Consider the following 57,671-nt stretch of genomic DNA (forward strand, 5'->3'; position numbering starts at 1 on the left):
GTCAGGGTTCATGCCCAGGCACATCGAGCAGCCCGCGTGCCGCCATTCGGCGCCCGCGTCGGTGAAGACGGTGTTCAGACCCTCCTCGACGGCCTGCAGCGCGACCCGTACGGAGCCGGGGACCACCAGCATCCGTACGCCGTCGGCGACTTTGCGGCCTTCAAGAACGGCCGCGGCAGAGCGCAGGTCTTCGATACGGCCGTTGGTGCAGGAGCCTACGAAGACGGTGTCCACCTTGATGTCCCGCAGCCGCTGCCCGGCACTCAACCCCATGTATTCCAGGGCCCTTTCGGCGGCGTGGCGCTCCGAAGCGTCCTCGTACGAAGCCGGGTCGGGGACATCGGCGGACAGGGGCGCGCCCTGGCCGGGGTTGGTGCCCCAGGTGACGAACGGCGCCAGTTCGGTGGCGTCGATGAGCACCTCGGCGTCGAAGACCGCGTCGTCGTCGGTGCGCAGCGTCTTCCAGTACTCGACGGCGGCGTCCCAGTCCTCGCCCGCGGGGGCGTGGTCGCGGCCCCGCAGATACTCGAAGGTGGTCTCGTCCGGGGCGATCATGCCCGCGCGGGCACCGGCCTCGATCGACATGTTGCAGATGGTCATCCGGGCCTCCATCGAGAGCTTCTCGATGGCGGGGCCGCGGTACTCCAGGATGTATCCCTGGCCGCCGCCGGTGCCGATCCGGGCGATGATGGCCAGGATGAGGTCCTTGGCGGTGACGCCGTCGGGCAGTTCGCCCTCGACCGTGATGGCCATGGTCCTGGGGCGGGCCAGTGGCAGTGTCTGCGTGGCCAGGACATGCTCCACCTGGGAGGTGCCGATGCCGAACGCGAGCGCGCCGAAGGCGCCGTGGGTGGAGGTGTGCGAGTCACCGCAGACCACGGTGGTGCCGGGCTGGGTCAGGCCCAGCTGCGGGCCCACGACGTGGACGACACCCTGCTCGACATCGCCCAGCGGGTGCAGCCGTACGCCGAACTCCGCGCAGTTCTTGCGCAGCGTTTCCAACTGCGCGCGGGAGACCGGGTCCGCGATGGGCTTGTCGATGTCGAGGGTCGGGGTGTTGTGGTCCTCGGTCGCGATGGTGAGGTCGAGGCGCCGCACGGGCCGGGCGTTCTGACGGAGACCGTCGAAGGCCTGGGGGCTGGTGACCTCGTGCAGCAGATGCAGATCGATGAAGAGGAGGTCGGGCTCGCCCTCGGCGCGCCGGACGACATGGTCGTCCCAGACCTTCTCCGCGAGTGTCCTACCCATCGCTTTCCCTCCGGCCGGCTGGTGCGCCGGCACTCCTAGAGATCGTGTGCGAAACCCGTTGGTCCGCGGGCCGCACCTACAGCCTCGCAAGTTCCCGGGAAATTTGAACTTGCGTTTCACAGTGTGAGACGTGAGTATCGTTGCATGGACAACTCTAGCGGCGTCGGCGTTCTCGACAAGGCAGCTCTGGTACTGAGCGCTCTGGAGTCCGGTCCGGCCACCCTCGCCGGGCTGGTCGCGGCGACAGGGCTCGCACGACCCACGGCACATCGCCTTGCCGTGGCACTGGAACACCACCGGATGGTGGCGAGGGACATGCAGGGCCGGTTCATCCTCGGTCCGCGGCTGGCGGAGCTCGCCGCCGCGGCGGGCGAGGACCGGCTGCTGGCCACGGCCGGGCCCGTGCTCACGCATCTGCGCGATGTCACCGGCGAGAGCGCGCAGCTCTACCGGCGGCAGGGAGACATGCGCATCTGCGTGGCCGCGGCGGAACGGCTGTCCGGACTTAGGGACACCGTGCCGGTCGGCTCCACGCTCACCATGAAGGCCGGCTCGTCGGCCCAGATCCTCATGGCCTGGGAGGAGCCGGAGCGTCTGCACCGGGGCCTCCAGGGCGCCCGCTTCACGGCCACGGCCCTCTCCGGAGTACGGCGCCGGGGCTGGGCCCAGTCGATCGGCGAGCGCGAGCCGGGCGTGGCCTCGGTCTCCGCACCGGTGCGGGGGCCCTCGAACCGCGTGGTCGCGGCCGTCTCGGTCTCCGGACCGATCGAGCGCCTGACCCGCCACCCGGGCCGGATGCACGCCCAGGCGGTCATCGACGCGGCCGGCCGACTGAGCGAGGCGCTCCGCCGCACCGGCTGAAGTGCCTGATGGCGCGTCCTCAGGCACTTCAGCCGGAGGACGCGCCCTCGGTCGGCGGGCGAGCCGGGATCCGCCGGCCCGCCCGGCGGCCCGGACACCCCCGACCGGGGGCCGGCCCGATCCGGGCCCCCGGATCCCGGCCTCACAGCTCGCGGGCCGGGCCCGATCCGTTCCCCGGATCCCCGCCTCAGATCGAGCGCGGCCCCGCGCAGACCGCCCGCAGCCGCAGACCGCTGCCCGGCTCCGCCCGGACGTCCAGGAACTCAGAGAGCGTCCGTACCAGCCACAGCGCGTCCGCCCGCGACGGCTCCGGCCCCGGCGGGACGAACCCCTCGAAGCGTCCGGGGCGGGCGCTACGCCCCCGGGCCAGCAGGTCCCACACCACCGCGCCCGGCTCCTCCCATGCCCGTATCTCCGCACCGGCCGCACCCCGCGCCAGCAACCAGGTCAGCGCCTCGTAGACCAGAATCTCGGCCTGGGCGACGCGCTCCCCCTCAAGGCCCGCAGCCGCTGCCCGCAGCCTCGCGAAGCGCCGTACGGCCCCCATCGGGGCCGACGGCTCCAGGAGCGCCGCGTTCGCGGGCGGCGGCGCCAGCGGCCGTTCCCCGGCCGCCGCAAAGACCTCCGGGTCCGTGTACGTCCCGCAGGGCAGCACCAGATCCCCCGCCATATGGCGCGGATGGGTCGCCCATGCCGCCTCGACGACATGATCCGGCACGGTCCGGGTGTCGTACGGGCAGATCATCCGGGCCCCGGTGTGGGCGAGGAGCACATTGAGGCCCGACTCCATCCGCTTCCAGTCGGCGATCTGCCGTTCGCACTTCCCGGCCCAGACCGGCTCGGCGATCATCCGCACCGGGCGCCCCGGCGTCCGGAAGCGGTCCACGTACCGCAGGAAGGCGGCGACCCGCTCCACCGGGCGGCGGCCGAAGTGCGCGGTCTCGGCGGTGTCGAGTCCGTACGCTCGCTCCCCGAGCGCGTCCCTCAGGAGCCGGATGTTCGCGGGGGTGGTGGCGGCGAGCACCGGCTCCCCCGCGTCCAGCCCCTCACAGGCGAACGGCACCGCCGTCGACAGGAACCCTTCCGCGTCTTCGTAGAGGCAGGCGTAGTGCTCGAATCCGCCGCGGACCGGGTCAGTTGACACGCCGGTCCCCCAGCCGCAGGCCGGGGGTGTCGTCCCAGCCGACGAGTGAGATCACCTTGCGCAGATGCGGGGCGAGGCCGGTCAACTCCACGTGGTGGCCTGGGTTTCGCGTCCGGGCGAAGCCGATCAGCATACGCAGTCCGCCGAGGTCGAGGAACTCCAGCCCGGAGAGATCGAGTTGGAGATCACCGTCGACGGGCGCGATCACATCGAGCGCACCGCGCAGATGCCGGTGCGTGCGGACGTCGACGACGCCCTCGATCCGCAGGCCGGGAGGCCGGCGGATGCGCGCGATGCGTAACTCCGCGGTGCGTACGAGGGATTCCGCGCCGACAGCGTCCATGCGCGGAGTATCCGCCCGGGGCGGGCACCGGAGGAAGGCTCGAGAACCAGCCGCCGCATGGAGCCGTACACACAAAGAGACCCTCCGCGGTATGCGGAGAGCCTCCTCGATCTGTACCCCCGACCGGATTCGAACCGGCGCTACCGCCTTGAGAGGGCGGCGTGCTAGGCCGCTACACAACGGGGGCCTTGCGGATGAGCTCCGCGAGCTGGGCTACCAGGACTCGAACCTAGAATGACGGTACCAGAAACCGTAGTGTTGCCAATTACACCATAGCCCATTGGCCTAGACCAGTACCCCCGACCGGATTCGAACCGGCGCTACCGCCTTGAGAGGGCGGCGTGCTAGGCCGCTACACAACGGGGGCCCTAGCGATCCCACCCGGCCTGAGCCGGGTGATGTCACTGCGCGTTCATCGGGTGCGACCCTGATGATCAGCAGGATGGATCTGTACCCCCGACCGGATTCGAACCGGCGCTACTGCCTTGAGAGGGCAGCGTGCTAGGCCGCTACACAACGGGGGCTTTGCAGATGAGCTCTGCGAGCTGGCCTACCAGGACTCGAACCTAGACTAACTGAACCAGAATCAGTCGTGCTGCCAATTACACCATAGGCCATCAAAACTCAACCCCTCGCGAGGGGTCTTGTTTGGATTGCGCTTCCGGATCCGGGTCTTGGTCCCGCTCCCCTCGGCGCAGGAAGAACATTACCTGAAGGTGTCCGGCGCTCCAAAACGGGTATCGCGCCGCAACAGGCCGGGGAGCTGGTCGAGACCGGTGATGCGGATGAGCTCGGGACGGCCACCGAGACCGGCGCGGTCCAGCCAGATGCCGGTGAGCCCCGCGGCCACCGCCCCCTGCGCGTCGATGTCGGGCTGGTCCCCCACGTACGCGACCTCCTCCGGCGACAGCGCGAGGGCGTCGCACGCGGCGTGGAACGCCTCGGCCGCCGGCTTGGAGACACCCAGCTCGGCGGCGCAAAGGACGGACTCGAACCGGTCGCGCACCCCAAGGACCCGCAGCTTCCGATCCTGGTTGTGGAGGGAGGAGTTGGACAGTACGGCGTGGCGGTAGCCGTCGGCCAGCAGATCCAGCGCGGGGACGGCGTCGGGAAAGAGCGACCAGGCGGCCTCGAAGTGGACGATGTAGCGGTCGAACCAGGCGTCGGCTTGGTCATCGTCGAGCGGCCTGCCGGTGAAGGACCTCACACGGTCGCGGCGCTGGCCCTGCCAGTCCGTCTCGCCGGCGGAGAAGCGCGCCCAGTGCTCGGCGGTGATCTCCCGCCAACGGCCGAGGGCCTGGTCGACGGTGACGTACCCGTCGGCCAGGCCCTCGGCCCGAAGGTGTCGATGCATACCGGTCCGGTCGGCGTGGGCGTAGTCGAAGATCGTGTCGTCGATGTCCCACAGAACCGCGCGGATCGCCATGATCCGAGCTTAGGGCGCGCGCCTCGGCGGTGCCTCGCCCTTGCCCGAACCGCCCGGACCTCGCCCGGTGTGCCCTTACGCCGTCAGCTTCGCCAGCGCGGCGTCGATGCGGGCGAGGGTCTTGTCCTTGCCCAGGATCTCCAGCGACTCGAAGAGCGGCAGGCCCACCGTGCGTCCGGTGACCGCGACGCGGACCGGGGCCTGGGCCTTGCCGAGCTTCAGGCCGTGCTCCTCGCCCGCCGCCAGGACCGCGCTCTTCAGGGACTCGGCACTGGACCAGTCGGCCCCGTCCAGCTTCTCGCGGGCCGTGCGCAGCAGGGCGTCGGAGCCCTCCTTCATCGCCTTGGCCCAGGACGCCTCGTCCTCGACCGGGCTGTCCAGGAAGAGGAAGTCGACATTGGCCGTGATGTCCGAGAGAACGGTCAGCCGGGTCTGGGCGTAGGGGGCGATCGCCTCCCAGGCCGCCTGGTCGAACTGCTCGGGTGACCAGTTGGCGTGCGGGGCGCGCAGCCAGGGGGCGCACGCCTCGGTGAACGCCTTCACATCGAGCAGGCGGATGTGGTCGGCGTTGATCGCCTCGGCCTTCTTGAGGTCGAAGCGGGCCGGGTTGGCGTTGACATCGGCGATGTCGAACTTCGCCACCATCTGATCGATCGAGAAGACGTCCTGGTCGGCCGAGAAGGACCAGCCGAGGAGGGAGAGGTAGTTGAGCAGGCCCTCGGGGAGGAAGCCGCGCTCCCGGTAGATGTTCAGGGACGCCTGCGGGTCGCGCTTGGAGAGCTTCTTGTTTCCCTCGCCCATCACGTACGGGAGGTGGCCGAAGGCCGGGATCTCCTTGGCGATGCCCAGCTCGATCAGCGCCTTGTAGAGCGCGATCTGGCGCGGGGTCGAGGAGAGCAGGTCCTCGCCGCGCAGCACGTGCGTGATCTCCATCAGCGCGTCGTCGACCGGGTTGACCAGCGTGTAGAGCGGGGCGCCGTTGGCGCGGACGATGCCGTAGTCCGGGACGTTGTCCGGGGTGAAGGTGAGCTCGCCGCGGACCAGGTCCGTGAAGGTGATCGGCCCGTCGGGCATCTTGAAGCGGACGATGGCGGTGCGGCCCTCGGCCTCGTACGCCGCCTTCTGCTCGGAGCTCAGCGTCCGGCACTGGCCGTCGTAGCCGGAGGGCTTGCCGGCCGCGCGGGCGGCGTCGCGGCGGGCGTCCAGTTCCTCGGTGGTGCAGTAGCAGTGGTACGCGTACCCGCCGGCCAGCAGCTTCTCGGCGACGTCCTGGTAGAGGTCCATCCGCTGCGACTGACGGTAGGGCGGGTGAGGGCCGCCGGTCTCGGGGCCCTCGTCCCAGTCCAGACCCAGCCAGCGCATCGAGTCGAGCAGCTGGTTGTACGACTCCTCGGAGTCGCGCGCCGCGTCGGTGTCCTCGATACGGAAGACCATGGTGCCGCCGTTGTGCCGGGCGTAGGCCCAGTTGAACAGGGCGGTGCGGACCAGGCCCACGTGGGGGTTGCCGGTCGGGGAGGGACAGAAACGTACGCGGACGGGTCCGTTAGCCACGCTTGATCACCTTGTTGGTGAGAGTGCCGATGCCTTGAATGGTGACGGCGACCTCGTCGCCGACGTTGAGAGGGCCGACCCCGGCCGGGGTGCCGGTGAGGATGACGTCGCCCGGAAGCAGCGTCATCGCCTCGGAGATGTTGACGATCAACTCCTCGATGGAGTGGATCATCTGGCTCGTCCTGCCGAGCTGGCGCTGTTCGCCGTTGACCGTGCACTGGATCGCCAGGTCACCGGGGTCGAGGTCGGTCTCCACCCAGGGTCCGAGCGGGCAGGAGCTGTCGAAGCCCTTGGCCCTGGCCCACTGCTTCTCGCGCTTCTGGACGTCGCGCGCGGTGACGTCATTGGCGCAGGTGTAGCCCAGGATGACGTCCTTGACGCGCTCGCGCGGAACCTCGCGGCACATGCGCCCGATCACCACGGCCAGTTCCGCCTCGTGGTGGAGCTCCTGCGAGAACGAGGGGTACGCGATGGGGTCGCCGGGGCCGACCACCGAGGTGGAGGGCTTGAAGAAGGCGAACGGCGCGTCCGGGACCTCGTTGCCGAGCTCCGCCGCGTGTTCCGCGTAGTTGCGGCCGAAGGCCACGACCTTGTTGGGAAGCACGGGCGGCAGCAGCCGGACCTTGCTCAGCGGGACCTTCGTGCCGGAGAGCTCGAAGTCCGCGAACGGGATGCCCTTGATGATGTCGAGGACGAGACCGGGGGAATCGACGGTGTCGTCGCCCTCGACCGCGCCGAAGGCGACATTGCCGTCGATGGAGAACCTGGCGATGCGCACGGGATGCGGATGCCCCTCTGCTACTGATCGGGCTGGCTGGAGTCTGACGCTCCAGGCTAACGCGGCAGGGGCCGCCGCCTCGCGCACTACTACGCGGGGGCGTCCATGAGGACCGTGCGGCGGGGGTTGGCGGTCTGCGTGGGAAGATCCATCGTGTGCTCCGGCTGCTCCGGCATCTGCAGCTCCACGTCATCCTGGAGGTGGGCGAGGGTGGTGCGCCGGGGGTTGGCTATGTTGCGGAACATCATCGTCGTCTTCATCGGTTGTTTCAGACCTTGTCGGGGTACGGGCGCATGGTGAACGCCGGTTGACGGATTTCCCATCCCTGTAAAGCGTCAGGCTAAACATCCAATTCCCCGGGAAAGGCCAGAAGAGTCGGCGATCTACGTGTGAGTTTCCTCACCACTTGCGCCCCAATTCGCCCATTCCGGACAGTGGATCACCGACACGGAAACAGACATTGCGCCACTGAAGCAGTCATTCCGCTCCTGATCATGGCCACTGAGGCACCCCCGGCACGTAAGGAACTCGTAAGGAAAAGTCCGTTTCGCCCGAGAACGGTTTCTACCGCTTGTGACACGGCGCTTACACCGTGTCATCCAGGTCACAGGCCGGTACGTGGCTCTTGTTGGAGATCCTGCACTGTGCTGGAATTCCACGCACCGCCGCGGTTTCAGACCGGCGCGCAAGGGCGCAACGCAGCGCCGATATGCGGCGGGAAAGGGGGGAAGCGCCGGTCGCTCAACGACCACCATGGGACGCGTTCTGCGTCCCACGACGCCGACACCGTCCCGCCGTGCAAGCGGAGGGACGCCTGGTCCAGAGGTTGCGACGCTAGTGCAGGGACGTTTCAAGAGGGATGGCAGCGCTGCGGCGGAACAGGAGCCGCGCGGCGGGACCGACCGCGGCTCCTCGCCCCAGCACACCCAAAACCAGGGACCGGCGGCGCCCGGCGACAGCGGTGCACGTACCGCTCGCCCCGGCGCGGTGGCACCCCGGGGCGACGGGCCCAAGGCCCCACCGAAGTCGAAGGGACCGACGGACACAGGGTCGCGAATAGCCCTGCGCAACTGGCGAATCAGCACGCGACTCGTTTCGCTGCTGACTCTCCCGGTCGTCGCCGCGACCACGCTGGGCGGACTCCGTATCAACGAGTCCATGGGCGACATGCGGCAGCTGGAGCACATGCAGCTGCTCACCAAGATGACCAAGCAGGCCACCGACCTGGCGCAGGCGCTCCAGTCGGAGCGCGACCTGTCGGCCGGTCCGCTGTCCAACAAGCCCAACGACTTCTCCGACTTCAAGGTCGCGGGCCCCCGGTCCGCCACCGACCGCGCCCGCAAGTCGTTCCTCGAAGCGACCCGTGACATCCCCAACACGGACTCCGACGAGGCGCTGGAGAGCATCCGCGCCAACGCGAACCAGATCGCCGTCCAGGTCAACGGGCTCAACGACATCCGTCAGGGGGCGTACGCCCCCGGCATCGCGCACTCGCTGACGGTCGACAAGTACAGCCGGCTGATCAGCTCCCTGCTGAGCCTCTCCCAGGACATGGCCCAGGCGACCAGCAACCCGGACATGATCAAGCGGACCCGCGCTCTGGCGGCCTTCTCCGCCGCCAAGGAGTACGCCTCCGTCCAGCGCGCGATCATCGCCGCCGCCCTCCCCGGCGGTGCCGACGACAAGGACGGTCCCGGCCTCACCGAGAACGACCGGCTCTACGGCCAGGCCGCCCGTGAGAACGGCGAGTCCGAGCTGAAGGCCTTCCGGGCGATCTACTCGTCGGCGGGCGACAACGCCGAGGAGCTGACCGACCCGCTGGATAACGGCAACCCGACCATCGAGGCGTCGGAGCAGTACGCCAAGCGCGTTCTCGACAACAAGAACGGCATGGCCAGCCAGGAAAAGCGTTCGCACCTGGACTGGACCGACGACTACTCCGTCCGTATCCAGGCCATGAAGACCATCGAGGCCACACTGCTCGGCCAGATGGAGAGCAAGGCCCGTGAGCTGCGCGATCAGTCGCAGCGCGACGCGATCATCAACGGTGCCCTGATCCTTGTCGTCCTCGGCGTCTCGCTCGTCGGCGCCTTCGTCGTGGCCCGCTCCATGATCCGCTCGCTGCGCCGCCTCCAGGACACGGCGACCAAGGTCGCCCAGGACCGGCTGCCCGAGCTCGTCAAGCAGCTGTCCGAGTCCGACCCGCAGGACGTCGACACCTCCGTCGAATCGGTCGGTGTGCACTCCCGGGACGAGATCGGCCAGGTGGCCGCGGCCTTCGACGACGTGCACCGCGAGGCAGTCCGCCTCGCCGCCGAGCAGGCCCTTCTGCGGGGCAACGTCAACGCGATGTTCACCAACCTCTCGCGGCGCAGCCAGGGTCTTATCCAGCGTCAGCTCTCGCTCATCTCCGAGCTGGAGTCCCGCGAGGCCGACCCGGACCAGCTGTCCTCGCTGTTCAAGCTGGACCACCTCGCGACCCGTATGCGCCGGAACGGCGAAAACCTCCTCGTCCTCGCGGGCGAGGAGCCGGGCCGCCGGTGGACCCGGCCGGTCCCGCTGGTCGACGTGCTCCGCGCCGCCGCCTCCGAGGTGGAGCAGTACGAGCGCATCGAGCTCGCCTCGGTCCCCACGACCGAGGTCGCGGGCCGGGTCGTCAACGACCTCGTGCACCTCCTCGCCGAGCTGCTCGAGAACGCGACCTCCTTCTCCTCCCCGCAGACCAAGGTCCGTGTCACCGGTCACGCGCTGCCCGACGGCCGCGTTCTGGTCGAGATCCACGACACCGGCATCGGCCTCTCCCCCGAGGACCTGGCCGCGATCAACGAGCGGCTGGCATCACCGCCCACCGTGGATGTCTCGGTCTCGCGCCGCATGGGTCTGTTCGTGGTCGGCCGCCTGTCCCTGCGGCACGGCATCCGTATCCAGCTGCGTCCCTCCGACTCCGGCGGCACGACCGCGCTGGTCATGCTGCCCGTCGATGTCGCCCACGGCGGCACGAAGCCCTCGACCGGTATGCCCGGTGGAGGCGGCCAGGGCGCGGTTCCCCCCGCGCAGGGCGGTCCCGCAGGACTCGGCGGCCGTCCCGGCAACGGCGGTCCCGGTGGAGCCGGCGGCGGCAACCGCCCCGGCCTCGGCGGCGGATCCGGCGCAGGTCTCGGCGGCGCGCCCGCCGGCGGGCGGCTCGGCGCCGGTGCCGGTGCGCCGCGCGGCCAGGTCGGCTCGGGTGCGCGTGCCGCGCTGCCCGGCCGTGAGGGTGTTCCGCGCCAGTCCGGCCAGGGCGGCGGTCTCAGCGGTGCCTTCGGCTCGAATGCCGGCCGCGGCGGACAGGGTGGCCCCGGCCGCAACGAGAGCCGCCAGAACGGCTTCCCGCAGAGTGCTCCGGGCTCGGGCGACCGCGGCCGGCAGCTGCCGCCGTCGGGCGGTCCGCGCGCTGAGCTGCCCGGTGGCGGCCCCCGCCGCGACGAGCCGCAGCGCCCTCAGCGTGCCCAGAGCACCAGTTGGGGCAACGAGCAGCCTGCCGTACCGCAGCGCCCCGCGGACGCACCGCGCGGACACGAGGACAGCGACATCACGCGCGGTCCCGGTGCGACGGCCGAGTTCGCCCGGCCCGACTACGACGCTCCCGCGCCGCGAGGCGGCGACCGGGGCAAGGGTGGCGGCTCCACGGGCCCGTTCGTACGGCCCGATGTGTTCGGCAACCCGGATTCCTCGTCCACGGGCCAGTTCGCCCGTCCGGACCTGAACGGCTCCGCGGACCCGGCGTCCACCGCGCAGTTCGCGCGTCCGGACTTCCAGGCTCCGCAACCGCCCTCCCCGCAGCAGGCCCTGCGCCCGCGCGGTGGTCAGGACAACGCCGGCTTCCGCTCCCCGCGCCCCGCGAACGCGCTGCCCCCGCAGCCGCAGCCCGAGGCGCTCCCGCCGGCCGGTCCCGGCGACGGCCGTACCCCGCTGTACGACACGCTTGAGACGAACTGGTTCCGTGGGCAGAACGGTCAGCCTGCGCAGGAGCCGGAGCAGTCCCAGCAGTCCCCGGTACCGCAGCAGCCGACGGAGCGTCCCGCTCCGCCGATGCCGCAGCGCCCCCCCGCGCAGACCCCGGCGAACCCGGGCAACGCGTCCCACACGAGTGGCGCCAACTGGCGCACCTCGCCCAATGACGAGTTGGTGCGTCAGGCCGAGCGGGTCAGAAAGCCCGCGGCCGGCGGCGTCACCACCTCCGGTCTGCCCCGCCGGGTCCCGCGAGCCAACCTCGTGCCGGGTACCGCACAGGAGCAGAACCACCAGGCTGGACCCCAGGTTTCGCGTGCGCCCGATGACGTACGCGGCCGACTGACCAATCTCCGTCGTGGTATTCAGCAGGGCCGTCAGCAGAACAGCTCGACGACCGGCAGCTTCAACGTCGGCCCCACTCACCAGCAGGAGCGTTAGTTGAGCCCGATGAGCCAGGCGGCGCAGAACTTGAACTGGTTGATCACCAACTTTGTGGACAACACCCCTGGGGTGTCCCACACGGTCGTGGTCTCCGCCGACGGTCTTCTGCTGGCAATGTCCGAAGGATTCCCCCGCGACCGCGCCGACCAACTGGCGGCGGTGGCGTCCGGGCTGACCTCGCTGACCGCGGGCGCCTCCCGGATCTTCGAAGGCGGTCCGGTCAGCCAGACCGTCGTCGAGATGGAGCGCGGTTTCCTCTTCCTCATGTCCGTATCCGACGGGTCCTCGCTGGCCGTGCTCGCACACCCCGAGTGCGATATCGGCCTCGTCGGCTACGAGATGGCTCTCCTGGTGGACCGTGCGGGCAGTGTCCTCACTCCGGACCTGCGCGCGGAACTCCAGGGAAGCCTGCTGCATTGAATCACCCACCCCACGTGGGTGATTCGGTCCCACGCCACCGCACCGAGACCGTCAGGCCGCCCACAGGCCCCCCACCGGCTCCAATCAGACGGCACGCAGACCACTTGCTGTCACGCCCGGAGGATTCATGACCCCGCCACCCGCCTCTCACGATCCGTACGGCGCCTCAGTCGACGCGTCGTACGGAGAGGGCGACCAGCCGCTGGTCCGTCCGTACGCCATGACCGGTGGACGGACCCGGCCGCGCTACCAGCTAGCGATAGAGGCGCTGGTCAGCACCACGGCCGACCCGGCGCTGCTTGCCGGGCTGCTCCCCGAGCATCAGCGGATCTGCCACCTGTGCCGTGAGGTCAAGTCGGTGGCCGAGGTGTCCGCGCTGCTGTCGATGCCACTCGGGGTTGCCCGGATCCTCGTGGCCGACCTGGCGGAGGCGGGCATGGTGGCGATCCATCAGCCGGGCAACGGAGAGGCCGGCGGCACGCCGGATGTGACACTGCTCGAAAGGGTGCTCAGTGGACTTCGCAAGCTCTAGCGGCGGTGCAGCCCGCTCAACCACCAGCGCGAAGATCGTGGTGGCGGGCGGCTTCGGCGTGGGCAAGACCACGTTCGTCGGCGCCGTCTCGGAGATCAACCCGCTGCGTACCGAAGCCGTGATGACCAGCGCGTCCGCGGGCATCGACGACCTGACCCACACCGGGGACAAGACCACCACCACGGTGGCCATGGACTTCGGCCGTATCACCCTGGACCAGGACCTGATCCTGTACCTCTTCGGTACACCGGGCCAGGACCGCTTCTGGTTCATGTGGGACGACCTCGTCCGCGGCGCCATCGGCGCCGTCGTCCTGGTCGACACACGCCGCCTCGCGGACTGCTTCCCCGCGGTCGACTACTTCGAGAACAGCGGTCTGCCGTTCGTCATCGCCCTCAACGGCTTCGACGGACACCAGCCGTACAACCCCGAAGAGGTACGGGAAGCGCTGCAGATCGGCCCGGACGCTCCGATCATCACGACCGACGCCCGCCACCGCGCGGACGCGAAGAGCGCGCTGATCACACTGGTCGAGCACGCCCTTATGGCACGGCTGAAGTAGATAGATCAAGTAGACGCCGACATACGGCAGTTGTCGTAGTTATGCGTGGGCGGACTGTGTCCTTTGACACGGTCCGCCCCCGTGTTCATAACGTTTCGACAGAGAATTAGTGTGCCTCGGACACCCGGTGCATCCGCGCAGTACCACTGCGCTGACATTAGCCCCGCCATTTGACGGGGCTCGTTCTTTATGCCCGTTTTATCTGAGGCCTGCACCACTCGGAATGGCTGATTCCAACTGTTTGGAAGGGGGCCGCTCGACATGCTGGAATTCGACGAACTCCCGAGTAGTAGAGCTCTGAACGAATCACGGCACAGCGTAGGTGCCGACGCCGAGAGGTTGTTGGTCGAGTGAGGCGAAGCATGACGAGCTCCGCAGAGCAGCAGGCCCGGGGCAACTTCACCCCGCCGCCGCGCACAGCGGCGTCGCCTGCGAATGCGCCCGGTCCGTCCCCGGCCACCGGAAGCACCAGCCGGATGTCCCCGCGCAACTGGCGGGTGCCCACCCGTCTGAACGCGATCCTGCTCATACCCGTGCTCGTCGGTCTGGTCATGGGCGGCTTCCAGGTGAAGTCCTCCATCGACACCTGGAACGAGGCGCAGGACGCAGAGAAGACGGCACTGATCGTCCGCGCCGCCTCGGAGTACGGCCAGGCACTGCTCAACGAGCGCGACCTCACCGCGGCGACGCTGCTCGCCGCCACGACCGAGGCGGACCGTGAGAGCCCGGTCGTCACGAAGGCCTACGCCACCACGGACGACGCGAAGAAGAAGTTCGATCTGGCCGTCCAGGACCTGCCCCGGAAGCAGGGTCTGGAGCGCCGTCTGAGCCTCTTCCGCTCCGAGGAGCCCACCCTCACCCAGCTCCGCAAGATCGCCTACACCAAGGCCGTCGAATCCCAGGACAACGGCGCGGTCGGCACCGAAGAGGGCTACGTCAAGGTCCAGCACTCGCTGATGGAGTTCTCCAACGAGCTCGGCCTCGGCACCGGCAACATCACCAGCTACGGCCGTACCGTCTACGCGATCCAGCTGGCCAAGGCCGCTTCCTCGCTCCAGCGCTCGATCGGCATTCACCTGCTGGTCCGCCCGAGCGAGAACCCGGCGATCCTCGCCAAGCAGACGGTCGCGTTCAACTCGTACAACTACCTCGAGCAGATCGCGATCGGCGAATACGTCTCCGGCGGCACGCAGGCCGACACGGAGAAACTCAAGCAGATCATGGCGGCCAAGGCGGCCGAGGGCGAGAAGCGGCTGAAGGCCGCGAACCTCAATCCGCCGCGGAGCAAGGACGGCTCGGTCCTCACGGGAATGGCCGGCAAGATCGGCCAGGGTCTGCCCCCCAAGGAGCTCAAGAAGATCGACGTCACGCCCCAGACCTGGATGGGCGCGGCCACCGCCAAGTTCGACGGCTACACCGAGATCGAGAACGACCTCGTCGACAAGGCCGTGACCGAGGCCGTCCAGATCTCCGACGACGCCAAGGCCGACGCCATCACCAACGGCGCCATCGTCGTCATCGCCCTGCTCACCGCCTACATCCTGGCCAGCCTCATGGCCCGACAGATGAGCCGTTCGATGCGCCAGCTGCGCACCGCCGCCTTCGGTATCGCCGAGCAGCGGCTGCCGATGCTGGTCGACCAGCTCTCGCGCACCGAGCCGGGCCGCGTCGACACCCGGGTCCAGCCGATCCCGATCGACAGCCGGGACGAGATCGGTGAAGTCGCCCGGGCCTTCGACCAGGTCCACCGCGAGGCCGTCCGGCTCGCCGCCGAACAGGCCATGCTCCGTGGCAACGTCAACGCGATCTTCACCAACCTGTCGCGCCGCAACCAGTCGCTGATCGAGGGCCAGCTGACCCTGATCACCGATCTGGAGAACAACGAGGCCGACCCGGACCAGCTGGAGAACCTCTTCAAGCTGGACCACCTGGCGACCCGTATGCGCCGCAACGGCGAGAACCTCCTGGTCCTCGCCGGCGAGGAGCCGGGCCGCCGCTGGAACCAGCCGGTGCCCCTGGTCGACGTACTGCGCGCCGCCTCCTCCGAGGTGGAGTCGTACGAGCGCATCGAGCTGACGGGCGTCCCGGAGACGGACATCCACGGCCAGGCCGTGACCGACCTCGTCCATCTGCTGGCCGAGCTCCTGGAGAACGCCACCACGTTCTCCTCGCCGCAGACGAAGGTCCGGGTGACGGCCACCCGTCTCCCCGACGGCCGGGTCATGATCGAGATCCACGACAAGGGCATCGGCCTGACGGCCGAGGACTTCGCCGACATCAACCACAAGCTGGCCAACCCGCCGACGGTGGACGCCGCCGTCTCGCAGCGCATGGGCCTGTTCGTGGTCGGCCGCCTCGCCGACCGGCACGGGGTCCGGGTCCAGCTGCGCCCCTCGGGCGAGCAGGCCGGCACCACCTCGCTGGTCATGCTGCCCGACGCGATCACGCACGGCGGTGGCGGCGAGGTGCTCCCCCAGGACGACTTCACGGTCTCGCAGATCATTCCCGAGCAGGAGGAGCAGGGGTACGAGCCCCCGCAGCTGCAGAGCCCTGCGATGCGTACGGCCGCGGAGCTCGGCTTCGACGACTCGCGCTACGAGGAGAGCGACGGGTCCACGGAGCTCGACCCCGTGGGCCGCTCGCTGATACGCGACGAGCGCCGTGCGGCGCTGGAGGCGCAGACTCAGGACGGAGAGCGTCCGCTCTACCGCGACGAGACGGAGTACCAGCAGGAGCAGCAGGAGCAGTACTCCGCCGAGTACGGCCAGGAGTACCAGGAGCAGGCGTACGCCCAGGACCAGCAGGCGTACGACGGCTTCCAGGGCCCCGACGGCTACCCGGAGCACCAGGAGTACCAGGAGCCCCAGGAAGACCGCTCCAGCGCTTATGCGGAAGCCGCCTACCAAGCTCCGCAGACCGTCGAGCCGCAGTACGACGGACCGTTTGACACCCAGTCCCACCAGGCAGAGTGGCAGGACCAAGGCGCGTACCAGAGTGCGTACGAGCCGGAGTACGGAGCGGAAGCGGAATCCGACCCCGGTGCTCCCACGAACGCCCCCGAGCGCGTAGGCTTCGAGCGTCCGGGACCTTCTCCGAGCAGCAGCCACGCGCTGACCAACGCCGGTCTGCCGCGGCGCGGCAGCAACCAGCAGCCGCAGCAGGAGGCGCAGCAGCAGTGGCAGCAGCCCGCAGAGCAGGCCACCCCGGCCACCCCGCAGGCTCCGCAGAGCAGCCAGCCCGAGGCCGCCGGCAACAGCGGCACCAACGGCAGCAGCAACGGCTCCGGCTCCGAGGACTGGCGCTCGACCAACGACCAGCGCTGGCAGCGGGCCGAGAAGCTCCGTGAGCCGAAGGCGGGCGGAGTCACCTCCTCCGGTCTTCCTCGGCGGGTGCCCAAGGCCAACCTGATCGAGGGCACGGCGGAGCAGACGCCACAGGGCGGCCCCCAGGTCTCCCGCGCCCCTGAGGACGTCCGTGGCAGGTTGAGCAACCTGCGGCGCGGTGTCCAGCAGGGACGCAACGCGGGAACGGACACGAACGGACTGGGCTTCGGCCCGGGCAGTACCTACAACCAGGAGCGTTAGTGTGAGCCCGATGAGCCAGGCGGCGCAGAATCTGAACTGGTTGATCACCAACTTCGTGGACAACACCCCTGGGGTGTCCCACACCGTGGTGGTCTCCGCCGACGGACTCCTGCTGGCGATGTCCGAGGGTTTCCCGAGGGACCGAGCCGATCAGCTGGCGGCAGTTGCCTCCGGTCTGACCTCACTGACCGCGGGAGCGTCAAGGATCTTCGAAGGCGGCGCGGTCTACCAGACCGTGGTGGAGATGGAGCGGGGCTTCCTCTTCATCATGTCCGTGTCCGACGGATCCTCGCTGGCCGTACTCGCGCACCCGGAGGCCGACATCGGTCTCGTGGGGTACGAGATGGCCCTGCTGGTGGACCGTGCGGGCAGCGTATTGACTCCGGATCTCCGTGCGGAGCTCCAGGGAAGTCTTCTCAACTGACAGGCAGACAGTGCGTTTCACGCCACTGCACCATAGGGTGCGGTGGCGCGGCTCCACAGGGACATGGACCGGCGACCGGCAGTCGGAGGAGGAAACGTGGCAACACCACCGGGCGGACGCCCGTACGACGGTGCTCACCAATCGCCGGGTGATCGCTCTCAGAACCGTTTCAACTTTCCCTCCTCGCCGAGCAGACACGGCAACCAGCCCAACAAGCCGTACCAGCAGCCGCAGTCGCCGTACGACCCCTCGTACGGACAGCCGCGGCAGCCGCGCATCCAGCCCGTGCAGCCTCGGCGGGCGCCGGAGCCCGCACCTGCGTCGGGCACGCACAACCCGCTGGTGCGTCCGTATGCCATGACCGGCGGCCGTACCCGGCCGCGCTACCAGCTCGCCATCGAGGCACTGGTCAGCACCACGGCCGATCCGTCCAGGCTGCAAGGGCAGTTGCCCGAGCACCAGCGGATCTGCCGGCTGTGCTTCGAGATCAAGTCGGTCGCCGAGATCTCGGCACTACTCACCATCCCCCTCGGCGTTGCCCGGATCCTCGTGGCCGACCTGGCCGAGGCCGGACTTGTCGCCATTCACCAGCCCGGCGGCGACGAGTCCGCCGGCGGCCAGCCAGCCGTGACACTGCTCGAAAGGGTGCTCAGTGGACTTCGCAAGCTCTAGCGGCGGTGCAGCCCGCTCAACCACCAGCGCGAAGATCGTGGTGGCGGGCGGCTTCGGCGTGGGCAAGACCACGTTCGTCGGCGCCGTCTCGGAGATCAACCCGCTGCGTACCGAAGCCGTGATGACCAGCGCGTCCGCGGGCATCGACGACCTGACCCACACCGGGGACAAGACCACCACCACGGTGGCCATGGACTTCGGCCGTATCACCCTGGACCAGGACCTGATCCTGTACCTCTTCGGTACACCGGGCCAGGACCGCTTCTGGTTCATGTGGGACGACCTCGTCCGCGGCGCCATCGGCGCCGTCGTCCTGGTCGACACACGCCGCCTCGCGGACTGCTTCCCCGCGGTCGACTACTTCGAGAACAGCGGTCTGCCATTCGTCATCGCCCTCAACGGCTTCGACGGACACCAGCCGTACAACCCCGAAGAGGTACGGGAAGCGCTGCAGATCGGCCCCGACACCCCGATCATCACGACCGACGCCCGCCACCGCGCGGACGCGAAGAGCGCGCTGATCACACTGGTCGAGCACGCCCTTATGGCGCGCCTGCGGTAGCCGGTACCGCGGGCCGTGTCCCTGGCCCTGTCGCGAGAACGCCCTCGCGCTCCTGTACGGAGCGCGAGGGCGTTCTGCTGTGGTGCCGGGCGTGACGCCTGCACGCCCATACGGGCGGGGGCGGAACCCCGGTCGGTGGGTCGCCCCCACCTCGGTCCCTCGGCCCCTCGGGCCACCGGGCCACCGGGCCACCGGGCCACCGGGCCACCGGGCCACCGGGCCACCGGGCCACCGGGCACAGCGAAGGGCCCCAGCACCCCTCTACGGAGCGCTGGGGCCCTTCGGACCGCTTGGGAGTCAGCCCTGCCAGCTGTGCGACGGCTGGAAGCCACGCTGGCGCTCCAGACGGCGCCAGCCGGCCGTGGTGCGGCCACGGTGGGCAGGTGCCTCGGGCTGAGAGGCCGCGCGGGCGAGCAGAACCGCGGTGATCGCGGCCAGTTCCTCGGGGTCGGCGTGACCCTTCTCGACGCGCAGCAGGGAGGAGGACTCGGAAGGAGTGCTCATGGCTGATCGGGCTCCAGTCTTCGCAGGATTACTGCGGGGGGTTGCCGTGCTTGCGGGAGGGCAGGTCGGCGTGCTTCGTGCGGAGCATGGCGAGGGAGCGGATGAGCACCTCACGCGTCTCGGACGGGTCGATGACGTCGTCGACCAGACCGCGCTCCGCGGCGTAGTACGGGTGCATCAGCTCGGCCTTGTACTCCTTGACCATGCGCACCCGCATCGCCTCGGGGTCCTCGGCCTCCGCGATCTGCCTGCGGAAGATGACATTGGCGGCACCCTCGGCGCCCATCACCGCAATCTCGTTGGTCGGCCACGCGTACGTCAGGTCCGCACCGATGGACTGCGAGTCCATGACGATGTAGGCACCGCCGTACGCCTTGCGCAGGATCAGCGAGATCCTGGGCACGGTCGCGTTGCAGTACGCGTAGAGCAGCTTCGCTCCGTGCCGGATGATTCCACCGTGCTCCTGGTCGACACCCGGCAGGAAACCGGGGACGTCCAAAAGAGTGATGATCGGGATGTTGAAGGCGTCGCACATCTGCACGAAGCGCGCGGCCTTCTCGGAGGCTTCGATGTCCAGGACACCCGCCAGGGACTGCGGCTGGTTGGCGACGATGCCGACCACCTGACCGTCGAGCCGGGCCAGGGCACAGATGATGTTGCGGGCCCACCGCTCGTGGATCTCGAGGTAGTCGCCGTCATCGACGAGCTCCTCGATCACCTTGTGCATGTCGTACGGACGGTTGCCGTCCGCCGGCACCAGATCCAGGAGCACGTCGGAACGGCGGTCCGCCGGGTCCTCGGCCTGGACGGTCGGGGGGTTCTCACGGTTGTTGGACGGCAGCATCGCCAGCAGGTAACGCACCTCGGCGATGCAGGTCTCCTCGTCGTCGTACGCGAAGTGCGCCACACCACTGGTCTCGGCGTGCACATCCGCACCGCCGAGACCGTTCTGCGTGATCTCCTCACCGGTGACCGCCTTCACGACGTCCGGACCGGTGATGAACATCTGCGAGGTCTCACGGACCATGAACACGAAGTCCGTCAGCGCCGGACTGTAGGCCGCACCACCCGCACACGGACCCAGCATCACACTGATCTGCGGAATCACACCCGACGCCCGCGTGTTCCGCTGGAAGATCCCGCCGTACCCCGCAAGGGCCGAGACACCCTCCTGGATCCGCGCACCCGCACCATCGTTCAACGACACCAGCGGCGCACCCGCCGAAATCGCCATGTCCATGATCTTATGGATCTTCGTCGCATGGGCCTCACCCAGCGCACCACCGAAGATCCGGAAATCATGCGCGTACACAAAGACCGTACGGCCCTCCACCGTGCCCCAGCCGGTGATCACACCATCCGTGTACGGCTTCTTCGCCTCCAGACCGAACCCGGAAGCCCGGTGCCGCCGCAACTGCTCGACCTCCCGGAACGAACCCGCATCCAGCAGCAGCCCGATCCGCTCCCGAGCAGTCAGCTTGCCCTTCGCATGCTGCGCCTGCGTCGCCCGCTCACTGGGGCCGCGATGGGCTTCCTCGCGCAGGGCGTGCAGCTCGGCCACGCGTCCGCGTGCGTCACTCGGCTCGCTGGTGGTCTCGTCCAAAACGGTCATGCATCGACCCTACGGATCCGAACAAGAAAACCGTCCCGTCGACTCCGTACAGTCTCCGGCCCTTTCTGCTGTCGTCACTCAACAGAACCATTGCGCACTGCAGCCCAAGTACCAGCCCAGGGCACCTAAGCTTTGTTGAGTTTCAACAAGCCCTTCAGCTGAGAGTCACCTCACAGTGCAGGGTCGCCCCGGCCATGCCGCCGTTGACGCGGAGCCGCAGCGCGTGCCCCGTGGACAGCACCTCGACGGAGGAGTCCTTGCTGTTGACCTTGCACACAGGACGGTGCCAGACGATTTCCACGGGCGACCCCGTGCGTGACGGTTCACTGATCTGGACGGTCGCTGTGCGTCGATTGCTCCGAATGAGGACACTCGCGGGCGCGGACACGGTGAGCGGGCCCACCCTACCGGGCTGCCAGAAGTTCGCCGCCGTGAGTCCCAGCGAGCGGATGGCGACTGCCTGACAGGACGCGGTGTTGGCGATGATCTCCAGCCATTTCCGGTCCCGCGCACGGGCGGCGACCGCGCGGCGGCTCGCACCGGGCATCAGCAGATAGACGTACGAGGCGTCCACGGGATCGATGCCGTGATCGAGCCAGAGCGTCTGGTACCGGCGGGTAGCCCGCTCCGTGGTGCTGGTGGTGTTGATGTCGCCCCACGCCCCGGTCCGGTCCTCGCGCAGGGCGCGCAGCCTCTCCGTGCCGTCGGGGCTCCGGGTGCCGCGGGGAAAGACCCAGCCGCCGTGGCCTTCGAGGTGCGCCCAGCCCTGCCCGGTCGTGAAAGCATTCGTGCCTCCGGCGCCGAGACAGCGGTTGTCGACAACCGTCTCGACGGGCACGCCGTCGGTGCTGGTGATGCCCGCGCCGAGGCAGACCACTGCGTCCGCGACGCAGAACCACGACTTCCGGGCCCGCAGGGTCGAGCCCAGGCCGAGCAGATGCTGGCCGACGGCCGCGAACTCGCCGTCGCTCACTCCGCCGACCCAGGTGGCCGCGGGCTTGGGCGCGCCCCACTCACCGCCTTCCCGGTCGGCAAGTCGTTTGGTCGACACGGTGGTTCCCGGCAGCCGGTAGAAGTCGACGGTGGGCCAGAACCAGTCGGTGTACTGGCCGCCGTTCGAGGGGGTCCACCAGGAGAGCATTCCGGCGCCGGTGTGCCAGCCGCGCGGGTTCTCGCCGTTTCCGCACTCGTAGTACGCGATCCGCTCCGAGGCCATGGCGAGGTTGGCGGCCCAGCCGGGCCGGCGGTGGACGGCCCGGTCCATGGAGGCGAAGAGCCGGTGGCCGATCGGCTCGGGCGCACCCGTCACCGGTCCCGCGGCCACCGCGTGCAGCCGGGCGAGGTCGGCCACCTGGAACTGTCCGCCCGTGAGGATGGGGGTGGTGGTGTCCCGTTCGATCCAGCCCTTGATCCGGGCGTGCCAGCGCTCCCGCTCGGCGTCCGAGGCCCCGTCGGCGAGCAGCGCGATCGCCGCGATCACTGCCTGTCCGTGGTAGTGGTCGCTGCGCATGATCCTGCGCTCGTCGGCCTTGAGGTAACCCCGGCTGATGGCGCGGCCGTTGACGCTGTCCATCATCAGGCCGTCGTAGATCAGGGGCGCGTACGCGTGCTCGACGCTGTCGAGGACGATCTGCCGGTTCGGGTCGGTGACGGCCCAGCTGGAATCCGCGAGCAGGGCGAAGAGGCGGCCGAGGCCGTCGAGCATGACCTGTCCGTACGTCCCGGAGTAGGCGACCCAGGTGTGCTGGACGAACGACCCGTCGGCGTAGAGGCCGTCGCCCTTGGTGACGTACGGGAAGACGGGCGAGAGGGCGTCCCGGGCGAGTGCGATCTTGGCGGGGGCTCCGCCCAGGATGCCGCGCAGGGTGACGGAGCGACAGAGGTCGACGCGGTTGGCACCGGTGGAGGTGCCGCTGTAGTCGCCGAGCAGGGTGTCCGGTACGAAGTGGTCGACGGCGGCGAAGGCCGCGTCCCGTTGTGCCCGGGTGAGCCTGCCGTCCAGGACGGCGACGATGTCCATCAGGAGGCGGGGGCTGCCGATCTGCCACTCCCACCAGTTGCCGTAGCGAGTGGTGGAGGGGTTGTAGACCGTCGCGGCCAGGTGGTCGAGGCCGCGCAGGACATCGGCGAGCAGCGCGGGGTCGCCGGTGACGCCGGTGCCCTGCTGTGCGTACGCCTGGGTCATGGTCCACAGCCGGGCGTAGCTCTGGGTGATGCCCGCGGGCGGGTCGAAGGGGTGGCCGGGCCACAGGCTGGTGGCGGTCGGTGCCATCGAGGCACGGAAGGCGGCGGCGAGCCGTCCGGTCTCGGCGAGACGGGAGGCGTAGGGCTCGACGGCCGGGTCGTAGCCGGTGCCGAGGGTGATCTCCAGCCAGCGCAGTCGCAGGCTCTCGAACTCGTCCTCGGCCGCGCTATCGGCCGATACGGCGGCACGCGCCGGGGAGGCGAGAGGCAGCGCGAGAGCGCTTGCTCCGGCAGTGGCAAGAAACGAACGGCGGGACCAGGCGGACGAGGGTGCCACAGGAGCCTCCGGTACGGAAGGGCGGAAGGGGTGTGGACCGGCTGCCCGTTGGTCTAGCACGTCTCTCTCGGTGCCTTCAATGGGCATGACACAGGGAGAGGAAAGCGCTTGCCCCCCGGTTCCGTCTTCCACACGAGGGGCAAGCGCAGCTCATCGACCGCCGCAGTGGAAGCGGGCACTCCCCCAGTCGGCGTGATCGTTGCCGTTCCCGTCGCCGCCGTCACCGACGACCAGGTCGACGTATGCCGCTCCGGAGACATCGGCCGTCAGCGACCATGCGGCGTCGGTCGCCCTCAGCACCGGGGACGCCGCCTTCTCCCCGCCGTCGGCCAGCACGCTGAACCGCACACTGCCGCGCGAGGTCTGGACATCGTCCACGCCCACCTCGGCCGTGAACGAGGTGCACCTCCCGCCCAGGTGGTAGCGGACCTTGGCGGGCGCGTGGGTGCCGAGACCCTTGGTGTACACCACTCCCCCGATCTTCAGCGGGCTCCCGTCGCCCGAGCCCGTCTCGCCGTTGGAGCCGTCGCGCTCCACCGGCCCCCAGCCGTTCTCGGCCGAGGTCCAGTCGACGTCACTGGCCCAGGTGTCCGCGGTGGGCGGCGGCGGGAGGGTGCGTACGGAGATGGCGGCCGTCAGCGTCCGCGCGGAACCCCCCACGGTGTACGCGGCCGTCGAACTCAGCGTGTACGTCCGGTACGGGGCGTCCGCCGGCGGAGTCACCTGCCAGGTCCCGGTCGCCTTCGCACCGGGTGCTACCGCGTCGAAGGCGACCGGTCCGACGGGCTCGGCGCTCCAGCCCTCGGGCAGACCCAGCCCGAGCGTGACCCCGCGGGCCGCGCTCACCTCGTCATGGGTGAAGGTGACCGTGACCTCGTTCTTCTTGCCGGGCTCCAGGGTCTCGCCCGCCGTGACGCCCAGCGTCCCGCAGGCCGTCTGCTCGGCGGCCGGACCCAGATCCGTGACGGTGAATCCGTCGAGGACGAAGTCCGCGCCGTCCGGGGCGTCGCCCCGCTTGCGCAGCCCGGTCCATGTGTCGCCGCAGCCCGCGGTGACCGCCTGACTGAAGTGGCCCGTGGTGCGCTGCTGTCCGAGGGGCGTGCGGCGGGTCTCCACGGAGCCGCCGACGAACCGGTCGTAGCCGGTCACCCACTCATAGGCGCCCGCGTGGCTGGACTGGTAGTCGTACTCCACCCGGTAGCTGCGGCCGTTCACCATGGGGACGGTCCAGGGAGCCGTCCGGTAGACGAGACCGGTGTTCTCCTCGTGGGACTTGAGGGACTCCCCGCCGCCCAGCACGTCGTCGATCAGCTTCCCGTTCCAGCCGGCCTGGGTGTACGGGGCGTGCCGCCGGCTGATGTGCGTCCGGGGGTCCGTGACACCGCCCGCGTCGCCCTTCAAGAAGGGCCCCCACCCCTGGTCGACGGCTTCGAAGTCGTCATACACGAGCGCACCCGGGCGGGTCGCGGGCGCGTTGGCGACGATGCGTACGTCATCGACGCGCACCCGCGCCGCGCTGCCCCTCGCCGCCTCGATCCTGAGGGTCGTGGGCCCGTACGGGGCGGTGAAGGTGACCTTGGCGCGCTGGAAGAAGGTGCCGTGCCGGTCGGACGCGGCGAGCATGTCCTTGGCCGTGGAGCGTTCGACGGCGACCGACTTCCCGGCGATGGAGAGGGTGGTACGGCGGGTGGCACCGGGCTCGACCTCGATCCAGGCGGACGCGGTGTAGCGGGCACCGGGCCTGAGGCCGACCGGCCGCTGGGAGAGCGACGCGGCGGCCCTTCCGGTGAGCGCGGCGCTGTTGCGGCCGTGGTCGTCGGTGTCCCGGGCGACCGAGCCGCGCGTGGACCAGCCGTCCAGGCCCGTGTCGTTGAAACCGGGGTCGGCGACCGGGCCGCCCTCGCCCCACCGCGGGTCCCTGGGCATGGGGGCGCGGTCCGGGTAGAGGACGTACGGCTGTCCGGCGTCGGCCCTCAGCTCGATCCGTCCGGCGACCGGGCGGACGGTCCCCGTCTTCACCCGCCCGTTGTCGGTGAGCTTGTAGACGGTGTACGAGGACGCCCCGGCTACGGCCCAACTGCTCGTCCCGCCGGTCTTGTTGTAGTGGTACAGCTTCGCGCCGCCGTCCCAGGGGAGCAGATAGCGGTCACCGTCAAGGACCTTGCGGCCGTGCTTGTAGAAGGTGCGGCGGCCCTCCTCGACCGTGCCGCGCACTCCGCCGGTGAACGTCAGGTCGTTGCCCGTCCAGCGGGTGATCTTCTCCTGCTGGAGGTACTTGGCGGGCAGGTCACGCTGCCAGACGTTGGCGTAGAAGGCGTTCCAGTCGCTCTCGCCGGTCCAGCCCTCGAAGTCCTCCAGAGCGGTCTGGCCGAGGACGGGGTGGTTGTTCCAGACGTCCTTCTCGCCGTTGCGGATGAAGCGGATGATCTGGGAGTTGAGGCCCTTGTTGGTGGCCCCGCCGTAATCCAGGTCGTTGGCCCAGTGGGACCAGAGCGAGGCGTGCTCGAACTTGTCCGCCCACTCGGTGCCGACGTTCCAGCCCTGCGCCTGCACGGCCTGCATCGTCCTGTCCGCGATCCAGCCGTGCGTGTAATACACGTCGATGTAGAGGAACGAGAGATTGCGGTCGGTCTCGTTCCTGAGCTGCTGGAATCTGCGGGCCAGATTTCCGCTGTTGATATCGCGCCGCTGGTCGATGTAGTAGCTCTGGTTCAGCCAGTTCCAGCCGGGCCTGGACTTGTCGACGAGCTTCTCGTCGAAGTGGTTCGCCTCGGGGTACGACTCGGTGGCGTTCACATGCACGCCGAAGGTCGCGCCCCACTTCCTGCCGTGCTTCAGCAGGGTGTTGAGGTCTCCCAGGCCACCGGCCCGCTTGTTGTAGTTGCCGCCGTAGTCGGGGTGGGCCGAGTCGTGGCCCTCGGACCCGTACCCCTTGAGCAGCGCCAGCTGGCCGAGCCCGTCCGTGGCGAGCGAGATCCGTTTGACGTCGTCCAGGGTACGCAGGAAGGGGTGGGTGGCCTGGCTGGCGAAGTTGAACGGGATATGGGTGATCACCCGGCCGGGCGTCTGCTCGCTGCCCGGCGCCTTGATACCGATCGAGCGGAAAGCGACCGCGCCGTCCTGCCAGTCGACCTTCTTGTCGCCGTTGGCGTCGGGGGTGACGACGACCTTCGCCCAGGGGAGGTTCCTTCCCCTCTCGGGCCGGGCTGCCCCGTCGCCCCGGTAGGTCCACTGTCCCGACCAGACGCCCACGCGGGTGCTGCCGTCCGCCGCCTTGCGCGCCTGGTGCCAGAAGCGGGCGTCGTCGCCACCGGTCGCGCCGCTCGGCCTGTCGTAGCTGGAGTTGGACTCGACGGCCGCGGCGAGGGCTCCGGTGTTGACCAGGGCGTAGGAGGCGCCGACGGGTGCCTTGTCGGCGGCGGTCCCGTCGGTCACCTTTCCGAAGACGTCGGCCGTCCGCGTCGAGTCGGGGTCGATCCGGGTGAAGGCCGTCTCCGCGCCCGGTTCCGTGCTGCCGACCGAGACGAGGTCATGGCCGGGAATGTCGATCGTGGAGACACGGAAGGTCTCGTTGTCGCGGACCGCGGTGACCTTGAAGAGGGTGGTACGGGCCGAGACGGCGATCGTCGCCTCGATCTCGACTCCGGGCAGTTGGGGGAAGGTCAGGGTGTACGTGGCACTCGACGCGGTGACGACGGGCGCGGCCTTCAACCGCACGGCACGGGGCATGCCGTTGAGGGTGACGCCGGTGACCGGAGCCGTACTGCCGAGCAGCACGCTGCCGCTCGCCCGGTCGGTGTACGAGACCACCCTCGGGAAGTCCTGGGCGACGGCGACGGCGAGCCGGGAGGAGCCGATGACGACGGGGGCCGCGCCGTCGCCGTCATCGGGGACGGTGGATGCGGTGGAGACGCCGGAAGCGGTGGATGCGGTGGAGACGCGGGAGGCGGTGGATGCGGCCGGGGCGGCGGGAACGGCGGACGCGGTGTCCGGCAACACCGCCCCGGTCAGGGCGAACACGGCGGATGAGGTGGCGGCCAGCGCATACGCCGCGCGGATTCTTCGTGGCATGGGGACTGAGTAGTCCCCGCCTTCGTGACCGTCAACGAACTCGGGCGCCGGGGCGAGCAGCAGTCCAACAACCGCCGCGCGTTAGTCCAAGTCGCCTTCTCCGGCACCGGCTTATGAAGTGACAGAGCTTCCGAGAGCACTCTCAGTCACATCCATTTGAGGACCGTGCAGTGCGGTGAGGACGTGCGGCGCGGGGGGACGGCCGTGCGGCTGGAGCAGGAGATGGCGCCCGAGTTCTCAGCGCGTGCGCCAGCGCCGCGGCGCCCTCCGGGTGAACCTCTCGCGAAGATGTTGAACTTTGAACGGAATGCATCTACAGTCAATGTCGTTGAAGCTTAAACAACACGCCACCACGTCCCCCAAGGAGTGCGCCATGGGTCTCTTCAACCGCAAGTCCGACACCACCGCCACCGCCACCGCCACCGCGGTCGCCGAGGTGGACCCGGCGCTGGCCGCCCTGACCGGCGACTACAGCATCGACCCCGCTCACAGCAGCATCGGCTTCACCGTCCGTCACGCCATGGTGACCAATGTCCGCGGCTCGTTCGGCGAGTTCTCGGGAAGCCTGCGCCTCAATGGCACGGACCCCCAGCGCTCCACCGCCGAGATCGACGTCAAGATCGCCAGCATCGACACCGGGATCGCCGACCGCGACGCTCACCTGCGCAGCGGCGACTTCTTCGAGGCCGAGCAGTTCCCGCTGATGACGTTCCGCTCGACGGGTGCCGAGCAGCTCGGCGGCGACGCGTACCGCATCAGCGGCGACCTGACGATCAAGGACGTCACGCGCCCGCTCTCCATCGGCCTGGAGTTCAACGGCTCCGCCACCGACGTCTACGGCAACGAGCGCGTCGGCTTCGAGGGCAGCGCCGAGATCCTGCGCTCCGACTGGGGCCTCACCTGGAACGCCGCGCTGGAGACAGGCGGCGTCATGGTCAGCGACAAGGTCAGGCTGACCTTCGACATCTCCGCGATCAAGGCCGCCGCCTGACAGCGAGCGACCTGCGGGCCCCCCTGAGCGCGCCCGCCCTGCCGTCCCCGCGGCCGGGGCGGGCGCTCGGTCGTGCGTGGGACGGTTCAGAGACCGTCGGAGAAGAGAAGCTTGTTGGGCGAGCCGACGCTGATGTTGGACAGAACGTCCTTGGTGGACTCGCTGTCGATCCAGCCGGCGACCTCTTCCGGAAGTGCCGTCGGATGCGCCGCCTTGTAGAGGGCCGCGACACCGGCGACATGGGGAGAGGCCATGGACGTGCCGTTCAGCGAGACGCTTCCGCCGCCGAGCTTCGCGGAGAGGATGTCGGCGCCCGGGGCGTAGAGCGAGACGCACTCGCCGAAGTTCGAGAAGTCGGTCTCCTCGTCGAAGCGGTTGGACGCGGCGACCGTCACCACGCGGCTCGCCGATGCGGGCGAGACGTTGCAGGCGTCCGAGGACTCATTGCCCGCGGCGACGACCGGCAGGACGCCGCTGTCCGAGAGGGCGGTGGCGGCGTTGTTCAGGGCGTTGGACCTGCCTCCACCCAGGGATGCGTTGAGGACGGCGGGCTGCACGGCGTTCTCGGCCACCCAGTCCAGTCCGGCGATCACACCGGACAGGGTGCCCGAGCCCTGACAGTTGAGCACCCGGACGCTGACCAGGGAGACCTTGCGCGCCACGCCGTAGGTCTTCCCGCCGACCGTGCCCGCGACATGCGTGCCGTGGCCCGCGCAGTCCTTCCCGGCCTGCCCGTCCCCGATGGCGTCGAATCCGAACGTGGCCCGTCCGTCGAACTCGGCGTGGACGTAGTCGATGCCGGTGTCGAGGATGTACGCGGTCGCGCCCTGGCCGCTGCCGGTGGCGGTGAAATTCCCGTCGAGCGGCAGATTGCGCTGATCGATCCGGTCCAGGCCCCAGGAGGCGGCCGGGCCCCTGGGGTCGGCAGCCGGGGATCCCGTCGCCTTGACCGTGGCGTCCTGCTCGACGGCCTCGACGCCGGGGGTCGCCCGGACCGACTTCAGCTGGGCCGGGGTGAGCATGGCGGCGAAGCCGCGCATCGCGGACTTGTAGGTGAAGAGCGGCTTCACCCCCATCTGGCCGGCCAAGTCCGTGTTCATGTTCTTGCTGAGGGTCACGATGTAGCGGCCCGGCACGGCGTTCGACACGCGGTACAGCGGGGCGAGGGACGCACGGCCGCCGTCCGCCGGGCCGGCGGGGGTGGGCTGCGCGGAGGCGGACAACGGCCCGGCCGTCACCAGGGCGACGGTAAGGGCGGCGGCCGCGAAGGCTCTGAGCCTCGTTCTGGTTTGCATGGGCAGGAGCAAACACAGAAAGACGATCATGTGCAATTACCGGGCGTATTGATTCGCTACTTTAGGTCACAAATTCGACCGTGCGCCCGCTGTGGCACCCGTACGCCAGCCCGTAACAGCGTCGCCGAGCGCCTACGGGCGGGACGGACCGACCGGCTAGAGCGGGACGGACCGACCGGCTAGAAGCCGCCGCCTCCGTCAAAACCGCCACCACCGCCGTCGAATCCTCCGCCTCCGCCCCAGTCGCCCCCTCCGTAGTCGGAGGAGTTGAAGTCGGCCCCGGAGTAGTCGCCGCCGCTGAAGTCTCCACCGCCGTAGTCGGCCGCGTACGCGGGGCTGGCGAGCATGCTGCCGAGCACCGTGCCCACGAGCAGGCCGGGCAGCAGGCCGCCGCCGAAGTAGCCGCCCGCCCAGGGGCCGTACGCCGGTCCCGCCTCCCAGTACGGGCGGCGGCCGCTCTCCGTCTCGACCGTGCGGGCCATCGGGTCCTGGCCGGCCTCCAGCCGGACCGCGTCCGCCGCGCAGACGGGGACCTCACGGGCGCTGCCGCCGGCCGGGGACCAGGTCATGTCGGCCGTGGACGGACCGTGGCGCGGGTCGAAGAAGCAGGGAGCCCGGCGCTCGGGGACCGGCTTGCCCGTACGCCGTGCGTCCAGGACCGCCAGTGAGAACCGGCCTTCCTCCAGGGCCTCGGTGACCCCGCGCACGTCGCCGGGACGCTGCGCGGCTCCCATCTCCGACTTGGCCTTGTCGTACGAGTCGAGCGCGCGCTCGTAGTCGGCGCGCATCGCGTCGTCCGCGCCCTTCTCCGAGGGGTGGAAGTCCAGCCGGTCGAGCTCCTCACCGAACGCGGTGATGTCCTCGTCGACGACCACGCCGAGCTTGTCGAGTGCGGCCCGCTCCTCCTCTTCCTTCTTGATGCGCTTGCGGCGGACGAGGGTGTACGCGCCCGCGCCGCCCGCGACCACGACCGCGCCGAGCACGATCAGGGAGCCGGTGTTCACGCCCTCGTCGGAGCCCACGCCCCAGGACGCGGGGGCACTGCCGCGCACCTGGGGCAGGGCCTGGTCGACGAAGTTGTTCAATTCGGTCGCCGCGTCGGCGCCGGGGGGCGTCTTGACCGCCGTGACCAGGTTCTGGACCGCCTGCGGGCTCATGACGCTGCGGTCCGCGCCCGCGTTGAAGCCGTCTGAGAGGCGGATGGCGTACAGACCGGTAATACCGGTCTCGGTACGGAGATTGCGTAGCACCGATTCGGGCGGGAACTCCTTGCCCGCCGGCAGGACGGCCACGAAGACCGGCTTGTCCGCATCCTTGATCTTCTTCGTGAGGGCGTTCGCTTCGGCGGCGGAGAGCTGACCGGAAGCACGCGGGTCCACATAGACCGGGCTCTTCTTGAGGGCCTCGGCCGCGACCTCGGGGCCGGTGGCGGCCTGCGCGCCCGGCGCCGCCACGAGGGCGGTCGCCGAGAACGCGAGCAGCAGACCGGACAGTGCGGTGAACAGCCTGGTCTTCATATCTTCGACGCTACCCGAATACGGGCGAATCCGGACAAGTGTGCGGCGCTGGGTACCAGGTGCCCGGCCCCGCGAACGACTTCGCCGACGCCGCCGTCAGCCCGGCCGCCGGTCTTCTGCTGGACGACGTCCGGGGGTCCCTGGTCCGCGGGACCCCCTACTCGGCCGGTTCGACCCCGGCGCGCAGCAGACCGTAGGTGTACGCGTCCTCCAGCGCCTGCCAGGAGGCTGCGATGACATTCTCGGCAACACCGACCGTGGCCCATTCGCCGCCTCCGTCGCCGGTGGTGATCAGGACGCGAGTGATGGACTCGGTGCCGTGGCGGCCTTCGAGGATGCGGACCTTGTAGTCGATCAGCTCCAGCTTGGCGAGCTGCGGGTAGATCTTCTCCAGGCCGACCCTCATCGCCCGGTCCAGGGCGTTGACCGGGCCGTTTCCTTCGGCGGTGGCGACGATGCGCTCGCCCTTGGCCCAGAGCTTCACGGTGGCCTCGTTGGCGTGGGTACCGTCGGGGCGGTCCTCGACGATGGCGCGCCAGGACTCCGTACGGAAGTAGCGGCGGGCGCGCCCCTCGGCCTCGGCACGCAGCAGCAGCTCGAAGGAGGCGTCGGCGGCCTCGTAGGTGTATCCCTTGAGCTCGCGCTCCTTGACGCGCTCGACGACCCGGCCGACGAGCTCGCGATTGCCGCCGAGGTCGATGCCGAGCTCTCTGCCCTTGAGCTCGATGGAGGCGCGCCCCGCCATGTCGGAGACGAGCATCCGCATGGTGTTGCCGACCTGCTCGGGGTCGATGTGCTGGTAGAGGTCGGGGTCGACCTTGATGGCGGAGGCATGCAGTCCGGCCTTGTGCGCGAAGGCGGATACACCCACATAGGGCTGGTGGGTGGAGGGCGTCAGGTTGACGACCTCGGCGATCGCGTGCGAGATCCGGGTCATCTCCGCCAGTGAGCCCTCGGGCAGCACCCGCTTGCCGTACTTCAGCTCCAGCGCGGCCACGACCGGGAAGAGGTTCGCGTTGCCGACCCGCTCGCCGTAGCCGTTCGCGGTGCACTGCACATGGGTCGCACCGGCGTCCACCGCGGCGAGCGTGTTGGCGACCGCGCAGCCGGTGTCGTCCTGGGCATGGATGCCCAGGCGCGCGCCGGTGTCCGCGAGGACGGTGGATACGACGGCCTGGACCTGGGCCGGGAGCATGCCGCCGTTGGTGTCACAGAGGACGACGACATCGGCGCCCGCGTCGGCCGCGGTGCGTACGACGGACTTGGCGTACTCGGGATTGGCACGGTAGCCGTCGAAGAAGTGCTCACAGTCGACGAAGACTCGCCTGCCCTGTTCGCGCAGGTAGGAGACGGTGTCGCGGACCATCTCCAGGTTCTCTTCGAGGGTCGTCCGCAGGGCCAGCTCGACATGCCGGTCGTGCGCCTTGGCCACCAGTGTGATCACCGGGGCGCCGGACTCGACGAGGGCCCTGACCTGCGCGTCCGCGGCGGCCGTCGCGCCTGCGCGACGGGTGGCGCCGAAGGCGACGAGCTGGGCGTTCTGGAAGGTGATCTCCTGCTGGGCACGCGAGAAGAACTCGGTGTCCCGCGGGTTGGCGCCCGGCCAGCCGCCCTCGATGAAGCCCACGCCGAAGTCGTCCAGGTGCCGGGCGATGGTCAGCTTGTCCGCGACGGTGAGGTTGATGCCCTCGCGCTGCGCGCCGTCGCGCAGCGTGGTGTCGAAGACATGGAAGCTGTCGTCAGTCTCCGTGGTCATGGCTGAATTGACTCCTGTCGGATTCGTGGCTCCGGAAGTTCTGGCTCCACTTGCCCCCATCTTCGCGCGCGGTCCGCCTCGGCCGGGGTGGGGCCGTAAAACGAAAAAACCTCTCGCGGGTGCGAGAGGTCTGCGCGCGGGTCTGGGGCACGGTGCCGCTGCCGCGAGGGGTTGCTGTTCACGGGGTCAGCGGTCACTGCGGACCGGCGCGCTCTTGTCCATAATCATGGCGAACGAAAGCACGGTGGCAGTGTGCCACAGCGGACGCCGTGGGTGGACCGCGGTCTCACGATGCGGTCGCCGGGTAGGCCCGGGGCGCCGCCCCGGGCCCCCGTCCTCAATCGCCGACGGGGCGTACGTCCCGCCGGTCGGCCCGAATCGTCAGGCCTGCCGCCGCACATTCAAGCCCGTCCGGCGATTGAGGACACGCCCGGAGGGCGTGCGGGGGGCCCTCACGGGGTCGGGGCGCAGCCCCGGTTCGGGAAGGCCACGCAGGGTCAGGACATCCGCACCGGCACCGGCGGCTCCGCGCCCCGTTCCACCGCCACCCGGTTCAGATCGATGTCCCGCGTCTCCCGCATCATCAGGTACACCACCAGCGACACGGCCGCGCACCCCGCCACGTACCAGGAGAACCCCGCCTCCACCCCCGCGTCCTTGAACCACAGCGCCACGTACTCCGCCGTCCCCCCGAACAACGCGTTGGCGATGGCGTACGGCAGCGCGACGCCCAGGGCGCGGATGCCCGTCGGGAACAGCTCCGCCTTCACGCACGCGTTGATCGACGTGTAGCCGGTGATCACCACGAGCGCGAGCAGCGACAGGCCGAGCGCCGGCCAGAAGGAGCCCGCGTGCCGGAGCATCGTCATGATCGGCACGGTCAGGAAGGTCGAGCCGACCGCGAAGGTGATCAGGAGCGGACGGCGGCCGATCCGGTCGGAGAGCCGGCCGGCGAGCGGCTGGAGGCAGGCGAAGACGATCAGCGCGCAGAAGGAGACGAGGGTCGCGGTCTGCTTGGGCAGGCCGGCGGAGTTGGAGAGGTACTTGGTGAGGTACGTCGTGTACGTGTAGTACGCGACCGTGCCGCCCATGGTCAGCGCGATGACGAGGAACGCCTCCCGGCGGTGCGCCCACAGCGCCTTGATCGTGCCCTTGTCGCCCGCGGGCGTGTCGTCCGCGGACTCCTCGTACACCTCGGTCTCCAGCATGTTGCGGCGCAGGTAGAAGACGATCGCCGCACCCAGCGCGCCGATCACGAAGGGGATGCGCCAGCCCCAGCTGTGCAGGGCGTCGTCGGACATCGTGTGCTGGAGGACGATCTGCAGGCCGAGTCCGGCGATCTGGCCCGCGGTCATCGACACGTACTGGAAGCTGGAGGCGAAACCGCGGTGCTCGGGCGCGGACGCCTCGGTGAGGTAGGTGGCGCTGGCCGCGTACTCCCCGCCGACCGAGAGCCCCTGGAGGAGGCGCGCGAGCAGCAGGACGACCGCCCCGCCGTACCCGGCGACCCCGTAGGTCGGGGCGACGGCGATGAGGACGGCCGAGGCGGACATCAGGCTGACGGTGAGCGTCAGCGCGGCCTTGCGGCCTCTGCGGTCACCGACGCGGCCGAGCAGCCAGCCGCCGACCGGGCGCATGAAGAAGCCGACCGCGAAGATGCCGGCGGTGTTCATGAGCTTGGCGGTGTCGTTCCCCTCGGGGAAGAACGCCCCCGCGAAGTAGGTGGCGAAGCTCGCGTACACGAACCAGTCGAACCACTCGACCATGTTTCCCGCCGAGCCGACCCAGATCTTCTTCCAGTGCTCTCGTCCCATGATCCGGAACCGTGCCGGAGGGAGCCGGGGCGGACAAGGGTGCAGACAGCAACGATCGGGAGTACTTGTGTGCGTTACGTTCCCGGCAAGAGTGAGTCGTCGAGGAACTCCCGCACATGGGCCAGGACTTGCGGCCGTCCGGTGCCGGGGATGCCGACCGCGACATGGACGCTGAAGCCGTCGAGCAGGGCGCGCAGCCGGGCGGCGTAGCGGTCGGGGTCCACGGCGCGGAAATCCCCGCGGGAGATCCCTTCGGCGAGCAGCGCGACGAGGTCCCGGTGCCACGCCCCCTCGATGGCGGCCTGGCGGGCGCGGGCGTCGTCGTCGGCGCCCTGCGAGTGGTTCCAGACTTCGAGCCAGAGCGTCCAGTGCGGGTCGCGCGGCCCGTCGGGGACGTACAGATCGACGTACGCGTCGAGCCTCTCGCGCGGCGGGTCCAGCCGGGAGAGCAGGGCGCTGCGCTCCGTTCCGAGGCGCCCCTCGCTCCATTCGAGGGTCTGGAGGAGCAGCTCGTCCTTGGTGCGGAAGTAGTAGAGGAGATGTCCGCTGCTCATCCCGACCTCGCGGCCGAGCCCGGCCATGGTCAGCCCGTCGAGCCCCCGCTCGGCGATGGTGGCCATGGCGGCGGCGAGCACGGACTCACGGGGCGGCGCGATGTTGCGGCGGCGCTGGGCGGGCGTCATACGGCGGCCACCGGAGCGGCCGGACCGCGGCCGGCTGCCGCGCAGAGGAACACATTCACCCGTATGTTCTACCCGAATCAGACCTTCGGCTGCTGCTGTGTGACGCAGTGGATTCCTCCGCCGCCCGCGAAGACGGTCCGGACGTCGACCAGGGTCACCGTGCGGCCGGGGTAGAGCCTGCGGAGGATTCCGGCCGCGATCTCGTCGCGCGGGTCGTCGAAGGCGCAGAGCACGACACCGCCGTTGCAGACGTAGTGGTTGATGTAGGAGTAGGCGGCCCAGCCGCCGTCCTCCCCGCGCAGGACCGTCGGCGCCTGGATCTCGACGACCTCGAAGCGACGGCCCTTCGCGTCCGTCTGCAGCCTCAGCATCTCCACGTTCTCCTTGCAGAGCTCGTGGTCGGGGTGGGCCGGGTCGGGCTGGGTGTGGGCGACGATCACCCCCGGGCCGGCGAAGGCGGCGACCATGTCGACATGGCCGAGGGTGCCGAAGCCGTGCGGCGGGTAGTCCGCGCTGAGGCCCCGCTGGAGCCAGATCGCCTTGGTCGTGCCGAGCTTCGAGTGGATCTCGGCCTCGACCTCGTCCCTGGACCAGCCCGGGTTGCGCTCGGGGCCGAGCTGGACCGTCTCGGTGAGCAGGACCGTGCCTTCGCCGTCGACATGGATGCCACCGCCCTCGTTCACCAGGGGGGAGCTGTGGACGGACACGCCGGCGAGGTCCGCGACATGGCGCGCTATCTTCGCGTCGTGGTCCCAGGTGGCCCACTCCTGCGCGCCCCAGCCGTTGAACACCCAGTCCACGGCCGCCAGCCGGGTCCCGTCGGTGACGAAGGTCGGGCCGATGTCGCGCATCCACGCGTCGTCCAGCTCGCGCTCGACGAGGTCGATGTCCGGACCGAGGAGCGCGCGGGCTTCGTCCGTCTGCCCCGGGCCCACGATCATGGTGACGGGCTCGAAGCGGCGTACGGCCTGGGCGACGGAGGCCCATGCCTGCCGGGACTCTGCCAGGTCGTCACCTCTGAAGGTGAGGTTGGGGCCCGGCCAGGCCATCCAGGTGCGCTCGTGCGGGGCCCACTCGGGCGGCATGCGGAAGCTCATGGGTGGACTCCTAGAGGAAGTAGAGGCGGTTGAGGGAGATCGAGTCCGCGGGCTCGGACCGCAGCGGGTCGCCGTCGAGCGTGACCAGGCCGGTGTGCCCGTCGACGCCGACGTCACCGATACGGGAGTTGAGCCGCAGGTCGGCGGGGCCGATGCCGCGGGTGCCGCGTACCGCGACCCGGCGGCGACGCGTCGGCATCAGGTCGGAGCCCTGTTCGGTCGCCGCCTTGGCGACGAAGGCGACCGAGATATCGGCCGGTGTGGCGCCGTACCCGCCGAACTGCGGTCCGAGGACCAGCGGTTCACAGGTGTCCGTCGCGGCGTTCGGGTCGCCCGTCACTCCGTACGCGGGGAAGCCCGACTTCAGGACGAGCTGCGGCTTGGCCCCGAAGTACTGCGGTCGCCACAGCACGATGTCGGCGAGCTTGCCGACCTCGATGGAGCCGATCTCGTGCGCGAGCCCGTGGGCGATCGCGGGGTTGATGGTCAGCTTCGCCAGGTAGCGCAGCACGCGCGCGTTGTCGTCGTGCGTGCCGTCGCCGTCCATGGGGCCCAGTTCGGCCTTCATCTTCCCGGCCATCGCGAAGGTGCGGCGGACGGTCTCGCCCGCGCGCCCCATGCCCTGCGCGTCCGACGAGGTGATGCCGATCACCCCGAGGTCGTGCAGTACGTCCTCCGCGCCCATGGTTCCGGCCCGGATCCGGTCGCGGGCCATCGCCGCGTCGCCGGGCAGGTCGGTCTTGAGGTCGTGGACGGAGACGATCATCCCGTAGTGCTCGGCGACCGCGTCCCGGCCGAAGGGCAGGGTGGGGTTGGTGGAGGAGCCGATGACGTTGGGCACGCCCGCCATCTTGAGGACGTTGGGGACGTGTCCGCCGCCGCAGCCCTCGATGTGGAATGCGTGGACGGTACGGCCGTCCAGGACGCGCAGGGTGTCCTCGACCGAGAGGCACTCGTTCAGGCCGTCGCTGTGCAGGGCGACCTGGACGTCATGCTCCTCGGCGACCCGCAGGGCGGTGTCGAGGGCGCGGGTGTGCGCGCCCATGTCCTCGTGGACCTTGAAACCGGACGCCCCGCCCTCGGCGAGCGCCTCGACGAGCGGGGCGTCGTGAGAGGAGGAACCGCGGGCGAGGAAGCCGATGTTGACGGGCCAGGCGTCGAAGGCGCTGAAGGCATGCCCCAGCGCCCACGGGGAGTTGACGCCCACGCCCCAGACAGGGCCGAACTCCTGGCCGATGACGGTCGTGACGCCGGAGGCGAGCGAGGCCTCCATGATCCGCGGCGAGAGCAGATGGACATGGGTGTCGACGGCTCCAGCGGTGGCGATGAGGCCCTCGCCGGAGACGATCGACGTGCCGGTGCCTACGACGACGTCGACGCCGTCGAGGGTGTCGGGGTTTCCGGCCCGGCCGATCGCGTGGATACGTCCCTCACGGATACCGACGGACACCTTGCGGATGCCCTGGACCGGGTCGATGACCAGCACGTTGCTGATCACGATGTCACAGGTCTCGCGGACGGCGGCGGCCTTGAGGTGCAGTCCGTCGCGGGCGGTCTTGCCGCAGCTGGCGAGGAATTCGTCTCCGGGCTTCTGGGCGTCGGACTCGACGCGCACGACGAGCCCCGAGTCGCCGAGGACGACCCGGTCTCCCGCTCGCGGGCCGTGCACCGACGCGTACTCGTACGGGTCCATCAGGGCGCCTCCGCTCCCAGGTAGCCGCAGGCGGCGGCGCGCCGCAGGGCCTCTTCCTTCGCGCCCGGGGCGTCCAGCGGTCCGTCGACGAGACCGGCGAAGCCGATCGCGATCCTCTCGCCGCCGATGGGCAGCAGGCCGACCTCGGCCTCGCCCCCGGCGTCGAAGCGGACGGACGAGCCGGCGGGGACGCACAGGCGCATGCCGTACGCGACGGCCCGGTCGAAGGCGAGCCGGGGGTTGGCCTCGAAGAAGTGGAAGTGGGAGGTGACGCTCACCGGGACGGTGGCGGTGTTGCGGACGGTGAGCCGCAGGGCGGGCTCGGGTTCGGCGTCGGCGGGTCCCGGCAGGACCGCGCCGGGTGCACCGGCTCCCAGGCTGCCGCCCTCGACACTCCATGGGCCGCGTCTACTGGTACCGCGCCGGCTGGAACGAGCGGGCCACGGTGAGTCGGGCGATCGGCCCGGCGGTGGGTCTGGCCGCGGTCTCGACCTCGCTGTACGAGGGACCGCTGCCGGCGCTGTCCGGCAGCGTGGACTGCAGCTTCGTGCTGTCGGGTCTCGTGGGCGGCGCGAGCTGTCGGGTCTCGTGGGCGGCGCGAGCTGCCTGACGATGCGGCCTGTGCGGGCGCGGGCGGGCGAGCGTGCGGCCGACGCCGAGCCGGAAGCGGCCGTTCCTGATCTTCGCCGCGCGGGCCGGGCCCGCCCCCTGCCGTGCGGAGGGCGGGCCCGTCGGTGTTCGGCCTGCTCAGCCGATTCTGTGGGTCCAGCCGTGGATGTCCTCGGCCTTGCCCGTCTGGATGTCCAGCAGCGCCTTGCGCAGCTTCAGAGTGACCTCGCCCGGCTGACCGCCGGACTGCTTCCACTCGCCGCCCTCGGACTTGACCAGGCCGACCGGGGTGATGACCGCGGCCGTACCGCAGGCGAAGACCTCGGTGAGCGAGCCGTTCTCGGTGTCGGCCTTCCACTGGTCGATGGAGACGCGCGCCTCCTCGGAGGTGTAGCCGAGGTCCTTGGCGAGAGTCAGAAGCGAGTCACGGGTGATGCCGGCGAGCAGCGAGCCGGTCAGCTCCGGCGTGATGATCCGGTCCCCGTACACGAAGTACAGGTTCATGCCGCCCAGTTCCTCGACCCACTTGTGCTCCACGGCGTCGAGGTAGGCGACCTGGTCGCAGCCCTTCGAGGCGGCCTCGGCCTGGGCGAGCAGGGAGGCGGCGTAGTTGCCGCCGGTCTTGGCGTCGCCCATGCCGCCGGGGACGGCGCGCACGCGGTCCTCGGAGAGCCAGATCGAGACCGGCTTGACGCCGCCGGGGAAGTACGCGCCGGCGGGCGAGGCGATGACGATGAACAGATACTCGTTGGCCGGCCGCACACCCAGGCCGACCTCGGTCGCGATCATGAACGGGCGCAGATACAGGGAGTCCTCGCCGCCGTGCGCCGGCACCCACTCCTTGTCCTGCTGGACCAGCGCGTCGCAGGCCGCGATGAAGGTCTCGACCGGCAGCTGCGGCATCGCCAGACGGCGGGCGGAGCGCTGGAAGCGCTCGGCGTTGGCCTCGGGCCGGAAGGTGGCGACCGAACCGTCGGGGCGGCGGTAGGCCTTGAGGCCCTCGAAGATCTCCTGCGCGTAGTGCAGGGTCATGTTGGCCGGGTCGATCGACAGCGGCGCGTACGGGACGAGCTCCGCGTCGTGCCAGCCACGCCCCTCCGTCCACTTGATCGTCACCATGTGATCGGTGAAGTGGCGGCCGAATCCGGGGCTGGCCAGGATCGCCTCGCGCTCCGCGTCGGACAGCGGGTTCGAGGAGGGCTTGAGCTCGATCGTGGGCGTCGTCATGAGTGCAGTGTCCTTCACCGGTTGTTTGTGACGGACCGCGCTCACGCCGCTACTACTGCTAGGACGTCCGAGCTTTCCCGCATGCTGCGGCCCCACGTTCGATTATCGCTCGCGTGACACCGTGCGAGGAACGGGGTGAATGCGGTCCATGATGAATGGTGGCACCCGGAGGCCGCACAGGAAAAGCCGCCGGGTGCGGAAGCGACCCGGCGGCCTGAGGGGAACCGACGGGTCAGCCCGCTACTCGTACCGCGAGCGCGTCGCCGATCTCGTCCGTCGTACGGACCGTGCTGCCGTCGCGCAGCGCCAGATCGGCGGAGACTGCCTCCTCGATGCGCACGGCCTCGGCCTCGAAGCCGAGGTGGCGCAGCAGAAGGGCGACGGACAGGATCGTGGCCGTCGGGTCGGCCTTGCCGGTGCCCGCGATGTCGGGCGCCGAGCCGTGGACGGGCTCGAACATCGACGGGAAGGCCCCCGTCGGGTTGATGTTGCCGGACGCGGCCAGGCCGATGCCGCCGGTCACGGCGGCGGCGAGGTCGGTGAGGATGTCACCGAAGAGGTTGTCGGTGACGATGACGTCGAAGCGCTCCGGCTGGGTGACGAAGAAGATCGTCGCAGCGTCGACGTGCAGATAGTCGGTGGTGACCTCGGGGTACTCCTGGCCGACCTTGTCGAAGATGTTCTTCCACATGTGGCCGGCGTAGACGAGGACGTTGTTCTTGTGGACCAGCGTCAGCTTCTTGCGGGGACGGGCGTTCGCCCGCTCGTAGGCGTCGCGGACGACCCGCTCGACGCCGTACGCGGTGTTCAGGCTGACCTCGGTGGCGACCTCGGCGGGCGTGCCGGTGCGCAGCGAGCCGCCGTTGCCGGTGTACGGGCCTTCGGTGCCCTCGCGGACGACGACGAAGTCGATGTCGGGGCGGCCGGCCAGCGGGGTCGCGGTGTTCGGGAACAGCTTCGACGGACGCAGGTTGACGTAGTGGTCGAAGGCGAAGCGGAGCTTGAGGAGCAGACCGCGCTCCAGCACGCCGGACGGCACGGACGGGTCGCCGATCGCGCCGAGCAGGATGGCGTCGTGGTTCTTCAGCGAGTCGAGCTCCGCGTCGGGAAGGGTCTCTCCGGTGCGGTGCCAGCGCTGGGCGCCGAGGTCGTACTCCTTGGTCTCCAGCTTCACGTCCTGCGGAAGGACAGCCGAGAGGACTTTGAGGCCCTGGGCCACGACCTCCTGGCCGATGCCGTCACCGGGGATCACTGCGAGATTGATGCTGCGAGACATGTCGGGCACCCTACTCCGCGTCCCACCCCATGACACGTACTGTCCACGATCCGGACGTGCGCCCGGAGGACGGATGCGCACGGGTGCGGATGCGCACAGAACGGCGGAAGGCGCGGGTGTCCTGGTGGTGACGGGTCCTGACTAGTGACCGGTGGAGCCGCCGTTGTCCCTGCGGTCGAGAGCTCGCTGCAGGGCGGCGGCGGCGTTCTTGCGGTCGGACTCGCTCGTACGGGACGAGTGGCGGACGCGGCGGGCGGTCTCAGCGGGCATGGTGATCGACTCCTTGAAATCACAGATGATTCGAGGCGCCGGAAGGGGCGGGGAGCCGTGCCGCAGGGGTTGCCTGCGTGGGGGCACTTGCTCTCGACCGCCATTCGCTGGATCGAGCGAGACGTTCGGCTTCTACAAAGCTAGGACAGGCACGCGCTCCTGTCTCTACAACTAGTCGGACTTCCTACTATCTGAGACGGCGATCACCAGGAGAGTGCAGCGGACCGCAGGTGGCCTGCCCAACCTCGTACCGACGGACAGCGTCCTGCCGGGGCCAGGGGGCCGGAGCGGCGAGCGTGAGCGGCGACGTTGCCCGCGCGGGGCGGACCCCGCTCCGGACCGGGGACTTGCGGGGCCGGCGGTGTCAGAGCAGGTCGCCGTCGCGCCAGTCGAAGACCAGTGGCCCGGGCGGCTTCGGGAGCGGACGGGCGGCGGCGGAACGCAGGAAGGTGGAGCCCTCCTCGCCCGGGAGCCTCACCACCGAGTCCGGACCGAGGGCCTCGATACGGCCCGGCCACAGCCGCCAGCCACGGGCCCGGTACAGCGCGGCGCCGTCGTCGGACGCGGAGAGGGCGCCGAACTCGTACGCGCCGTCGATCACCCGCTCCAGCGCGTCCATCACCAGGCCACCGAGGCCGCGCCGCCGCCGGTCGGCGCGGACCGCCACCGCCTCGACGTACCCGATCCGCAGGCTGCGGCGGGCGTGGATCACGCGGCGCTGGACCACACTGCCGTGCGCGACGAGCTCGCCGTCCTCGTACACCAAGGCGTGGACACCGCCCAGGCTGTGGTCCCAGTCCTCGTCGCTGAAGTCGCCGTCGAACGCGTCCGCCAGCAGGGTGCGGATCTCAAGGAGTTCGGCGGGGCTCAGCTCGAAGGTGTGAGCGGTGCGGGACGACTCGGTCATGCTCCGCATCCTCTCCCGGAGCGCGGTCGGCTGCGCGCCTCTCCGGCTTCTTCCCGCACTCGCGCAACCAGCGGGTTGCACGAGCCCCCATGGACGTGCAACCATTGGGTAGCACATCAAGTGAAGGCCCGACCAGGAGGCTGAGATCGATGAGCAAGGACCGGATCGAGCGGGAGATCACCATCAAGGCCCCCATGGAGCGCGTGTGGGCCGTACTCACGGAACCCGAGCACGTCGGCTCGTGGTTCGGCCAGGGCAAGCCGACACCCGTCGACCTGCGCCCCGGCGGAACCATGATCCTCGACCACGGGGAGTACGGACGGTTCCCGACCACGGTCGTGAAGGTGGATCCCCCGCATCACTTCTCGTACCGCTGGGCCAGCGCGCACCCCGGCGAGCAGGCCGTCGAGGGCAACTCCACGCTGGTGGAGTTCACCCTCACCCCGGACGGCGACGGCACCCGCCTGCGCGTGGTCGAGACCGGCTTCGCCAACCTCACCATCCCGGAGGACAGGGTGCGCACCGCCGGATACGAGGGCCACTCGGAAGGCTGGAGCAGCCAGGTCGAGAACATCAGGCAGTACACGGAGCGACTGGACGCATGACAGCGGAATCGGACCAGGAGGCGGTGACGGAGGTCCTGTCCGCACTGGCGGACCCGACCCGCCGGCGGATACTCGACGCCCTCTCCGTACACGGCGAGGCGACCGCCACGGTCCTGGCGACGGAGCTGCCGGTCAGCCGGCAGGCGATCGTCAAACACCTCGCGGTCCTGACCCGGGCCGGCCTGGTGGCCGGTCACCGGGAGGGCCGCGAGGCGCGCTACACCGTCCTGCCCGAGCGGCTGAACGTCACCGCGCGATGGATGGACCGCGTCGCCTCGGAATGGGACACGCGACTGTCGGCCATCAAGCGTCTGGCCGAGGCGGAACCACAGGACTGAGGCGCCCGCCGGGGATGCCGATCCCCCAGAGAGTGACGCCCCCGCAGCACGAGGGCGGCCGGCCCGGCACCCGACCCGGTCGGCCGCCCTCGACGGCCCCGCCCACGCCACCTAACCTCTTAATTCATATTGACAGGTTAGATGGCGTCATGATCCCCTGTGCCTATAACCGATCCACAAGGCATGAGGGGTTAGAAATGGTTCACCATCGCACCGCCACCGTCCGGGGCCACGAGATCTTCTACCGCGAGGCCGGCGCAGCCGACGCCCCCGTACTGCTGCTTCTGCACGGCTTCCCCACCAGCTCGCACATGTTCCGTGACCTGATCCCCCTGCTCGCCGGCCGCTACCGCGTGATCGCTCCGGACCACCTCGGCTTCGGCCGGTCCGCGACCCCGCCCGCCGACGCCTTCCCCTACACCTTCGACGAACTGGCGTCCCTGACCGCCGAGTTCACCGACGCGATCGGCCTCACCCGCTTCGCGCTCTACATCCAGGACTACGGCTCGCCCATCGGACTGCGTCTGGCCCTCGCCCACCCCGATCGCATCACCGCGATCATCACCCAGAACGGCAACGCGTATCGCGAAGGCCTCGGCGACGCCGCGTGGGCCCCGATCCTCGCCCTGATCGCGAACCGCACCCCCGAGACGGAGGCACCGGTCTGCGGCCTCCACTCGCTGGAAGTCATCCAGTGGCAGTACACCCACGGGGTCCCCGAAGAGCACCGCTCCCTGCTCAGCCCCGACGCCTGGCATCACGACGCGGCCCTGATGGCGCGCCCCGGACAGGACGCCATCCAGCTCGACCTGATGGCGGACTACGGCTCCAACTTCGACCTCTACCCGGCCTTCCAGGAGTACTTCCGCACGAGCCGGGTCCCGCTGCTGGCGGTCTGGGGCGCCCATGACGAGATCTTCGTCCCCGCGGGCGCGGAGGCGTTCCGCCGCGACCTCCCGGACGCGGAGATCCATCTGCTCCCGACGGGCCACTTCGCCCTGGAGACCCATGCCGGGGAGATCGCCGGGCTCATCGACCGCTTCCTCGTCCGCGTCGGCGTCGGCGTCCACGACGGTGTCCATGTCTCACGAGCGGATTCGGCGGCATCGTCCGCGCCCTGCTGAGCGGCCGCCGGCCCCACCCCACCGTTTCCCTCACCCGGTCAGGGGCATCCGCCCTACCGGGAGGTTCACCGATGAACGCACGAACGATGACGCTCCGTGGACGCGCCGGAGCCCGCAGGGCGGCCGACAGTTCCGCCGTCGACGCCGCCGCGCGCTGGGGGTTCGTCGCCCGCGGGGCGATCTATCTGCTCGTCGGGACTCTCGCCCTGCAGATCGCCTTCGGCGAGGGCGCCAAGCAGGCCGACCGCGGCGGCGCACTCGCCGAGCTGTCGGACAAACCGATGGGATCGGTCCTGCTGTGGGCCCTGGGCGCGGGACTGGCCGACATGGCCCTGTGGCGGCTGTCCGAAGCGCTGTTCGGCGCCGCCGGGCCCGACGGCCGCAAGGCGGGCAAGCGCCTGCTGTCCGCGGGGCGCTGCGTCTTCTACGGTTTCGTCGCCTACTCCGTCCTCGCCTTCGCCGCGGGCGACCGGAGCAGCGGCAGCGGGTCCAGCGACCAGCAGTCGCAGGACGTCACGACCAAGGCGCTCGATCTGCCTGCCGGCCAGTGGATCGTCGGCATCGTCGGCGCCGGCGTCGCGGGCGCGGGGATCTGGGTCGGCGCCCGCGCCATGATGCGGAAGTATCACAAGCATCTGAAGCTCGGCCAGATGTCCCGCGGGACCAGGCGTTTCGTGGACGTGACGGGCGTCGGCGGCGGCGCGGCCCGCGGGATCGTCTTCACCGCGATCGGGGTGTTCGTCGTCCGTGCGGCCGTCGAGTACCAGCCGGACCGGGCCAAGGGCTTCGACGACACGCTGCGCACGTTCGCCGGGACCCCGGCGGGTCCGTGGCTGCTGGCCGCCGTCGCGGTGGGCCTGGCGCTGTTCGGCGTCTTCTCCTTCGCCATGGCGCGCTGGCGCCGGGTCTGAGAGCCGGCCGCCGGGCCCCAAAGCCGCCGGGCCCGAAAGGCGACCCGGCTACGCGGACACCCTGCGGGTCAGCTCCTTCGCCACTCGTTCGACCCACTCGCCGAACTCCTGCCGGTGATGCGCCTGCCCCGCGCACAACGCGCTGACCTGGGCGTCGGTGAGCCGGTTCGGCCCGTCCATCGCCAGCAGGCCGCTCATCTCCCGCAGTACGGAAGCCAGCCGCACCGCGTCCGAGTGCTCGATCGGGTCGACCCCGTGTCCGGGGCCCAGGGTCGTGGAACCGGGCATCACGCCCTCCTTCCGGTGCCCCCTTCCAGCAGCGTAGTCCCGCGGGACCTGAACCGCCCCCGTCCGGCATGGGGGCCGGGCGGGGGCGGGATCGGTGCTGGGCCGCGGGGCCTCAGCCATGTGCGGGTACGAGCAGGGGGGCCTCAGCCCATGTGCGGGTACGAGTAATCCGTCGGCGCGACCAGCGTCTCCTTGATCGCGCGGGTCAGCGTCCAGCGCATCAGGTTCTGCGGGGCGCCCGCCTTGTCGTTGGTGCCGGAGGCACGGCCGCCGCCGAAGGGCTGCTGGCCGACGACGGCACCGGTGGACTTGTCGTTGATGTAGAAGTTGCCCGCGGCGTACCGCAGCTTCTCCATCGTGTGCGCCGCAGCCGCGCGGTCGTTGGCGATGACCGCGCCGGTCAGGGCGTACGCCGACACCGACTCCATCTGCTCCAGCATGGCGTCGTACTCGTCGTCCTCGTAGACGTGGACCGCCAGGAACGGGCCGAAGTACTCGGTCGAGAAGACCTCGTTGGCCGGGTCCGAGCACTCGACGACCGTCGGGCGGACGAAGTAGCCCACCGAGTCGTCGTAGGTGCCGCCCGCGACGATCGTGCAGCTGTCGTCGGCCTTGGCACGGTCGATCGCGGCCTTGTTCTTGGCGAAGGCACGGTCGTCGATCACGGCGCCCATGAAGTTCGTCAGGTCGGTGACATCACCCATCGTGATCCCGTCGACCTCCGCCGCGAACTCCTCCTTGAAGCCGGAGTTCCAGATCGAGGCGGGGATGTACGCACGCGAGGACGCCGAGCACTTCTGGCCCTGGTACTCGAAGGAGCCGCGGGTCAGCGCGGTCTTCAGCACGGCCCGGTCGGCGCTCGGGTGGGCGACGACGAAGTCCTTGCCGCCCGTCTCACCGACGATGCGCGGGTAGGAGCGGTACTTCTCGATGTTGCTGCCGACCGTCTTCCACAGGTGATGGAAGGTCCTGGTCGAGCCGGTGAAGTGGATACCGGCCAGGTCGCGGTGGTTCAGGGCCACCTCGGACACGGCGATGCCGTCCCCCGTCACCAGGTTGATGACGCCCTTGGGCAGACCGGCCTCCTCCAGCAGCCGCATCAGCAGTACGGCGGCGTGCGTCTGCGTCGGGGACGGCTTCCACACCACGACGTTGCCCATCAGGGCGGGGGCGGTGGGCAGGTTGCCTGCGATCGCGGTGAAGTTGAAGGGCGTGATCGCGTAGACGAAGCCCTCCAGCGGACGGTGGTCCAGACGGTTCCACACACCCGGCGAGTTGGCGATCGGCTGCTCGGCGAGCAGGTCGCGGGCGTACTTGACGTTGAAGCGCCAGAAGTCGACAAGCTCACAGGGCGTGTCGATCTCGGCCTGCTGCGCGGTCTTCGACTGGCCGAGCATGGTCGAGGCGGCGAGCGTCTCGCGCCAGGGACCGGCCAGCAGCTCGGCCGCGCGCAGGATGATCGCGGCGCGGTCGTCGAAGGACATCGCGCGCCACCCGGGCGCGGCGGCCAGCGCGGCGTCGATCGCGTCCTGCGCGTCCTGCTGCGTGGCGCCCGCGAAAGTGCCGATCACGGCCTTGTGGTTGTGCGGCTGTACGACGTCGACACGCTCGCCGCCGCCCATCCGCTGCACGCCGCCGATGGTCATCGGCAGCTCGATCGGGTTCTCGGCCAGCTCCTTGAGCTTGGCTTCCAGACGGGCGCGCTCGGGGGTGCCTGGGGCGTAGCCGTGCACCGGCTCGTTGACCGGGGCGGGGACCTGGGTGACAGCGTCCATGAGTTCCGTGACTCCTTGTGAGGGGTGGGAGGGCTCAGCCCTTGGTGATCATCGAGCGGACGAAGAAGAGGAGGTTGGACGGCTTTTCGGCGAGGCGGCGCATGAAGTAGCCGTACCAGTCGGTGCCGTACGCCGTGTAGACGCGCATGCGGTGGCCCTCGTCCGCGAGCCGGACGTGCTCGTCGCTGCGGATGCCGTACAGCATCTGGAACTCGTACTCGTCCAGTTTGCGCCCTGCGCGGCGGGCGAGCTCCTGCGTGATGGCGATGAGCCGCGGATCGTGGGACCCGATCATCGGGTAGCCGTCGCCGTCCATCAGGATCCTCAGGATCCGGACGTACGCCTTGTCGATCTCGGCCTTGTCCTGGATCGCGACGGAGGCGGGCTCCTTGTAGGCGCCTTTGACGATGCGCACACGGCTGCCCGCGGCGGCCAGGCGGCGCGCGTCGTCCTCGGTGCGGAAGAGGTACGCCTGGATCACACAGCCGGTCTGCGGGAAGTCCTTCCGCAGCTGATCATGGATGGCGAACATCGAGTCGAGGGTGGTGTGGTCCTCGGCGTCCAGGGTGACCGTGGTGCCGATCGCGGCGGCGGCCTCGACGACCGGGCGGACGTTGGCGAGCGCCAGCTCGTGCCCGCCCTCCAGGGACTGGCCGAACATCGACAGCTTGACGGACATCTCGGCCTTGGTGCCGAGGCCGAGCCCTTCCAGGTGCTCGATCAGCTCCAGGTAGGCGTCGCGGGCGGCGGCGGCCTGCTCAGGTGTGGTGATGTCCTCGCCCACCACGTCCAGGGTGACTTCGAGCCCCTTGCCGACGGTGTCCTTGACGATCGGAACGACCTGCTCGACCGTCTCACCGGCGATGAACCGGTCGACCACCTGCTTGGTCCCCGGGGCTGCCGAAACGAAACGGCGCATCTTGTCGCTGCGCGAGGCGGCGAGGATCACTGGACCCAGCACAGGGACCTCCACGGAGAGTACGGACAGAGCCGAAACGGAACGCAACGGAACCGGAACGACACCAAGAACCACCGTGAAACCTAAGGATCACTCCGATCCTCGGCCATCGACAGCTGTCACGCATCCGTGTCCCCGATCTCAGACATATGTCTGAAGGGGTGCGAGAATGTCCGCGTGAAGGGCGATTACCAAGACCTGGTCGACGAGATCTCGGCGCTGCTGGCCGTCCCCGCGACGCTGGAGAACCGCGACTTCGGCCTGATCGCCTTCGGCGCGCACGACAGCGACAGCGCCTTCGACGAGACGACCCTGGACCCGGTCAGGACCCGCTCGATCCTCACCCGCACGTCCACCCCGGCCGTCCGCGCCTGGTTCGAGGGCTTCGGCATCGCGCGGGCGACGGGCCCGGTCCGCATCCCCGCCGCGCCGGACGCGGGGGTCCTGCGCGACCGGATCTGTCTTCCCGTACGCCACCGGGGCATCGTGCTCGGTTACGTATGGCTGCTGGACAGCACCCCGGGGCCCACGCAGGACCAGTTGGCCTCGGCGATGAAGGTCACGGACCGGATCGGCACGCTCCTCGCGGACGAGGAGCGTGCGGGGGCGGATCTGTCGCGGGAGCTGCGCGCGGTCCTCACGGCGGAGCGCGGCTGGCAGTACGACATGGCGGTGGCGGCCCTGCGTGCCGCGCTGGGCGGTGCGGAGGCGGACGGTCTGCACACGGTGGTGTGCGTGACGCCGTGGGCGGAGGCGGACGCCCCTTCGTCACGTTCGCTGCCGGGGGCGGCGGCGCTGTGCACGGTGCCCCGGGGTGCGGTGGGAGCCGCCGAACAGGCCGACCGGGCGGGCGCCGCCGGGCAACACGCGACGAAGGGCGACGGCCCGGCGCAGGAGGGGGAGGGCCCTGCGCCGGTGTACGGCGACGAGAGCGCGCCCGGCGCCCTGGCGGTTCTTCTGCGCCTGCGCTCGGGCGACAACCTCTCCCCCGCCCTCACCGCCGCAAACCGACTGCGCGACGGCGCGGGAAGCAGGGCGGCGACCGCCGGGATCGCGACCTCCCGCCGCGGGCTCGCGGACCTCAACACCGCCTGGCTGGAGGCCACTTCGGCGGCCCGCGCCGCCCGTGCCCAGCCCAGGCTCGGACCGGTCGCCCAGTGGTCGGGCATCGGCCCGTACCGCATGCTGACCGTGCTGCCCGCGGACCCGGCCCACGACCCCGCCGTCCGCGAGCTGCTCGACCGCTCGCACGCCGAACTGGCCCGGACCGCCGAGGTCTTCCTCGACCACGCGGGCCAGGCGGGACGCACCGCCGCCGCGCTGGGCATCCACCGGCAGACCCTCTACTACCGCCTGTCCCGGGTGGAGGAGCTCACGGGCCTGGACCTGGACGAGGGCGAGGACCGGCTGTTGCTGCACATGGCCCTGAAGACGGCGCGGCTCTAGAAACGAAGGTGCGGCGCGCTCCGGGTACGGAGGTGCGGCAGGGCTCCGGGAGCATTCGGCGCCCCACGACCGACGGCATGTGCCGGAGCCGGAACCCGCGCGCGCTCACTCCTGTGCCGACCGGTCCTCCAGCACCGCCAGCAGCCCGTCCGTCAGCTCCTTCGCCGAAGGCGCCGTGTCCGGGTCGACCAGCCACTGGATCATCACACCCGCCACCAGCGCCTGGTAGAAGAGCCCTGCCACGCGGGCCTTCTCCGGATCGGCCTTCGGGTCCAGGCCGCCGAACCCCTCGGCCATGCCCTGGCGGCCCTCCTCCTGCGGCCCCCTGATGGCGTCGCGCAGCTGCTCGTCCTCGTCCAGCCGCGAGACGACCTCCAACTGGAGCTTCCAGACCGGCCGACTGCTGTCGAACGAGGCGATGACCTGCTCCCAGGTCTTCTCGAACCGCTCCAGCGGGTCGGACGGCAGTTTCGCGCCCTCCTTGCCGCCCGGGCCGACCGCGTCCCCCCACTCCTCCGTCACGGCGAGGAAGGCCTGATTGAGCAGGGCCTCCTTGGATCCGTAGTGGTAGCCGATGGAGGCCAGGTTGGTGCCGGAGGCGGCGACGATGTCACGCGCGGTCGTCCGGGCGTAGCCCTTTTCGAGCAGGCAGCGCTTCGCGCCCTCAAGCAGATCCTCACGATGTCCCATGTCAGCAGGCTACCGCTCTGGCATACAGCCGTCCTATACCTTCGTTTTACACAAACGTACTAGACAGTTGTTTTATACGGCCGTACATTGCTCGGCATGACGAACTCCACCGCGCTCCGCGCCGGCCGCCGGGAATGGACCGCCTTCGTGGTCCTCCTGCTGCCCCTCCTTCTGGTCTCGATGGACGTCTCCGTCCTCTACTTCGCCATTCCGGCGATCAGCCGCGAGCTGGACCCGAGCAGCACCCAGCAGCTGTGGATCTTCGACATCTACGGCTTCGCCCTCGCGGGGCTCCTGATCACCATGGGGTCGCTCGGCGACCGCATCGGCCGCCGCAGGCTCCTGCTCATCGGAGCCACCGCCTTCGGGATCGCCTCGATCGGCGCGGCATACGCGCAGAGCGCCGACATGCTCATCGCGGCACGGGCGCTGCTCGGCATCGGCGGAGCGACCCTGATGCCCTCGACCATGGCCCTGGTCCGCAACATGTTCCAGGACGACAAGCAGCGCACCCGGGCGATCGGTATCTGGTCCGGTGCCATGGCAGGCGGCATCGCGCTCGGATCGGTGCTGAGCGGCATCATGCTCAACCACTTCTGGTGGGGCTCGGTCTTCCTGATCAACGTGCCCGCGATGCTGCTCCTGCTGGTCCTGACACCTGTGCTGGTACCGGAGTTCAAGGACCCGAACCCCGGCCGCTTCGATCTGCTGAGCGTGCCCCTCTCGATGGGGACCGTGCTCCCGGTGGTCTACGGACTCAAGGAGATCGCCGCCGAGGGCCCGAGCCTCAGCCGCGCCCTGTACGTCGTGGCCGGGTCGGCCGTCGGCGCGCTCTTCGTGCGCCGCCAGCGCAGCCGCGCCGACGCGATGATCGGCCGGGACCTCTTCCGGGGCCGCGGTTTCGGCGCCGGGATCGCACTCAACACCATCGCCGCGTTCGCGATGATGGGCTCCGCCTACTTCACCACCCAGTACCTCCAGTCCGTGCTCGGTATGGGCACCATGGAGGCCGCGCTGTGGAGCATGGCCCCGTCCCTCGCCATCGGTGCTGCCGCCCCGGCGGCCTCGGCGCTCGCCCAGCAGGTGGACCGGGCCCATGTCATCGCCGGCGGATTCCTCGTCGCCGCCGCGGGATTCGCCCTGCTCACCCTCACCGGCACCGATTCCCTGGCCATGCTGCTGGCCGGCGCGGCCGTCATGGGCTGCGGCATCGTCACCGTGATGGCCCTGGTGTCGGACCTGGCGCTGGCGAGCGCTCCGGCCGAGAAGGCCGGTTCCGCCGCCTCGCTGCTGGAGACCGGCCAGGAGTTCGGCGGCGCGCTGGGCATGGCCGTCCTCGGGTCCATCGGTACGGCCGTCTACCGCGGCGACCTCGCGGACTCCGCCCCGCAGGGCGTGCCCGCCGGCGCGCTGGAGACCGTCCGGGAAACGCTGGCCGGCGCCACCACGGTCGCCCGGCAACTCCCGGACAGCCTGGGGGACCCGGTACTGGCCGCCGCCCGGGACGCCTTCACCCACGGCATGCACCTGGCGTCGGCCGGCGCCGTCGTACTGCTGGTCGCCGCCGCGGTGCTCGCCGCGACGCTGCTGCGCAGCCCCCGGGCCAAGGACACCGAGGCCGAGCAGCCCGAACTGGTGGGCGTCCACTGACACATGGCCGTAGAAAAGGGCCCGGCTCTCAGGAGAGCCGGGCCGTTCGTCGTACGAGGAGCGACGCTCAGTGGTTGAGGTTCACCGTACGGGCGGAGGCCGCACCGATCTCGTCCGCGATCTCGCTCAGCACGTTCACCGGCACCGTGTCGTCCACGGTCAGCACGACGAGAGCCTCGCCGCCCTCCTCCGCGCGCGAGACCTGCATGCCCGCGATGTTCAGTCCGGCCTCACCAAGGATCCGGCCGACCGTGCCGACGACGCCGGGGCGGTCGTCGTAACGCAGCACGACCATGTGGTCGGCGAGCGCGAGATCCACGTCGTAGTCACCGACGGCGACGATCTTCTGGAGATGCTTGGGGCCGGCCAGCGTGCCGGAGACAGCGACCTCCTCGCCGCCCGAGAGCGTGCCGCGCACGGTGACGACATTGCGGTGGTCCGGGGACTCGGAGCTCGTCGTCAGCCGCACCTCGACACCGCGCTCCTGCGCGAACAGCGGGGCGTTGACGTACGAGACGGTCTCGTCGACGACGTCCTCGAACACCCCCTTGAGCGCGGACAGTTCCAGCACCTTGACGTCGTGCTGGGTGATCTCTCCGTACACCTCGACATCAAGGCGGACCGCGACCTCGCCCGCGAGCGCGGTGAAGATACGGCCGAGCTTCTCGGCGAGCGGCAGACCCGGGCGCACATCCTCGGCGATCACGCCGCCCTGGACGTTGACCGCGTCCGGCACCAGCTCACCGGCGAGCGCGAGGCGCACCGAACGGGCGACGGAGACACCGGCCTTCTCCTGCGCCTCGTCCGTGGACGCTCCGAGGTGCGGGGTGCAGACGACCTGGTCCAGCTCGAAGAGCGGAGAGTCGGTGCAGGGCTCCTTCGCGTACACATCGAGCCCCGCGCCCGCGACCCGGCCCTCCTTCAGCGCCGAGAACAGCGCCTCCTCGTCCACGATCCCGCCGCGCGCGGCGTTCACGATCCGGACCGAGGGCTTGACCTTGTGCAGGGCCTCGTTGCCGATCAGCCCGAGGGTCTCGGGGGTCTTCGGGAGGTGGACGGTGATGAAGTCGGAGACTTCGAGCAGCTCATCGAGCGAGAGCAGCTTGACGCCCATCTGCGCGGCGCGCGCGGGCTGCACATAGGGGTCGTACGCGACGATCTTCATACCGAAGGCGGACATCCGCTGGGCGACCAGCACGCCGATACGGCCGAGGCCGACGACACCGAGGATCTTCTCGCTCAGCTCGACGCCGGTGTACTTGGAGCGCTTCCACTCGCCGTTCTTGAGCGCGGTGTTGGCCTGCGGGATGTTGCGCGCGCTGGCGACCAGCAGACCGCAGGCGAGCTCGGCGGCGGTGACGATGTTCGAGGTCGGGGCGTTCACGACCATCACGCCGGCCTTGGTGGCGGCGGAGACGTCGACATTGTCCAGACCGACGCCCGCACGGGCGACGACGCGGAGCTTCTTCGCGGCGGCGATGGCCTCGGCGTCGACCTTGGTCGCGCTGCGCACAAGAATCGCGTCGACATCGGCGATGGCCGGGAGCAGCTCCGCGCGGTCGGCGCCGTTGCAGTGCCGGATCTCGAAGTCCGGGCCCAGCGCGTCGACGGTGGCGGGCGACAGCTCTTCAGCGATGAGTACGACAGGTTTCGAGCTCACGTGAGTCCTCACAAGTCCAGTGCGGACGGCCGTCCCGACGGCCGCAGGCGGTGGAGGGGGCTAGCCGCGTGGAAGACGCACGACACTGTGGGCCTGACGCGTATGTGTTGAGCAGTGTAGTGGTGCGGTGCGGTGCGTCTTGCGCCTCGAAGGCAGGATCACCCGTCCGTGGCTGGACAGAGTGGAAAAGCACTCGAGAGCGGCCGGGCAGGGCAGGGGGGCCGGGACCCGATCGTCCCGGCCCCCCTGCCGACGGTGGTTACGCCTCGTCGTTGTCGACCCAGCTCATGAGCTTGCGCAGCTCCTTGCCGGTGGTCTCCAGCAGGTGGTTCTCGTCCTGCTTCTTGTACTCGTTGTACTTCTTCAGACCGCCGTGGTACTCGTCCATCCAGTTCTTGGCGAACGTGCCGTCCTGGATCTCGGCGAGGACCTGCTTCATCTCGGCCTTGGTCTGGTCCGTGATGATGCGGGGGCCGGTGATGTAGTCGCCCCACTCGGCGGTCTCGGAGACCGACCAGCGCATCTTCTCCAGGCCGCCCTCGTACATCAGGTCCACGATCAGCTTCAGCTCGTGGAGGCACTCGAAGTAGGCGATCTCCGGCTGGTAGCCGGCCTCGGTCAGGGTCTCGAAGCCCGCCTTGACCAGCGCGGACGCGCCGCCGCACAGCACGGCCTGCTCGCCGAAGAGGTCGGTCTCGGTCTCCTCGGTGAAGGTCGTCTTGATGACGCCGGCACGGGTGCCGCCGATGCCCTTGGCGTACGAGAGCGCCAGCTCGAAGCCCTTGCCCGTGGCGTCCTGCTCGACGGCCGCGATACACGGAACGCCGCGGCCCTCCTCGTACTGGCGGCGGACCAGGTGGCCCGGGCCCTTCGGGGCGACCAGCGCGACGTCGACACCGGCCGGCGGCTTGATGAAGCCGTAGCGGATGTTGAAGCCGTGACCGAAGAACAGCGCGTCGCCGTCCTTCAGGTTGTCCTTGATGGACTCCTCGTAGACCTGGGCCTGGATGGGGTCCGGGACCAGGATCATGATGACGTCGGCCTCGGCGGCGGCCTCGGCCGGAGTCACCACACGCAGGCCCTGCTCCTCGGCCTTGGCCTTGGACTTGGAGCCCTCGTGCAGACCGACCCGGACGTCGACACCCGAGTCACGGAGCGACAGCGCGTGGGCGTGGCCCTGGCTGCCGTATCCGATGACCGCGACCTTGCGGTTCTGGATGATGGACAGGTCGGCATCGTCGTCGTAGAACAGCTCGGCCACTGGGATATCTCCTTGGTGTGCAGGTGTTGCGTCCCACCGTACGGCGGGGCTGGGTGAGAAAGCGGTCGGGTCTCGCTATGCGAGCAAGCGGTCTTGCGTCACGATCGCGGGCGAGGTCAGGCGCTGCGGTCGAGGGCCCGCAGTGACCGGTCCGTGATGGACCGGGCGCCACGTCCTATGGCGATCGTTCCGGACTGGACGAGCTCCTTGATGCCGAACTGCTCCAGCATCTTGAGCATGGCTTCGAGCTTGTCACTCGAACCGGTGGCCTCGATCGTGACGGCCTCGGGCGAGACGTCCACGGTCTTGGCGCGGAACAGCTGGACGATCTCGACGATCTGGGAGCGGGTCTCGTTGTCCGCGCGGACCTTCACCAGCACGAGTTCGCGCTGGATCGCCCCGCCGGGCTCGAGCTCGACGATCTTCAGAACGTTGACCAGCTTGTTGAGCTGCTTGGTCACCTGCTCCAGCGGCAGGTCCTCGACGTTGACCACGATCGTGATGCGGGAGATGTCGGGGTGCTCGGTGACACCGACCGCGAGGGAGTCGATGTTGAAACCGCGGCGGGAGAACAGGGCGGCGATCCGGGCGAGGATGCCGGGGGTGTTCTCGACCAGGACCGAGAGCGTGTGCTTGGACATGTTCGTCATACCTCTTCCTACGGCTCTCAGTCGTCTTCGTTGTCGCCGAAGTCGGGGCGCACTCCGCGCGCCGCCATGACCTCGTCGTTGGAGGTGCCCGCAGCGACCATCGGCCAGACCTGGGCGTCCTCGTGGACGATGAAGTCGACCACGACCGGGCGGTCGTTGATCGCGTTGGCCTCGGCGATGACCTTGTCGAGGTCGTCCGGGGACTCGCAGCGGATCGCGTGGCAGCCCATCGCCTCGGACAGCTTGACGAAGTCGGGGACGCGGGTGCCGGCGCTTGGCTCCTTGCCGGTGGCGTCGGGGCCCGAGTGCAGCACGGTGTTGGAGTAGCGCTGGTTGTAGAAGAGGGCCTGCCACTGGCGGACCATCCCGAGGGCGCCGTTGTTGATGATCGCGACCTTGATCGGGATGTTGTTGAGCGCGCAGGTGGTCAGTTCCTGATTGGTCATCTGGAAACAGCCGTCGCCGTCGATCGCCCAGACCGTGCGGTCCGGCACGCCGGCCTTGGCGCCCATCGCGGCCGGGACCGCGTACCCCATGGTTCCGGCGCCGCCGGAGTTCAGCCAGGTCGCCGGCTTCTCGTAGTCGATGAAGTGGGCGGCCCACATCTGGTGCTGGCCCACGCCCGCGGCGTAGATGGTGCCCTCGGGCGCCAGCTGACCGATCCGCTGGATCACCTGCTGCGGCGAGAGGCTGCCGTCGTCCGGCTGGTCGTAGCCGAGCGGGTAGGTCTCGCGCCAGCGGCTGAGGTCCTTCCACCAGGCGCTGTAGTCACCGGTGTGGCCTTCGCTGTGCTCGGCCTGGACGGCCAGGACCAGGTCGGCGATGACCTCGCGGGCGTCACCGACGATCGGGACGTCCGCCGTACGGTTCTTGCCGATCTCGGCCGGGTCGATGTCGGCGTGGACGATCTTCGCGTACGGCGCGAAGCTGTCCAGCTTGCCGGTGACACGGTCGTCGAAACGGGCTCCGAGGGCGACGATCAGGTCGGCCTTCTGCAGCGCGGTGACGGCGGTGACCGCACCGTGCATGCCCGGCATTCCCACGTGCAACGGGTGGCTGTCGGGGAACGCGCCCAGCGCCATCAGGGTGGTGGTGACGGGGGCTCCGGTGAGCTCGGCGAGAACCTTCAGCTCGGTGGTGGCGCCGGACTTCAGGACGCCTCCGCCGACGTACAGGACCGGACGCCTGGCCTGGACGATCAGCTTGGCGGCCTCGCGGATCTGCTTCGCGTGCGGCTTGGTCACCGGGCGGTAGCCGGGCAGATCCTGCTGCGGCGGCCAGCTGAACGTGGTCTGCGCCTGGAGAGCGTCCTTGGCGATGTCGACCAGGACCGGTCCCGGGCGGCCGGTCGAGGCGATGTGGAACGCCTCGGCGATGGTCCGCGGGATGTCGTCGGCCTTGGTGACCAGGAAGTTGTGCTTGGTGATCGGCATCGTGATGCCGCAGATGTCCGCCTCCTGGAAGGCGTCCGTGCCAATCGCCTTGGAGGCCACCTGGCCGGTGATCGCGACCAGCGGGACGGAGTCCATGTGCGCGTCGGCGATCGGGGTGACCAGGTTGGTGGCCCCGGGGCCCGAGGTGGCCATGCAGACGCCGACCTTGCCGGTGGCCTGCGCGTAGCCGGTGGCCGCATGGCCTGCGCCCTGCTCGTGCCGGACCAGGACGTGACGGACCTTGGTGGAGTCCATCATCGGGTCGTACGCGGGGAGGATGGCGCCGCCGGGGATGCCGAACACCGTGTCGGCCCCCACTTCCTCGAGAGAGCGGATGAGGGACTGCGCACCCGTGACGTGCTCAACTGCAGCGGTCTGGTGTCCGCCGGTACGGGCCCGCGGCTGCGGATGGTGGGCCCCGGTGGCCTGCTCGGTCATCGGCATTCTCTTCTCGAAGCTGAGGGTTTTTGCGAGGGTTTGGCGTGTTCCAGTGCAACA

At 69.7% G+C, this 57,671-nt stretch carries 47 protein-coding genes, 5 tRNA genes and 1 pseudogene (1 of these 53 cut by a window edge); 17 read left to right on the plus strand and 36 right to left on the minus strand.

The window, feature by feature from the left end; translation table 11 throughout:
* Positions 1-1,248, minus strand: partial view of a 3-isopropylmalate dehydratase large subunit gene (gene leuC, locus OG293_RS09150; RefSeq protein WP_405998271.1) — the 5' portion only. It extends 177 nt beyond the left edge of the window; the window shows 1,248 of its 1,425 coding nt (coding positions 1-1,248); its start codon is at positions 1,246-1,248; its stop codon lies off the left edge, out of view.
* A 144-nt stretch (positions 1,249-1,392) separates the two neighbouring features.
* On the opposite strand from leuC, the gene ndgR reads away from it, so the two are divergent.
* Positions 1,393-2,109, plus strand: a complete 717-nt coding sequence (gene ndgR / locus OG293_RS09155; protein WP_010984119.1) for an IclR family transcriptional regulator NdgR — start codon at positions 1,393-1,395, stop codon at positions 2,107-2,109.
* Positions 2,110-2,296: 187 nt separating this feature from the next.
* On the opposite strand, the gene OG293_RS09160 is transcribed toward ndgR, so the two are convergent.
* The 11 genes from OG293_RS09160 to OG293_RS09210 all read right to left on the minus strand — a co-directional run bounded on the left by OG293_RS09160 (position 2,297) and on the right by OG293_RS09210 (position 7,611).
* Positions 2,297-3,253, minus strand: coding sequence for an anti-sigma factor RsbA family regulatory protein (locus OG293_RS09160; RefSeq protein ID WP_405998272.1), 957 nt, complete (start codon positions 3,251-3,253; stop codon positions 2,297-2,299).
* A complete protein-coding gene (locus OG293_RS09165; protein ID WP_405998273.1) occupies positions 3,243-3,596 on the minus strand; it encodes an STAS domain-containing protein in 354 nt (117 codons plus the stop codon). The genes OG293_RS09160 and OG293_RS09165 overlap by 11 nt, the downstream gene beginning before the upstream one ends.
* A 114-nt stretch (positions 3,597-3,710) precedes the next feature.
* Positions 3,711-3,783, minus strand: a tRNA-Glu gene (locus tag OG293_RS09170).
* Positions 3,784-3,804: 21 nt separating this feature from the next.
* Positions 3,805-3,876, minus strand: a tRNA-Gln gene (locus OG293_RS09175).
* Between the two features lie 14 nt (positions 3,877-3,890).
* A tRNA-Glu gene (locus OG293_RS09180) sits at positions 3,891-3,963 on the minus strand.
* 84 nt (positions 3,964-4,047) lie between these two features.
* A tRNA-Glu gene (locus OG293_RS09185) sits at positions 4,048-4,120 on the minus strand.
* 21 nt (positions 4,121-4,141) lie between these two features.
* A tRNA-Gln gene (locus OG293_RS09190) sits at positions 4,142-4,213 on the minus strand.
* Positions 4,214-4,302: 89 nt separating this feature from the next.
* Positions 4,303-5,022 carry an HAD family hydrolase gene (locus OG293_RS09195; RefSeq protein WP_405998274.1) on the minus strand — a complete coding sequence of 240 codons (720 nt, stop codon included), beginning with the start codon at positions 5,020-5,022 and terminating at the stop codon, positions 4,303-4,305.
* Between the two features lie 75 nt (positions 5,023-5,097).
* Positions 5,098-6,573, minus strand: a complete 1,476-nt coding sequence (gltX, locus tag OG293_RS09200) for a glutamate--tRNA ligase (protein WP_405998275.1) — start codon at positions 6,571-6,573, stop codon at positions 5,098-5,100.
* A complete protein-coding gene (locus OG293_RS09205; RefSeq protein WP_405998276.1) occupies positions 6,566-7,351 on the minus strand; it encodes a fumarylacetoacetate hydrolase family protein in 786 nt (261 codons plus the stop codon). Before OG293_RS09205 ends, gltX begins: the two co-directional genes overlap by 8 nt.
* Before the next feature lie 89 nt (positions 7,352-7,440).
* Positions 7,441-7,611, minus strand: a complete 171-nt coding sequence (locus OG293_RS09210) for a hypothetical protein (RefSeq protein ID WP_405998277.1) — start codon at positions 7,609-7,611, stop codon at positions 7,441-7,443.
* 577 nt (positions 7,612-8,188) lie between these two features.
* Here OG293_RS09210 and OG293_RS09215 point away from each other — a divergent pair.
* The 8 genes from OG293_RS09215 (at position 8,189) to OG293_RS09250 (ending at position 18,541) form a co-directional block, all read left to right on the plus strand.
* Complete coding sequence (locus OG293_RS09215; protein ID WP_405998278.1) at positions 8,189-11,782, plus strand: nitrate- and nitrite sensing domain-containing protein; 3,594 nt, start codon at positions 8,189-8,191, stop codon at positions 11,780-11,782.
* A gap of 9 nt (positions 11,783-11,791) precedes the next feature.
* Entirely contained in the window at positions 11,792-12,205 is a 414-nt protein-coding gene (locus tag OG293_RS09220) for a roadblock/LC7 domain-containing protein (RefSeq protein WP_142214992.1), read from the plus strand.
* Positions 12,206-12,332: 127 nt separating this feature from the next.
* Positions 12,333-12,737 carry a DUF742 domain-containing protein gene (locus OG293_RS09225; RefSeq protein WP_405998279.1) on the plus strand — a complete coding sequence of 135 codons (405 nt, stop codon included), beginning with the start codon at positions 12,333-12,335 and terminating at the stop codon, positions 12,735-12,737.
* Positions 12,718-13,299 carry an ATP/GTP-binding protein gene (locus OG293_RS09230; protein WP_137993156.1) on the plus strand — a complete coding sequence of 194 codons (582 nt, stop codon included), beginning with the start codon at positions 12,718-12,720 and terminating at the stop codon, positions 13,297-13,299. The genes OG293_RS09225 and OG293_RS09230 overlap by 20 nt, the downstream gene beginning before the upstream one ends.
* A gap of 350 nt (positions 13,300-13,649) precedes the next feature.
* Positions 13,650-16,883: a nitrate- and nitrite sensing domain-containing protein gene (locus tag OG293_RS09235; protein WP_405998280.1), complete on the plus strand. Its 3,234-nt coding sequence runs from the start codon at positions 13,650-13,652 to the stop codon at positions 16,881-16,883.
* A gap of 10 nt (positions 16,884-16,893) precedes the next feature.
* Positions 16,894-17,307: a roadblock/LC7 domain-containing protein gene (locus OG293_RS09240; protein WP_406003546.1), complete on the plus strand. Its 414-nt coding sequence runs from the start codon at positions 16,894-16,896 to the stop codon at positions 17,305-17,307.
* A 96-nt stretch (positions 17,308-17,403) separates the two neighbouring features.
* On the plus strand, positions 17,404-17,979 hold the full coding sequence (locus OG293_RS09245) for a DUF742 domain-containing protein (RefSeq protein WP_405998281.1): 576 nt from the start codon (positions 17,404-17,406) through the stop codon (positions 17,977-17,979).
* Entirely contained in the window at positions 17,960-18,541 is a 582-nt protein-coding gene (locus tag OG293_RS09250; RefSeq protein WP_050791473.1) for an ATP/GTP-binding protein, read from the plus strand. The genes OG293_RS09245 and OG293_RS09250 overlap by 20 nt, the downstream gene beginning before the upstream one ends.
* 297 nt (positions 18,542-18,838) lie before the next feature.
* Here OG293_RS09250 and OG293_RS09255 read toward each other — a convergent pair whose 3' ends face one another.
* The 4 genes from OG293_RS09255 to OG293_RS09270 form a co-directional block, all read right to left on the minus strand.
* The gene (locus tag OG293_RS09255) at positions 18,839-19,045 is read right to left on the minus strand and encodes an acyl-CoA carboxylase subunit epsilon (protein ID WP_405998282.1); all 207 of its coding nucleotides are present in this window, start codon (positions 19,043-19,045) and stop codon (positions 18,839-18,841) included.
* A gap of 28 nt (positions 19,046-19,073) precedes the next feature.
* Positions 19,074-20,657: an acyl-CoA carboxylase subunit beta gene (locus tag OG293_RS09260; RefSeq protein WP_405998283.1), complete on the minus strand. Its 1,584-nt coding sequence runs from the start codon at positions 20,655-20,657 to the stop codon at positions 19,074-19,076.
* Positions 20,658-20,811: 154 nt separating this feature from the next.
* Entirely contained in the window at positions 20,812-23,178 is a 2,367-nt protein-coding gene (locus OG293_RS09265; RefSeq protein ID WP_405998284.1) for a polysaccharide lyase 8 family protein, read from the minus strand.
* Between the two features lie 150 nt (positions 23,179-23,328).
* The gene (locus tag OG293_RS09270; protein WP_405998285.1) at positions 23,329-27,249 is read right to left on the minus strand and encodes an endo-alpha-N-acetylgalactosaminidase family protein; all 3,921 of its coding nucleotides are present in this window, start codon (positions 27,247-27,249) and stop codon (positions 23,329-23,331) included.
* Between the two features lie 373 nt (positions 27,250-27,622).
* Here OG293_RS09270 and OG293_RS09275 point away from each other — a divergent pair, with 373 nt between their 5' ends.
* Positions 27,623-28,240, plus strand: coding sequence for a YceI family protein (locus OG293_RS09275; protein WP_405998286.1), 618 nt, complete (start codon positions 27,623-27,625; stop codon positions 28,238-28,240).
* A gap of 86 nt (positions 28,241-28,326) precedes the next feature.
* Here OG293_RS09275 and OG293_RS09280 read toward each other — a convergent pair whose 3' ends face one another.
* The 8 genes and pseudogenes from OG293_RS09280 to OG293_RS09315 all read right to left on the minus strand — a co-directional run.
* Positions 28,327-29,535: a S8 family peptidase gene (locus tag OG293_RS09280; RefSeq protein WP_405998287.1), complete on the minus strand. Its 1,209-nt coding sequence runs from the start codon at positions 29,533-29,535 to the stop codon at positions 28,327-28,329.
* Between the two features lie 179 nt (positions 29,536-29,714).
* The gene (locus OG293_RS09285) at positions 29,715-31,052 is read right to left on the minus strand and encodes a hypothetical protein (RefSeq protein WP_405998288.1); all 1,338 of its coding nucleotides are present in this window, start codon (positions 31,050-31,052) and stop codon (positions 29,715-29,717) included.
* Positions 31,053-31,209: 157 nt separating this feature from the next.
* Entirely contained in the window at positions 31,210-32,808 is a 1,599-nt protein-coding gene (cimA, locus tag OG293_RS09290) for a citramalate synthase (RefSeq protein ID WP_405998289.1), read from the minus strand.
* 497 nt (positions 32,809-33,305) lie between these two features.
* Positions 33,306-34,622, minus strand: a complete 1,317-nt coding sequence (locus tag OG293_RS09295) for an MFS transporter (protein WP_405998290.1) — start codon at positions 34,620-34,622, stop codon at positions 33,306-33,308.
* A gap of 74 nt (positions 34,623-34,696) precedes the next feature.
* Complete coding sequence (locus tag OG293_RS09300; protein WP_405998291.1) at positions 34,697-35,305, minus strand: TetR/AcrR family transcriptional regulator; 609 nt, start codon at positions 35,303-35,305, stop codon at positions 34,697-34,699.
* A gap of 77 nt (positions 35,306-35,382) precedes the next feature.
* Positions 35,383-36,402 (minus strand): agmatine/peptidylarginine deiminase, encoded by a 1,020-nt coding sequence (locus OG293_RS09305; RefSeq protein WP_405998292.1) that lies wholly within the window; start codon positions 36,400-36,402, stop codon positions 35,383-35,385.
* Between the two features lie 10 nt (positions 36,403-36,412).
* Complete coding sequence (locus tag OG293_RS09310) at positions 36,413-38,095, minus strand: urease subunit alpha (RefSeq protein WP_405998293.1); 1,683 nt, start codon at positions 38,093-38,095, stop codon at positions 36,413-36,415.
* Positions 38,095-38,481: pseudogene (locus OG293_RS09315) on the minus strand (urease subunit beta); the annotation flags it as partial. The gene OG293_RS09310 and the pseudogene OG293_RS09315, both read right to left, overlap by 1 nt.
* 11 nt (positions 38,482-38,492) lie before the next feature.
* Here OG293_RS09315 and OG293_RS09320 point away from each other — a divergent pair.
* On the plus strand, positions 38,493-38,705 hold the full coding sequence (locus OG293_RS09320; protein ID WP_406003547.1) for a cytosine permease: 213 nt from the start codon (positions 38,493-38,495) through the stop codon (positions 38,703-38,705).
* 137 nt (positions 38,706-38,842) lie between these two features.
* Here OG293_RS09320 and OG293_RS09325 read toward each other — a convergent pair whose 3' ends face one another.
* The 4 genes from OG293_RS09325 to OG293_RS09340 all read right to left on the minus strand — a co-directional run bounded on the left by OG293_RS09325 (position 38,843) and on the right by OG293_RS09340 (position 42,384).
* On the minus strand, positions 38,843-39,931 hold the full coding sequence (locus OG293_RS09325) for a branched-chain amino acid aminotransferase (RefSeq protein WP_405998294.1): 1,089 nt from the start codon (positions 39,929-39,931) through the stop codon (positions 38,843-38,845).
* A gap of 232 nt (positions 39,932-40,163) precedes the next feature.
* A complete protein-coding gene (locus OG293_RS09330; RefSeq protein WP_405998295.1) occupies positions 40,164-41,207 on the minus strand; it encodes a 3-isopropylmalate dehydrogenase in 1,044 nt (347 codons plus the stop codon).
* A 141-nt stretch (positions 41,208-41,348) separates the two neighbouring features.
* Positions 41,349-41,477, minus strand: a complete 129-nt coding sequence (locus tag OG293_RS09335) for a hypothetical protein (protein WP_326652808.1) — start codon at positions 41,475-41,477, stop codon at positions 41,349-41,351.
* Positions 41,478-41,841: 364 nt separating this feature from the next.
* Positions 41,842-42,384: a GNAT family N-acetyltransferase gene (locus OG293_RS09340; RefSeq protein ID WP_405998296.1), complete on the minus strand. Its 543-nt coding sequence runs from the start codon at positions 42,382-42,384 to the stop codon at positions 41,842-41,844.
* A gap of 149 nt (positions 42,385-42,533) precedes the next feature.
* On the opposite strand from OG293_RS09340, the gene OG293_RS09345 reads away from it, so the two are divergent.
* From OG293_RS09345 to OG293_RS09360, 4 genes are all read left to right on the plus strand, one after another.
* Positions 42,534-42,989, plus strand: coding sequence for an SRPBCC family protein (locus OG293_RS09345; protein ID WP_405998297.1), 456 nt, complete (start codon positions 42,534-42,536; stop codon positions 42,987-42,989).
* A complete protein-coding gene (locus OG293_RS09350; protein ID WP_405998298.1) occupies positions 42,986-43,327 on the plus strand; it encodes an ArsR/SmtB family transcription factor in 342 nt (113 codons plus the stop codon). Before OG293_RS09345 ends, OG293_RS09350 begins: the two co-directional genes overlap by 4 nt.
* Positions 43,328-43,524: 197 nt before the next feature.
* A complete protein-coding gene (locus tag OG293_RS09355; protein ID WP_405998299.1) occupies positions 43,525-44,451 on the plus strand; it encodes an alpha/beta fold hydrolase in 927 nt (308 codons plus the stop codon).
* Positions 44,452-44,522: 71 nt separating this feature from the next.
* Positions 44,523-45,362 (plus strand): DUF1206 domain-containing protein, encoded by an 840-nt coding sequence (locus tag OG293_RS09360; protein ID WP_405998300.1) that lies wholly within the window; start codon positions 44,523-44,525, stop codon positions 45,360-45,362.
* A gap of 48 nt (positions 45,363-45,410) precedes the next feature.
* Here OG293_RS09360 and OG293_RS09365 read toward each other — a convergent pair whose 3' ends face one another.
* The 3 genes from OG293_RS09365 to OG293_RS09375 all read right to left on the minus strand — a co-directional run bounded on the left by OG293_RS09365 (position 45,411) and on the right by OG293_RS09375 (position 48,386).
* Positions 45,411-45,650, minus strand: a complete 240-nt coding sequence (locus OG293_RS09365) for a hypothetical protein (protein ID WP_405998301.1) — start codon at positions 45,648-45,650, stop codon at positions 45,411-45,413.
* A gap of 143 nt (positions 45,651-45,793) precedes the next feature.
* On the minus strand, positions 45,794-47,425 hold the full coding sequence (gene pruA / locus OG293_RS09370) for an L-glutamate gamma-semialdehyde dehydrogenase (protein ID WP_405998302.1): 1,632 nt from the start codon (positions 47,423-47,425) through the stop codon (positions 45,794-45,796).
* Between the two features lie 34 nt (positions 47,426-47,459).
* Positions 47,460-48,386 (minus strand): proline dehydrogenase family protein, encoded by a 927-nt coding sequence (locus tag OG293_RS09375; RefSeq protein WP_405998303.1) that lies wholly within the window; start codon positions 48,384-48,386, stop codon positions 47,460-47,462.
* Positions 48,387-48,560: 174 nt separating this feature from the next.
* On the opposite strand from OG293_RS09375, the gene OG293_RS09380 reads away from it, so the two are divergent.
* Positions 48,561-49,829 carry a PucR family transcriptional regulator gene (locus OG293_RS09380; protein WP_405998304.1) on the plus strand — a complete coding sequence of 423 codons (1,269 nt, stop codon included), beginning with the start codon at positions 48,561-48,563 and terminating at the stop codon, positions 49,827-49,829.
* A 105-nt stretch (positions 49,830-49,934) separates the two neighbouring features.
* On the opposite strand, the gene OG293_RS09385 is transcribed toward OG293_RS09380, so the two are convergent.
* Positions 49,935-50,519 (minus strand): TetR/AcrR family transcriptional regulator, encoded by a 585-nt coding sequence (locus OG293_RS09385; RefSeq protein ID WP_405998305.1) that lies wholly within the window; start codon positions 50,517-50,519, stop codon positions 49,935-49,937.
* A gap of 96 nt (positions 50,520-50,615) precedes the next feature.
* On the opposite strand from OG293_RS09385, the gene OG293_RS09390 reads away from it, so the two are divergent.
* Positions 50,616-52,169, plus strand: coding sequence for an MFS transporter (locus tag OG293_RS09390; RefSeq protein ID WP_405998306.1), 1,554 nt, complete (start codon positions 50,616-50,618; stop codon positions 52,167-52,169).
* A gap of 67 nt (positions 52,170-52,236) precedes the next feature.
* Here the strand turns inward: OG293_RS09390 and serA are convergent, their stop codons facing one another.
* The 4 genes from serA to OG293_RS09410 form a co-directional block, all read right to left on the minus strand.
* Positions 52,237-53,829 carry a phosphoglycerate dehydrogenase gene (serA, locus tag OG293_RS09395; protein ID WP_405998307.1) on the minus strand — a complete coding sequence of 531 codons (1,593 nt, stop codon included), beginning with the start codon at positions 53,827-53,829 and terminating at the stop codon, positions 52,237-52,239.
* A gap of 259 nt (positions 53,830-54,088) precedes the next feature.
* On the minus strand, positions 54,089-55,090 hold the full coding sequence (ilvC, locus tag OG293_RS09400) for a ketol-acid reductoisomerase (protein WP_405998308.1): 1,002 nt from the start codon (positions 55,088-55,090) through the stop codon (positions 54,089-54,091).
* Between the two features lie 116 nt (positions 55,091-55,206).
* Complete coding sequence (gene ilvN / locus OG293_RS09405; RefSeq protein ID WP_005311534.1) at positions 55,207-55,731, minus strand: acetolactate synthase small subunit; 525 nt, start codon at positions 55,729-55,731, stop codon at positions 55,207-55,209.
* Positions 55,732-55,757: 26 nt separating this feature from the next.
* Positions 55,758-57,617: an acetolactate synthase large subunit gene (locus tag OG293_RS09410; RefSeq protein WP_405998309.1), complete on the minus strand. Its 1,860-nt coding sequence runs from the start codon at positions 57,615-57,617 to the stop codon at positions 55,758-55,760.
* Positions 57,618-57,671: the final 54 nt, after the last annotated feature.

Source organism: Streptomyces sp. NBC_00829, from assembly GCF_045161795.1.
Classification (GTDB): domain Bacteria; phylum Actinomycetota; class Actinomycetes; order Streptomycetales; family Streptomycetaceae; genus Streptomyces.

Coding starts and splice junctions, on each gene's coding strand:
- ndgR (WP_010984119.1), top strand. CDS start 1,393: ATGGACAACTCTAGCGGCGTCGGCGTTCTCGACAAGGCAGCTCTGGTA.
- OG293_RS09165 (WP_405998273.1), bottom strand. CDS start 3,596: ATGGACGCTGTCGGCGCGGAATCCCTCGTACGCACCGCGGAGTTACGC.
- OG293_RS09195 (WP_405998274.1), bottom strand. CDS start 5,022: ATGGCGATCCGCGCGGTTCTGTGGGACATCGACGACACGATCTTCGAC.
- OG293_RS09210 (WP_405998277.1), bottom strand. CDS start 7,611: ATGAAGACGACGATGATGTTCCGCAACATAGCCAACCCCCGGCGCACC.
- OG293_RS09220 (WP_142214992.1), top strand. CDS start 11,792: ATGAGCCAGGCGGCGCAGAACTTGAACTGGTTGATCACCAACTTTGTG.
- OG293_RS09225 (WP_405998279.1), top strand. CDS start 12,333: ATGACCCCGCCACCCGCCTCTCACGATCCGTACGGCGCCTCAGTCGAC.
- OG293_RS09240 (WP_406003546.1), top strand. CDS start 16,894: ATGAGCCAGGCGGCGCAGAATCTGAACTGGTTGATCACCAACTTCGTG.
- OG293_RS09255 (WP_405998282.1), bottom strand. CDS start 19,045: ATGAGCACTCCTTCCGAGTCCTCCTCCCTGCTGCGCGTCGAGAAGGGT.
- OG293_RS09260 (WP_405998283.1), bottom strand. CDS start 20,657: ATGACCGTTTTGGACGAGACCACCAGCGAGCCGAGTGACGCACGCGGA.
- OG293_RS09270 (WP_405998285.1), bottom strand. CDS start 27,249: ATGCCACGAAGAATCCGCGCGGCGTATGCGCTGGCCGCCACCTCATCC.
- OG293_RS09275 (WP_405998286.1), top strand. CDS start 27,623: ATGGGTCTCTTCAACCGCAAGTCCGACACCACCGCCACCGCCACCGCC.
- OG293_RS09280 (WP_405998287.1), bottom strand. CDS start 29,535: ATGCAAACCAGAACGAGGCTCAGAGCCTTCGCGGCCGCCGCCCTTACC.
- OG293_RS09285 (WP_405998288.1), bottom strand. CDS start 31,052: ATGAAGACCAGGCTGTTCACCGCACTGTCCGGTCTGCTGCTCGCGTTC.
- cimA (WP_405998289.1), bottom strand. CDS start 32,808: ATGACCACGGAGACTGACGACAGCTTCCATGTCTTCGACACCACGCTG.
- OG293_RS09295 (WP_405998290.1), bottom strand. CDS start 34,622: ATGGGACGAGAGCACTGGAAGAAGATCTGGGTCGGCTCGGCGGGAAAC.
- OG293_RS09300 (WP_405998291.1), bottom strand. CDS start 35,305: ATGACGCCCGCCCAGCGCCGCCGCAACATCGCGCCGCCCCGTGAGTCC.
- OG293_RS09305 (WP_405998292.1), bottom strand. CDS start 36,402: ATGAGCTTCCGCATGCCGCCCGAGTGGGCCCCGCACGAGCGCACCTGG.
- OG293_RS09310 (WP_405998293.1), bottom strand. CDS start 38,095: ATGGACCCGTACGAGTACGCGTCGGTGCACGGCCCGCGAGCGGGAGAC.
- OG293_RS09320 (WP_406003547.1), top strand. CDS start 38,493: ATGGGCCGCGTCTACTGGTACCGCGCCGGCTGGAACGAGCGGGCCACG.
- OG293_RS09325 (WP_405998294.1), bottom strand. CDS start 39,931: ATGACGACGCCCACGATCGAGCTCAAGCCCTCCTCGAACCCGCTGTCC.
- OG293_RS09330 (WP_405998295.1), bottom strand. CDS start 41,207: ATGTCTCGCAGCATCAATCTCGCAGTGATCCCCGGTGACGGCATCGGC.
- OG293_RS09335 (WP_326652808.1), bottom strand. CDS start 41,477: ATGCCCGCTGAGACCGCCCGCCGCGTCCGCCACTCGTCCCGTACGAGC.
- OG293_RS09340 (WP_405998296.1), bottom strand. CDS start 42,384: ATGACCGAGTCGTCCCGCACCGCTCACACCTTCGAGCTGAGCCCCGCC.
- OG293_RS09345 (WP_405998297.1), top strand. CDS start 42,534: ATGAGCAAGGACCGGATCGAGCGGGAGATCACCATCAAGGCCCCCATG.
- OG293_RS09350 (WP_405998298.1), top strand. CDS start 42,986: ATGACAGCGGAATCGGACCAGGAGGCGGTGACGGAGGTCCTGTCCGCA.
- OG293_RS09355 (WP_405998299.1), top strand. CDS start 43,525: ATGGTTCACCATCGCACCGCCACCGTCCGGGGCCACGAGATCTTCTAC.
- OG293_RS09360 (WP_405998300.1), top strand. CDS start 44,523: ATGAACGCACGAACGATGACGCTCCGTGGACGCGCCGGAGCCCGCAGG.
- OG293_RS09365 (WP_405998301.1), bottom strand. CDS start 45,650: ATGCCCGGTTCCACGACCCTGGGCCCCGGACACGGGGTCGACCCGATC.
- pruA (WP_405998302.1), bottom strand. CDS start 47,425: ATGGACGCTGTCACCCAGGTCCCCGCCCCGGTCAACGAGCCGGTGCAC.
- OG293_RS09385 (WP_405998305.1), bottom strand. CDS start 50,519: ATGGGACATCGTGAGGATCTGCTTGAGGGCGCGAAGCGCTGCCTGCTC.
- OG293_RS09390 (WP_405998306.1), top strand. CDS start 50,616: ATGACGAACTCCACCGCGCTCCGCGCCGGCCGCCGGGAATGGACCGCC.
- ilvN (WP_005311534.1), bottom strand. CDS start 55,731: ATGTCCAAGCACACGCTCTCGGTCCTGGTCGAGAACACCCCCGGCATC.
- OG293_RS09410 (WP_405998309.1), bottom strand. CDS start 57,617: ATGCCGATGACCGAGCAGGCCACCGGGGCCCACCATCCGCAGCCGCGG.